Source organism: Paenibacillus nicotianae, assembly GCF_042681745.1.
GTDB classification, from domain to species: Bacteria; Bacillota; Bacilli; order Paenibacillales; family Paenibacillaceae; genus Saccharibacillus; species Saccharibacillus nicotianae.
This window is the reverse complement of sequence record NZ_JBHUGF010000010.1, coordinates 1-57671: the sequence shown is the minus strand read 5'-3', so window position 1 is coordinate 57671 and position 57671 is coordinate 1. Positions and strand designations below refer to the sequence as shown.

Here is a 57671-nt window from a genome sequence, read left to right as displayed (position 1 = left end):
TTCCAGCGCGACTGCGCTTGCGTGTACTGCCATAACTTCCAAATTGATTCCGATTCTTTCTAAACATAAATCTATGATTCCCCTTCCACATTCATCCTAGCGCTATATAAAGCAACAGCCCGTTTCCTTCGCAGGACAACAGGCTGCTTCTTATGTGATTATATCATGTTAGGGAACCATTGTTTATTTTTAAAAGTTTTATCATTTATGCACACGTCTGCATTTTGGCAAAGACTAAAGCCTTATTACTGCTTAGCCTGATAATAAGCTTCCATGTATTGCTCTGCTTTTTGACGTACCAGACCATAATCTCCTGTTTTGAGTGCTTCTGTTGTTAGATCAGAGCCAATCCCTACAGCCACAGCTCCTGCTTTGATCCATTCTCCTAGATTAGCTAACGATACACCACCGGTAGGCATAATATTGGCTTGTGGCATAGGGCCTTTTAACGTTTTGATAATAGACGGATCGTATAGGTTGCCCGGGAATAATTTAACAATATCTACACCCAGTTCAAGCGCATGTTGTATTCCTTCAAGTGTAGTCACGCCAGGTAATACAGGCACACGATATAAATTACAGATTTTGACCGTTTCTGGATTCAACGAAGGCCCGACAACAAATTCGGCTCCAGCCATAATTGCTGCGCGTGCTGTCTGTGGTTCCAGGACTGTTCCTGCTCCAATAATAGCAAAGTTTTCTGACGCATCTGCTTTCCAGCTATACATGCGACTTAATTTTTCAATGGCTTTCAATGCGCCCGGCACTGTCATAGTAATCTCAATAATTTTGATTCCACCAGCAATCGCTTGTTCTGCCATCGTAAATACTTGATCTGCCGAATCTCCGCGTAAAACAGCTACCACACCGTTATCGACTATTTTTTGTATCAACTGTAGTTTTTTCATCGGTATATGCTCCTTTAGTTTGTAAGTTTAGCGTTCGATATGAACTTTATTGTTTAACTTCGCTTCCACTTGCTCATGAGTTGGTAATGCTTCCCAGTCGCCTACAGCTTGAATAACCATAGAACCATTTAGATTACCGAGACGTACAGCTTCAGTCACTTCATATCCGCGTAACAATCCAACAATAAATCCAGCGCAGAATCCATCTCCTGCTCCTACGGTATCTAATACACGTTCTGCTTTGAAATAAGGAACTTCCAACTTCTGCCCTTGATCCAGTACATACGTCAAATTAGGACCGCCTTTGACAATACAGACTGCTGATAATGTATTCAGACGCTCAAAAATCTGTGCTTCATCTTCTGTTTGATACAACAAACTCAGTTCATCCAAGCCTGGTAAAAAATAATCACATTGCTCGGCTAGACGCAATAATACAGGACGAGCCTGTTCAATAGTCCATAATTTGAGTCGTAAATTCGGATCAAAACAGACTTTGACACCTGCCTGTCTAGCAATCTCTATCGCTTTTTCTACAGTTGCCAATCCAGATTCACTAATAGCTGCTGTGATTCCTGTAACATGCAATATGTTAGCCTGGCTGATATAGGCTGCATCGAGATCATCTGGAGTCATTCGACTGGCTGCTGAGTGCTTACGATAATAATGCACCGAAGCATGACCGGATACATTTTCTCGTAACATTAATCCTGTCTGTTCTCCTTCTGCTAGCACCGAGCGAGACACATCTACACCTTCACCTCGAATTGCTTTTTGAATCATGCGCCCTAGCGGATCAGCACCAAGACGACCGAACCAACCGACAGTGTGCCCCAAGCGAGCAATACCGATCGCTAGATTACTTTCAGCACCGCCAAATGATTTGTGTAGATTGGCAGCGTACTCCAGACCACGAGAATCATCCGCAGTCATCAACCCCATAGACTCACCGAAAGTGACCACTTCCGGGTAAGTATGCTGATTGTTCATTGTTAAGCCTCCTGAGTGCATCCAAAATCATGCGTAATATGTAGCTGGTCATATTTACCATTGTCGCAACCGCTTTCTTTGTTGTCAATGACATAGCTTTATCATGTATATACAATTTTAACGATAGATACGTTTTTCTATCGTGAATTAAATCACAAAAATAAAAAGTTTTTTGTTTATTTTTAAAATAAACTCTATATGCTACTCCACATACGTTATTTCAGATCAATATAATAAATGTTTCATCTATAGCTACTTGCTCAACTATAGTGAAAACATTAGACTGATCAATTGGTAGAACTTTCTATCTCTCAATAATTCTACTCTGCAATTCATTATGTTCAATAACATACTTTTTTTCAAAAGTAATAACGATCTTTTACAATTAAAATCACTATGATTTTCTAGTCTATCTTTATATTTTTTTCCAACTCATTCCTAATTTTTCGTTTCACTCTAAATGAGACGGGTAAGTAACGGATAAGTATACATGGCGTTCCATGCTTACACTTATATGAATAAGGAGTGATTTGGTGATGGCACAGAATAACAACAACGGCAAAATGAGCCGTGAAGAAGCAGGTCGTATGGGTGGCCAGGCAACCTCCAAAAAACATAATAAGCAATTTTATCAACAGATTGGCAAAAAAGGCGGCGAAGCTACCTCTGAGTCTCATGACAAAGAATTTTATCAAGAAATTGGTAAAAAAGGTGGAGAAGCTACTTCCGAATCTCACGACAAAGATTTTTATAGAGAAATAGGTAAAAAAGGCGGCAGTCGTTAATACCATAAAAAGCAGACATTTCCATTAATGGTGGAATGTCTGCTTTTTTTATAATTTCTTTTGTTTTTTATTTTGTTTTACTACAGATTTAATATATATTCGCTAGAAAAAAGCTAACACATATGGTAGACTCTATAGAAAACTTCCGCGTAATTCGTATGTCTATACTACATTATGCAAGACTTTTTTAGCTTTTTCCTTTGGCGTTACAACGCGCTAAAGCTTAAAAGCTTACTATTATATATTTGGGGGGAAATCGACACCATGGTAGTCAACAAGGGCAAAAAAATGCGTTCCGATATGATCAAAAAAGGGTTCGATCGTGCACCACACCGTAGCTTACTTCGTGCCGCTGGCGTTAAAGAAGAAGATTTTGGTAAACCGTTTATCGCGGTATGTAACTCTTATATTGATATCGTACCCGGTCATGTACATTTGCAAGAGTTTGGTAAAATCGTTAAAGAAGCGATTCGTGAAGCAGGCGGGGTTCCGTTTGAATTTAACACAATCGGCGTAGATGATGGTATCGCAATGGGACACATTGGTATGCGTTACTCGTTACCAAGTCGTGAAATTATTGCAGATTCGCTTGAAACTGTTGTTGCCGCTCACTGGTTTGATGGTATGGTTTGTATTCCAAACTGTGACAAAATTACACCAGGTATGATGATGGGTGCTCTTCGCGTAAACATCCCTACGATGTTTGTTAGCGGTGGACCGATGAAAGCTGGTAAAGACAAAAATGGTCGCTCGATTTCCCTAACATCTGTATTTGAAGGTGTAGGTGCTTACCAAGCTGGTAAAATTGATGATGCAAGTCTGCTTGAATTAGAACAATTTGGTTGTCCTACTTGTGGATCTTGTTCAGGAATGTTCACAGCGAACTCGATGAACTGTCTAGCAGAAGCAATGGGTATTGCTTTGCCAGGTAACGGAACGATTCTTGCCGTTTCTGAAGATCGTCGTGATTTTGTTCGTAAATCAGCAACACAATTGATGGAATTAATCAAATTAGACTTGAAACCTCGTGATATCGTAACCAAAGAAGCATTAGATAATGCTTTTGCGCTTGATATGGCGATGGGTGGTTCTACAAATACAGTTCTTCATACGTTGGCTCTTGCTCAAGAAGCAGGTATCGATTATCCAATCGAACGTATCAATGAAGTCGCTAACCGCGTACCTCACTTGGCTAAATTGGCTCCAGCTTCTGACTGGCATATCGAAGATGTGCATTTGGCAGGTGGCGTAAGTGCGGTATTGAATGAATTGCTTAAAAAGCCAGGCGCTCTACACCCGGATTGTATTACCGTTACAGGTAAAACGATTCGTGAAAATGTAGAAGGTCAAGAAATTCAAAATACAGAAGTTATCCACAAAATAGATAATCCACACTCTGAGCGCGGCGGTCTAGCTGTATTGTTCGGTAATCTAGCTCCTCAAGGTGCTATTATCAAAGTTGGAGCGGTTGATGCTTCTGTTGGTGGATACCATAAAGGGCCTGCTATTTGCTTTGATTCACAAGATGATGCGTTGTACGGTATTGCTAACGGTCATGTCAAAGAAGGTCATGTTGTTGTTATCCGTTATGAAGGCCCTAAAGGTGGCCCTGGTATGCCAGAGATGCTTGCTCCTACTTCTCAAATCGTAGGTATGGGTCTTGGTGCCAAAGTCGGTCTAATCACAGACGGACGCTTCTCAGGAGCTTCTCGTGGTATCAGTATCGGTCATATTTCTCCAGAAGCTGCTGAAGGCGGGCCTATCGCTTTCGTTAATGATGGAGATATTATTGAACTGGATCTGAACGAACGCAAAATTGAGCTTCATATCAGTGAAGAAGAATTTGCGGAACGTCGTAAAGGTTGGGTTGAATTTGAACCTAAAGTAAAAACAGGATATCTAGCTCGTTATTCCAAACTTGTAACGAATGCAAGTATGGGCGGAGTTATGAAAATATAGTCTTCTCTATCTTCTCTGAGTAGATTAAAGATCATGTATCACTCACAAGGAACTGTCCTCAGGGGCAGTTCCTTTTTCTGTTGACGTAGATGAAGTCCACTTATAAAATGCTTGTATACTCTGTTAAAAAAGGAGATTTAGCCTGCTTATGCTTCCTTTATACAAAAAATATTGGCGTACTGCTTTTGATATCGGTATTGTAATTTTGACGGTATATCTAGTGTTATTGCTTGCAAGCAAGCTGTACCATATTGCAGCGCCTATCTTTTTATCGTTTATTATTTTTGCTTTAATCGAACCTTTTGCTATGTTTTTAAATCGTCGTGGATTACCGAAAATGGTCTGTTCAGCGATAGCTGTACTGACATTTGTGTTATTTCTACTTGGCGCATTGTTTGGAGCAGGATTAATCTTTATTTCGCAGTCTGCTCAGATTGCAGATAATTTGCCTGAATACGCTAGAATTGTTCAAGGGCATTTCACAAGGCTGACTACACTTATGCACCAAGAATTAAATACATTACCGGACAATGTCACACAGCGCATCAATGAATATTTTGCTATCTTTACCGGAAATCTAGCCATCTGGGGCAAAGCGGCTTTTAATTATGTTTTAGGCTGGCTTAGTTCATTTTCTACCTTTATTGCTAACTTTGCGGTCGGTATTATTTTAGCTTTCTTTTTGAGCGCTGAAATTAATCTTTGGAGACGTGTCGCTACCGAACGAACACCCAATACGCTCAAAAAAGCTTATTTCTTTTTGAAAGAACATGTTTTCTATGCGATTGGTGCTTATCTCAAAGCGCAATTGATAATGGTGATGATCACTTTTGTACTGGTGTACATAGGATTGCTTATTTTGGGAGTGAATAATGCTTTTTCGATCTCTTTACTCAGTGCCGCATTTGATATTTTGCCACTATTGGGTATTCCAGTGATTTTTATTCCCTGGATTGTTTATCTGTTTGTAGTTGGGGAGACAGGGCTTGCGATCGGGTTAATTGTTGTGCTGGTAGTTGTGATGTTAACCCGTCAATTGCTTGAGCCCAAAATTACAGGCAATTCGATTGGTATCTCTTCTGCTTACTTGATGTTGTCTGCGATGATTATTTCACTATCGATTTTCGGAGTTGTTGGATTGGTGTTATCACCTATTTTAATTATTTTATTAAAAGAATTGTGGTTACAAGGATATTTACAACGCTGGATTAGACTTCCACAAGAAGAATTTGAACCGATTACGAATGATGATCCTCCTTCGCCTGTACAATAGATGTTGATTTAACAAGATCTATTGATATGACTGATTATAAAGCGTATTGTTTGGATATCAAAAAGCCGAAAGACCTTTAGTTACTAGGGTCTTTCGGCTTTTTTTATCTATAGTTACAGAGATACGATTACAACACTATAGACACAATGTATAACAATATAAGTCTGTTTATCTATATTACATTTTTTTGTCTGACTCAGTATCGGTATCTAGTGGTAAATCATGTTCCTCTGGTTGTTGATGAATATCATCCGGTGTAGCTGAGTATGATTCTTCTGCTGATGTAGCATGTTCTTCTGTAGCATGTTCTTCTGTATCATGCTCAGCAGGATCTAGAGAAGCTTCGGAAGATGGAGCCGTCTCTTCATCTACTGTAAAACGAGAAATCGTTTCTTTGAGATCAAGCGATACATTTTCCAATTGACCAGAGAGTTGAACGAGCTGACCGCTGACATTGTGTTGTTCATTACTCAGTGAAGCTACCTCTTGTGAAGTGGCAGAAGACTGCTCTGCTACTGCACTAACATTACTCATCGCTTCAGACATCGTATTTTGCACTTGACTCAGATCATTGATCGAAGCTGTGACAGAGTTTAGTTTCGTAACAAAAGCAGACATCTGACCTTGTACCGATTCAAAAATCGTAGTCGTATCTTTAACCGCTTCCGTTTGTTGCTTAAATAATGGATAAGCATCATGAAGAACTTTGATCGTTTCTTCCATTTCTTGCTGAATATTGGTGGTAATTTTACCAACCATAAGAATTGATTCACGTGATTGTTCTGCTAGTTTGCGTACTTCATCAGCAACCACCATAAATCCTTTACCTGCTGCTCCGGCACGAGCGGCTTCTATCGTTGCATTAAGGGATAAGATATTAGTTTGTTTCGTAATATTCTGCATCACCTCAAGTACTTGTTGTACAGATGACGTACTTTGCTGTAACGAGTCGATACGAGCGCCAAGCGAACGAATCATATCTTCTGTCGTTTGGGTGCGGGTTAGCAATTGCTCCATATGCTGTACACCTGTCTCACTCGCTTGTTCTACATCATGAGCAGAAGCACCCATTTCGTTGTTTGCACTGATGACTTTGTTCATTTGACCCATAATACCATCAGCAAGTTCTGTACCACGTTCTGCTTCTAATGCAAGACTACCTGCACCATTGGCTATCTCTTCTGTCGCTACTGCTATTTCTTTCGCTGATGTAGCTGTCTGCTTAGACGCATTACTAAGGATTGTTGCTGTACCCAGTACTTCTTGAGCAGACTGATTGGTCTGTTTGACAAGGTTCGTAATATTTTCCATCATTTCATTAAAAGCAGCACCTAACTGTCCAATCTCATCTTCGGACTTATGCTTCGTCCGAACATTCAATTTACCTTGTGCACCTTTACGCATTAATTGCTGTAGATTTTGTAGTGGCTTCGCAATAATACGAATAATAAACATACCGATTAATATAGCAAATACCGCATCGATCACTGCAAAAATCAATGTCATATTCAAAATAGGCTTCGCACTCGATACCAGTTCATTAATAGGTACTGTTCCGACCAATTTCCAATCTGAATTTTGAAGTGTACTATAAGCGATAAGGATAGGCGATTGACCATCACTATTTTCAACTCGACCGCTTTTCTCTGTTAATTGAGGTAAAAAGCTATAATTTGATGGTTGGGCAATGTCTGCACTATTCGTTGATGCAATGACAGTATTTGTAGCACCGCCAATAAGATCAACACGACCACCAGTGCCCATATTAACATTAGCAATCTGATCTTCAATCAACTTACTGTTAGCACTAATCACGAATACAAAAGAATCGGAAGAGTTAGTAGTACGCACAGCTCGTGCAAATAAAAAGTTTTTGACAGTGCCTTGCATGTTCATCGTAGGAACCCATTGCATCACACCATTGCCACTTGATAATTCTTTGTACCATGCTGTATTACGCACATCGTCTGCTGCTGGAATTTGTACACCTGCTCCAACTACATTCACATCTTTATTCATAGGTACAATATAGATCGAATCGATCGCATCCAGTGAATTTAACTGATTTTGTAGATTGCTTGTGATTGCGTTAACCGCTTGGAATTTATCAAAATCGTCTATACCTGGTTTAGATAAATTGAGTAATTCTTCTTGCATATTCGGATCAAAAAAGATTTGAGTCGATGAATTCACCAGTTGCCCCAAAATCACATCTAATTTTTCACCTGTTTGAATAATCGTTTGCTCATTACCGAGTGCTGCATTTTCTTTAATAATACTTTTTGCTGTTAAATACGAGAATGTTCCTAATGATACAACAAGCAACATAATCGCGATAAAAAAGATAAGAAATAATTTAATACCTACCGATTTAGCAGGATGTAAGCCACGCCAGCGCGGAGTAGGCGAAGATGGATCATTGGATCGATTTTCACTTTTGGTGGAAAAGATAGGACTTTTAGGAATGTGCGCCCACTTGGGAAACGTACGCGCCTTTTTGACTGGAGGAGAGGGAAAAGAAGAATTGGCTGTATCCGTTTTCTTTTCTTGTGTAAACCATTTTTTCTGAGCTGTTTCTTTTGCCTTTTTTGATACACCTGTACGTTCACGTTTCAATTGCTTTTTTTGTTCTTTCTCAAGCTTCTTGGTGTCTGGAAGTGTTATTTTGCCATTTGTTTTGCGCTTTTTCTGCAATAACCCCATAATCTTCACCGCCGTTTTAGATTTCGTGTGCATACAGGTTTTTTTATGTAATTCGAATAGTTTATCCCTGTTTCACCTTATAAACGAAACAAAAAATAAGCATCGAAAATGCTCTTGATTCCATTATCGGTTATAAACCAGGAGATTTGAACCCCTTTTCGCAAAAAAATAAGGTCTATTATACTATGACGTATAATAGACCTTATTACATAATATAATTGTAAATCATCTAATTGATCTCATTTAAATATAGATGATATTCCTTAACCATCACTATAATTCTAATTATACATTCCATCATATTATACAGAATAATCAATTGTAATTAGACTGTTACTGCTGCTTTTACTGCTTGCTTGGCTTGTTTGGTGTTATTTTTACGCATCATATCAAAATAACGAACAGGATGATCGACTTTCATTTTCACTTTTTGTAAAGGGTGACGAGCAGCATCTAATTCATTGCCTTCTTCATCCCACAATTGACCAACAATTTGTTTGAAAAACATTTGATTCGGGCCAAAAAATTCAATTTCTTGTCCTGGTTTGAAATGGTTACGTTGTTGTACAGTAGCGATCCCTGTAGCTTCATCATAATCCAATACTAATCCTGCAAAATCATAAGGAACTGCTTTTTCTTCTGCTTCATAAATATGATCTTCATGATCAGGAGTATCATAGAAAAATCCAGTGTTAAGCGGACGATTAGCCGCTTTGTTAATATCTTCAAGCCATTCTGGCTTTAATACATAGTTATCTGGATCAGCCATATACGAATCGATCGCTTGACGATAAGCATTAACTACAGTTGCGACGTAGTGGATCGATTTCATCCGACCTTCGATTTTGAAGCTATCGACACCGACTTCGATTAGATTAGGAATATCTTCTAACATGCACAAATCTTTTGAACCCATAGAGAAAGCAGAATCTTGTTCTTCATAAAGTGGCTTCTGATTCACTCCCAAGCTGAACTGTTGTAACATCTGTTGATCTGCTGCATCCTCTTCAGACACCCATTCTTGTTCTGAACGTGTATCTTCAAAAAGATCATATTTCCAGCGGCAAGATTGACAACATCCTCCACGATTAGAATCACGATCTGTAAAATGGTTCGATAATACACAGCGACCGGAAAAAGAAGAACACATCGCGCCATGAATAAACGCTTCGATTTCAACATCAACATGTTTTTTGATCTCAGCGATTTCAGCAAAGCTTGTTTCCCGTCCCAATACTACTCGTGGCAATCCTTCTTCTTTCCAGAATTTGACGGCTTGCCAGTTCAATGTCGATTGCTGTGTGCTCAAATGCACTTCCAGACCCGGTGCACAACGTAGAGCAGTTTCAATAATAGCAGGATCGGCTACAATCACAGCAGAGATACCCACTTCTTCTAATTTGCACAAATATTCTTCCAGACCTGCTATATCTTCATCATGAGCATAGATATTCGTAGCTACAAATACTTTAGCACCATAACGATTCGCAAATTCGACCCCTTCGCGCATTTCTTCAAAGCTGAAGTTATCTGCATTTGAACGAAGACCGTATTTTTGTCCGCCAATATAGACCGCATCTGCACCATAATGAATAGCAAATTTCAGTTTTTCTAAATTACCAGCCGGTGCTAATAATTCAGGTTTGGCAAGACGATGACGTTTACCATAATACTTTGGTTTTTCCGTTGTTGACATGGAAAGCCCCCCTTTTTCAATCATTCCATTCTACACCTATCAAAATACTTGTTCTTTATAAAAGAATCCAAATGACAATTCACGTTCAGGATCTTGTATACGGCGAATCTCATCCATCCATGATTCATCAAATTCATACTGTTCTGGATCTTGAGCATACAGATCAATCGCTTGACGGAACATGCGGACCGCTGTTTCGTTATACGCTATAGATTTGAGAATACCTTCGATTTTAAAACTGTGAACGCCAGCTTCCATCAACAAATGCAAATCTTCCAGAATACATACATCTTCTGAACTCATAATATGTGTTCCATTATTATCTTCATAGATCGGGAATTTCTCATCACGCCGTTCAGCTTCGATCAAAAAGAGTCCACGTTGTAGACCCAAATCATCACCATCCACCGGTCGACCTTGATGTTGCATATAACTTCCTACTAGACGTCTTTTGGAATGATAAATATTGGTCATTCCATGTACCTGCACTTGAGCTTCAACTTCTAATGTATCGATCATGCCTGTAATTTCATCCATATTAAGCTCGCGTGCTAGCACAGCGCGTGTAGCGCCTTTACGCCCCCAGTAATTCGCTGTAGTCGCATTGGTAGAAGTCATCTCTGCATTCCAGTGTAAAGCAATCTCAGGCGCATACTCACGAGCTAGCGCAACGATTGCTGGATCACCAAATTCGATCCCGTCTACTTGTAACTTTGCTATCTGCTTCATATAATCCGGTAAATCTTCTAATACATCATTTGTCATTAAATTATTAACTGCTACATAAATTCGCTTGCCATGTTCATGAGCATAATCTACTGCTTGTGCAATATCTTCTACTTTGAACTCCCCGGACAAACGCATTCCGTAACGTTCTTCACCGATTAAAAAAGCATCGGCTCCCGCTTCTGCTAAACGATACAATTCTTCGAGTGAAGATGCTGTAACTAACAGTTCAGGTTTTTTATTCATCTTGAAGCCGCCTCCCACACAGCCTTATTTGGCTGTACTCTTGCTTGTTTCGATATTTTTGAGATGTTCTTGATACGTTTTAGCGAATAAGTGTCCGCCTGTACCGTCTTTCTTGGTAACATAATATAGATATTCTGAAGCTTCAGGTGCCAGTGCTGCTTTGATCGCATCCAGACCTGGATTAGCGATTGGGCCTGGTGGTAAGCCTTCGTGTAAGTACGTGTTGTAAGGACTATCTATTTTAAGATCTGAGTATAACAGTCGCTCTTTTTGTTTGCCTAGGGCATATTGCACAGTTGCATCAATTTGAAGCTTCATCTTTTGCTTGAGACGATTATCGATTACACCTGCCACTTGCGCTCTTTCTTCTGGAACAACAACTTCACGCTCTACTAGAGAAGCTTCTGTCAACAACTGATGAACTGTCAGATTACGTTCTTTCAATTGAGCATCCAGATTATCTATCGAGCGTAGCTTGGTGCGAGTAGCTAACAACATATTGGCGATAATATCGGATTCTGTGCTTTCGATCGGTAGATCATACGTTGCCGGGAACAAATAACCTTCCAGTGGATGCAAAATACCATCACCTGTAGGCACTTTAAGTTCTTGAGCAAGTTTTAAAGAGGAAGGATCATCTACCAATTTCATAAAAGCATCACGATCTACATATCCAGCTTCACTTAATTTATCGGCAATTTGAGTTACCGTATATCCTTCAGGAATTGTGAATTTCATCGTTTTGGGCACAACCACTTCTGCATTATCCAGCTTTGTAATAATCTGATCATACGTCAAACCAGGAGTAAATTCGTAATCGCCTGCTTTAAATTCACTACCTTCGCTTTTCATTTTTAAATAAACTTTAAAAGCGAGCGCATTTTTGATTAATCCATTTTGAGCTAATTCATCAGCTACTGTGGCTGTACTTGTGCCTTGCTTTAACGTATATGGTACTACTTGATCTGATGCGGCTGTAGGTTGCATCGCATTCCATCCATAACCAATACCTGCTGCAATCACAATCAGAACAACCAATATAATCAATATCCCTGCCCTACCTCGTCTGCGCAATGAATATAACAGCTCCTTTTACAGCCAAAAAGAGCGGAAAGATCCCGCTCTTTTTGGAAGATAATTGTGCATATTGTACTGCATCCGTGATTAATCTTCAAACGGTAATGTCAGTTCGTCATATAGCTCGGCTACATCTTCCCATTCATCATCATCATCAATAGTCACAAGTTCTGGTTGTCCATCCGCAGCATCGATAATTTTTAAAATCTCGACTTCGTCTTCAGGAATACCATTATCTTTTTGCAAGACTGCATAAGTCCCTGTGTCTATCTGAAATTCACTGACAATACGATAAACAGTCACTTCGTTCTGTTCATCCGTTAGTTCAATCAACAGACCATAAGCTTCCAGCAATCTTGACGTAAACTTGACGTTACTCGCAGAAAGATCAGTCATAGGTTTATTCACCATCCAATTCAGCAACTAGAGTATTGAATGTTTCTTCAACGATCTGCCATTCCTCTTCATTTTCGATAATGAAAAGTTTGAGATCTTCGCCTTCTTCTTCGTATCGAAACGCATATACTTCGTCGGTATCGTCCTCTGTGGATTCCATAGGCACGACCATCATATATTTGGCGTCCGAACCATCAACCTCGAATTTCATGATGACTTCAAACTCTTCCTCATTACCTTCATCATCAGGAATATAAATAATTTCTGGTTCTTCCTCAAGCAAATTTTGATCTTTAGCCATATTTACCACCCTCACCTTTTACTTTTGGCATCCAAGTAATTTTGTAAAATCAAGCTTGCAGCCATTTTATCAACCACTTGCTTGCGTTTCTTGCGACTTACGTCTGCTTCAATTAGCGTACGCTCGGCTGAGACAGTTGTAAGCCTTTCATCCCATAGGTGAACAGGTAGCTGCACAGATTCTTTGAGACTTTCAGCGAATTCCATACTTAGTTGACCACGGGGACCGACGCTTCCGTTCATATTCTTGGGTAATCCAACCACGATCTCAGTCACTTCGAGCTCACGGATAAGCTCGACAATACGCGCATCAACATCTTTGGTACGCTTGCGATCAATGACTTCTACCCCTTGAGCGGTCCAGCCAAAAGCGTCACTAATTGCAACGCCAATTTTTCGATCCCCATAATCTAACCCTAATATTCTCATTTCTTTACGCTCCGTCTCTACCGATGACTGGCCAGGTAGGATCGGACCAGTTCTTCTATTAATTCATCCCGCTCTTTTTTGCCGATCAAACTTCTAGCATTTTTATGCCGGGGAATGTAAGCGGGGTCCCCTGAGATTAAATATCCAACCATTTGATTGATCGGGTTGTATTCCTTCTCAACCAGTGCATCATATACAGTGAGAAGTATTTCCTGAGAAGAGGTTTCGTGCTCGTCACCCTTCACATTAAATTTAACTGTTTTATCCATGGAGTCCACTCGCTGACACCTCGCTTTTTGGAAAAAGTGTATACTTGTACACTTCCTCAAAATGGAATCCCTTGCTATTCATGCTGATTCTTTTTCATCATAACACAACAAGGGATATACAAGGAATATTTACGTTAAAACTATTCAAAAAGTTACAAAATTGTTGCACCTTTTTGAACCTAACACGCTATTCCTTACCTTTTTTATACCCATTATCCAATCTTACTATCATTAAATCGAAGCGACATGTTGCTTCGCTGCTGCCAGAGCTTCTGTTAATTTGGAAGCATCTTTACCACCAGCTTGCGCCATATCAGGACGACCACCGCCGCCGCCGCCACAAATAGCAGCGACTTCTTTTACTAATTTACCTGCATGCAGTCCGCGTTCAATACCAGACTTCGGCACAACTACAACAAAGTTTACTTTATCGTCTTGAGCTGCACCTAGAACAAGCACTGCTTCAGGCAACTTGCCTTTTAGTTCATCCGCTAGACCACGCAAAGCATCCATACTTGGAACATTAACAGAAACAGCTAACAGTTGAGTAGAACCTACAGTTTCGACTTGATCTGTTAATTGACCTGCTTCGATCAAGCTTAATTTACTTTGTAGTGATTCATTCTCACGACCTAGATCGCGTAGTTGTTGGTTCAATGACTCAATGCGTTTAGGAACATCGTGTACGTTTGATTTCAATTGTACCGCAGCTTGCTTCAAAATATCCAATTGGCTATCTAAGAACATGTATGCTAGACGTCCAGTAACCGCTTCGATACGGCGTACACCCGAACCAATACCACTTTCAGATACCAATTTGAACAATCCGATACGTGCTGTATTATCGACATGACAACCACCACATAATTCTATGCTGTAATCGCCAATTTGGACTACGCGTACAATATCGCCATATTTTTCACCAAATAGTGCCATAGCGCCCATTTCTTTAGCTTCGTCGATTCCTTTGTACTCGATCTCGACATCCAGACCTTTCCAGATTTCCTGATTCACACGACGTTCGATATCTGCAAGTTCTTCCGGCGTAATACTACCGAAGTGAGAAAAGTCAAAACGCAAGCGTTCTGCTTCTACCAGTGAACCTGCTTGATTCACATGTGTACCTAATACATCTTTAAGAGCTTGATGCAATAAGTGAGTCGCAGTATGGTTTTTGATAATATCGTTACGGTTTGGTGCATCTACTTCTGCTGTCACCACATCACCGATATGAAGTTCGCCTGAACTTACAGTCACGATATGCACAAATTGTCCACGTGGTGCTTTGAACAATCCTTCGACAGATGCTTCAACCGTATCATTGCTCAAACGTCCTAAGTCGCTGATCTGACCGCCACTTTCTGCATAGAAAGGAGTTACGTCTAGAATCACCTGACATTGTTGTCCTTCGCCTACACGATCTACTGATGCTTCTTCTTGAATCAAAGCCACTACAGTAGCTTGTACGGTTAATTGTTCATAACCGATAAATTCGCTTTTGCCTTCAAAATCAGACAATACGCCGCCTTGAACTTTCATACTGCCGCTATCTTGACGAGCTGCACGAGCGCGATCACGTTGCTCTTGCATTGCTGCATCAAAGCCTTCACGATCTACAGTCAGTCCATTTTCAGCAGCATAGTCTTCTGTTAAGTCAAACGGGAAACCATACGTATCATATAGTTTGAACGCTTCTGCACCACTGATTGCTGTTTGTCCATTTTGCTTCGCCTGTGTACTAAGATCAGCCAACATATTCAAACCATCAGATAAAGTTTCATGGAAACGCTCTTCTTCTATGCGAATAATTTTCTCGATAAATTCACGTTTGGATACTACTTCTGGATAGTAAACGCCCATAATCTCGCCTACAATACCTGTTAAGCTAAATAAGAACGGCTTATCCAGACCGATGACTTTACCGTAACGTACAGCACGACGTAGCAAACGACGAATAACATAACCGCGTCCTTCATTAGAAGGTAATACACCATCTGCCGCTGCAAAAGCAACGGTACGAATATGGTCAGCAATGACTTTCAACGCTACATCTGTTTCTTCGTTTTGTTTGTATGTGACACCTGCAATTTGAGCTGCTTGTTGAATAATCGGTTGGAACAAGTCAGTATCAAAGTTAGAATCTACTTCTTGCAAAATCGAAGCAAAACGCTCTAAACCTGCACCTGTATCTATATTTTTGTTAGGTAGCGGTGTATAACTACCATCTTTATTATGATTAAATTGAGAGAACACCAAGTTCCATACTTCTAAGAAACGTTCGTTTTCTCCACCTGGATACATTTCAGGATCATTGGGATCAAGAGCACCATAAGCATCTCCACGATCGTAGAAAATCTCACTACAAGGTCCACAAGGGCCTTCGCCAATATCCCAGAAGTTTTCTTCTAGACGAATAATACGTTCAGCCGGTAGACCGATTTTCTCGTTCCACAATTTGAAAGCTTCTTCATCTTCTGGATATACCGTTACTGATAAACGTTCTGGATCAAATCCGATCCATTCTTTTTCTGTCAAAAATTCCCAAGCCCATGTAATCGCTTCTTCTTTGAAATAATCACCGATCGAGAAGTTTCCTAACATTTCAAAAAACGTATGGTGACGACGTGTTTTACCTACGTTTTCAATATCGTTGGTACGAATACATTTTTGTGAGTTTGTGATACGTGGATTTTCAGGTTTTTCGCGTCCATCAAAATAAGCTTTAAGTGGAGCCATCCCTGCATTAATCCACAATAGAGACGGATCATTGTGAGGTACCAGTGGAGCACTTGGCTCTACATTGTGTCCTTTGCTTTCAAAAAAAGCGAGCCATTTGGAACGAATTTCACTTGCTTTCATAAGTAATGAGCCTCCTCAGAATAGTTAAACATCTATTTCTTGTTGATCCAGTATAATCTATCCAACCTGTATCTACTAACAAGTCGGTAAAAAAAAAGCGCCCTGCGCAAAATCAGGGGCGGTGTTCTGGTGTGTATCTAACATTAGTCCCTGCAACCGCTCTTTTATTGTGTATAGGTTTTGTGAATCAAGTGACAAACAACCGCTTAATACGTCCAAAATATCTATGTAGGGTTCGGTCATCACTTCAATTACCTGTGTAACAAAAGATGTATGCCTGGATCTCCTTTTTTCGGATTATTGATCATCCATATTCCGAAATTTTACGGTTCTTTCACAACTATATCAGTATATCTAGCGCCCATACGTCTGTCAATCGCATCGGTCATGCTTAAAAGCCCCGACTTCTATCGCCACCTCTACAGATGTGCAATACAAGACGGGGTTTTTAAAATAGCGCTGATACACGTAGTATGTATAAGATAAGAATTGTACCGCGCTGTCGGAACAGCCGATATTCGCCACTCTATACATCGTTCATGTTTATAAAAAGGCTCAAGCTTGTGTATACATTGCTACAGGTTCTTCGACAAACAAATCATCTAATGAACTAAGCGTTCCATCTTCTTCGACTTGATACACAGACATTTTACCACCGTTAACTGTTAATTCGATAAAACAACCCCAGCAATAAAATTGATGGGAACCAATTTTACCAATATCTTTTGAACTACAATTTGGACATTTCATTCAGCGCTCACCCTATCCGTCTCCAAGTTTAATGACATTCCTCTAGTCGTGTGTTACTTTCGATCGGCACCATAATCGCGCTTTCACCAAAAGCAACTTGTCCGCTTACAGGAAGCCACTTTCTTCCACCTATCATATCCGAGATAAAGCCATCACTGATTTCAATCCCGGTAATGCTTTTACCCAACTCATGATCAAAATAAACATCCGAAACATAGCCTAACATCGCTCCATCACTGGTAAGAAGTGGCATATCTTTTATTTTGTTTTGACCAATCAAAAATGTATGTTTAATATCGTCAGCCGCGATCTGGCGGACTGCCTGTTGATTACGGATCATAATAGCGTCTTCGCCATAGGACACAATATCTTCCCACAGTATCGTACGCACTTGTAATGAGAAAAAGCTTTTACCTTCCAGTTCAAAACCTTGAACAGACCAGTCTTCGCTTAATATAAAGTCATGAATTTTACCAAGTTGCTTGCCATCTTCGATATCAAATACAGCAAGTCCAATCATTCCCTGCATCTTCATAACGCTCAGGACCTCCTCATCGCATAGATTGCGCAGGAAGAAAATCATTTCTTTCTTGCCCGGCTGTTGGCGTCATATGATCATCTTCCCTCCCTTATTATTCACCACACAGGGGAGCCCTAATTTCTACTACGTATGCGCTTTAAAATAGTTGCAATCTTTTTGGTTACATATGCTATTTCTTCCCTAGTATTACCCATCCCAAAGCTAAAGCGAATCGCGGAATTCAATAGATTTTCAGGAATTTTCATTGCTTGAAGAACATGTGACAATTCTAAAGAACCTGAAGTACATGCAGACCCACTTGCAGCGGCTATATGTTCCATATCCAAATTCATTAGCATCGTTTCACTTTTCACACCAGGAAAGCTAATATTCAGAATATGCGGCAATGATTGATCGATAGGTGTATTGACTACATACCCTTCTAACCCTACTTCTTGCTCCAGACATTCCAGCATATACGTGCGTAGGGAGTGAAGATGTTCTATACGTGCGGGTAATCCTTCTACAGCAAGTTCTACCGCTTGACCAAAACCAGCAATACCGGCTAAATTTTCAGTTCCTGCGCGGCGTTTGCGTTCTTGTAGACCTCCATAAAGAACAGGTTCTACTTTGACACCATGACGAATATAAAGAGCACCGATCCCTTGAGGACCATTGATTTTGTGAGAGGAAAAGCTAATTAAGTCGACAGGCAATTCATGACAATTCAAATGAATAGCGCCCAAAGCTTGTACAGCATCGGTATGAAAAATAATATCTTTAGCACGTGACAACTGCCCTATTTCTGCAATCGACTGAATCGTACCGACTTCATTGTTACCAAACATAATACTAATCAATATCGTATCAGGTCGGATCGCTGCTTCCACGTCTTCAAGATGCACCAATCCATGTTGATCAACAGGCAGATAAGTCACTTCATATCCACGATTTTCTAAAGCTTCGCAAGCATGAAGTACTGCATGATGTTCAATTTGTGAAGTAATAATATGATTGCCTTTAGGACGTAGCGATTCAGCAATACCGAATAAAGCTAAATTATCACTTTCTGTTCCTCCTGCTGTAAAAATAAGCTCATCAGGACGACATCCTAAACGCTTCGCAATCTGATCTCTTGCTCCACTGACTACTTTTTTCGCAGATCGACCGAAAGCATGTACACTTGAAGCATTACCATGAGTATCTGTCATTACTTTTAACATTTGTTCAGCGACTTGTGGATGGATCGGTGTAGAAGCCGCATGATCTAAATAAATAGCCTTCATTATGAATTCACCTTTCTGTATAAGAAAATAAAATATAATTACAAAGACGACAAAAAACGGAAGGGAGCAGCAATATACCTGCGGGTTCCCCTCCGTCTTGTGGTCTACATCGAATTTAGATATAAAACATATAATTGTCTTCTTGACCTTGCTCACGATACGTGATCAAATCTTTGAGCGTCGTTGAATCAATCACTTGCGCGATTGCGTCACGAATCTGCATCCATAGATGACGCTTCGCTGCTACATCTTCATCGGTAAAATCAACCACTGAGATTGGCCCTTCAAGTACGCGGATCACTTCACCTGCTGTGATCGTTTCCGGTTCACGAGACAAAATATAACCGCCATACGCGCCGCGGATACTTTTTACTAATCCGGCATTGCGAAGTGGAGCGATCAATTGTTCCAAATAATGTTCAGATAGTTGATTTTTTTCAGCGATACTTTTGAGTGATGTAGGGCCTTCACCAAAGCGGGAAGACAATTCCATCATAATCGTTAGACCGTAACGTCCTTTAGTTGATATCTTCATATAGGGCACCTCACTTAAATTTGGCAAAAACAATGATAAATCGTTGATTTATTGAACAACCTCAATTATTATTAATAGTTGCACGTATCGTAAAATTTCGATAATTCACTGTATTCCGATCATTCTTGTTACCTATCGTAACATATATAGAGGCTTTATGGGAAATTATTCGTATCTTTTACAACGTTATGTTACAAGAAAATGGTACAATGAATTATTGCTGTCGGTTAGATATACCTTTTACAGATGAATTCTTATTATTGTGCACTTCCTATTAATCATTTCGCCCATAATAGAATCATCTCATCTTATATAAAGTGGTGAGTACAAATGGAAAAAGCAAAAGCAGACACTCGTGTTGTTGTCGGTATGTCCGGCGGAGTCGATTCCTCAGTAACCGCGTTGCTACTCAAACAACAAGGTTATGATGTAATCGGAATTTTTATGAAAAACTGGGATGATACCGATGAGTTCGGTCATTGCACAGCAGAAGAAGATTCAGAGGATGTACGCCGGGTCTGTGAACAGATCGGGATTCCTTACTATACAGTCAATTTTGAAAAAGAATATTTCGATAAAGTATTCACTTATTTCTTAGATGAATACAAACGTGGACGCACCCCTAATCCAGATGTAATGTGTAACCGCGAAATCAAATTCGGTGAATTTTTGAATAAAGCGCTAGACCTAGGTGCTGATTATGTTGCTACAGGTCATTATGCACGTGTAATTGAAAAAGACGGTGTATTCCAATTACTACGTGGTATCGATAATGGCAAAGATCAAACGTATTTCTTAAATGCGTTGAATCAAAAACAATTATCCAAAACGATGTTCCCGATCGGTCATTTGCCGAAACCAGAAGTTCGCCGTATTGCAGAAGAAGCAGGTCTATATACAGCGAAGAAAAAAGATAGCACAGGTGTATGCTTTATCGGTGAACGCAATTTCCGCGAATTTTTAAGTGGATATTTGCCTGCCAAATCTGGCAAAATGGTCGATATTGCAACAGGTGAAGTCAAAGGCGATCATGATGGATTGATGTATTACACCCTTGGACAACGTCAAGGATTGGGAATTGGCGGTTCAGGCAATGGAAATCCGTGGTTTGTTGCTGATAAAGATTTGGAACAAAATATTCTGTATGTGGTTCAAGGGGATCAACATCCAAGTCTATACTCTACCGGTCTTATCGCTTCAGTGATGAACTGGATTGATGGTTCTGAACATGCTCCAGGTACTACACTGCATTGTGTAGCTAAATTCCGTTATCGCCAACCGGATCAAGGGGTTACATTAACATGGCAAGCTGACGGTAATGTACGTGTACAATTTGATGAGCCACAAAAAGCAATCACACCAGGACAAGCGGTTGTGTTCTATGATGGCGAACTTTGCCTCGGTGGCGGTACAATTGATGTCGTCGAAAAAGTAGCTTACGAAGCTGTAGTATAATCGCTCAGTATAGTATTGACTCAAGATACCGTTAGTATTTTGTTTAATAGTACAGGTTCAAGAGTACAGTACTCGATAGATATGATCATAAATAAGTATTACAAAAAAAGAGTTACTGATGGTTGTCATCGGTAACTCTTTTTTTGATTGGGTACTTTAGATTTTCGAGATGATTAAAAATACGTATTTCCAACCCATAATCCAAGCCCTGCACAGCCGATCCCCAATATATATGAAGCACCGATATAACTCCAAAACAGACGATACTTTTGCTTGAGATGTAATTCAATATTTTCTAATTTGAATGTTGAGAAAGTAGTATAACTACCCATAAAACCAGTTCCAATTAACAATTGAAAGTGACTATTTAACCCTGAAGCGAATAATAACCCTAGCAAAAAAGAACCGCTAACATTAATACATAACGTCGCTAAAGGAAATTGCATCCGCCACTTAGTTTTCATCCAATTGGATAACAATAAGCGAGCCAGAACGCCAAATACAGCTCCTACAGATACCAATAGCATATTAATGAGCATGACGGTTCCTCCTTCTGTTCAACCACTGTTCACTAACATAGAATCCGAAGCGTGAAGATAACAATCCACCTATAAGACTGGCTCCGATATAAAGTGCTGCTGTGCCATACCAGTGTTTTTCGATCAGTTGTATACTTTCCAGACTGAATGTTGAAAAGGTAGTAAATGAACCTACAAATCCTGTACCAAGCGCTGTAATAATCGTTTTGGAGATATAAGGAAGTTCAGCTAAGTACTTCATCACTATAGCTAATAGAAAACATCCAACAATATTAATAATCAATGTCGCTAGCGGAAAGCCAGGGCTGACAATCCATACTCCTGTTAGATAACGACATAATGCTCCTAACACGCCAAATAGAGCTACCCAGACATAATACATAGTCATGCTCCCCTTCCCTGTCCATAAAAATAACTCCTACTCGAACAACACACAGTTAGCCTGTGATTGCACAAGTAGGAGTCATTAGCTGAAATCAGCAGTCAATGGCGAACTCCATCGCCGATTTAATTGATATTAATATAACGTATGCCTATGTGTTTGTAAAGATTAGCATATTACAATCCTCTACGGCGTTCTTGATTAAGCTTGATTTTGGATTCATTGCCTTGTTCTGTCGCTTGATAAAATACTTTACGAGACAACCCTTTCGGCAGATACTCTTGTTTGACAAAATGATTCGGGAAGTTATGTGGATATTTGTACCCTTCATGCCCTAACTGCGCAGCACCTTTGTAATGAGTATCTCGTAAATGCAGTGGAACTTCAGCAGACTTGATCTCATCTATCGCTGACATTGCACTGGAGATCGCTGTATAGACTGCATTCGACTTCGGACTTTCAACAGCAAATAGAATAGCTTGCGCAATATTAAGCTTCGCTTCAGGCCAGCCATTCGTACGATACGCATCTAATGCACCTAGTGATTGGATCATCGCTTGTGGATTCGCTAGACCGATATCTTCACTACTGGCGGCGATTAAGCGTCGTAGAAATGTCATCGGGTCCATTCCTAACTTTTCTACCGCGTACAAGAACCAGAATAAGGCTGCATCACTGGAACCCCGTATACTTTTGTGAAAAGCAGATAACACATCATACTGAGTCGATTCATCTGCTCGGACAATCGGACGGCGAATCGATTCTTCCGCTACTTCCAGTGTCACATGAATATTGCCCTCACTGTCAGGTGGAGTAGTCACTGCGGCAAGTTCCAGCGCATTAAGAGCACGCCGAATATCTCCATTTGCCATCGAAGCAATATGTTGTAATGCTTCTGCGTCTACCTGTAACTGCATAAATCCGAGTCCACGTTCAGAATCACTTAAAGCACGTTTCATCGCAATAAGTGAATGTTCTTGATTCAATGGTTCTAACTGAAAAAGAGTCGACCGGCTCATTAATGCGCCATTGACATAATGAAAAGGATTTTCGGTAGTCGCTCCAATAAAAATAATCGTTCCTTTTTCTACGGCTGGTAATAGTGCATCCTGACGAGAACTGTTAAAACGATGAACCTCATCTAAAAAAAGAATCGTTTTAGTTCCATACAGCGACTTATTGGTCTGTGCACGTTCAATCACTTCACGAACTTCTTTCACTGTCGCTTCTACTGCATTCAATCGAACAAATTCAGCTTGCGTATGCTTAGAAATAATATGCGCCAACGTCGTTTTACCACAACCCGGTGGCCCGTATAACAAAATAGACGATACTTGATCGGCTTCGATCGCCCGGCGTAACAATTTACCCTGACCGACAATCTGTTCTTGCCCTATATATTCATCTAGTGACTGTGGACGCATCCGGTCAGCAAGTACACCCATACTATTCGATTCAGCATCATGACCACCATCATCATACGAAAATAAGTCCATACGTTCACATCCTATCTATATCCATCATTTGTACTGTCACATTTATAGTGACTGTAATCACCTATATCATTATGATTCCGGTATATATTAAAAGCAGATCCACACCGATTATATTATTGCTTTATTTTATTAACCCAAAGGAGACCTATATAATGCAAACTATTTCATTAGATACAGTCATGCCCCTGCAAGACAAAAAAATAACTTCGATCTACCATACCGAAGCCCGTCAAATCGTTCATCTGCAATTAAGTGCAGCACAAGAAATTGCTACACACCAAAGCCCTAAACAAGTATTTATTATTGTTAAAAGCGGAAAAGTGATATTCACCGTATCTGATCAAGAAATTACACTATCCCCTAATGAAGTATTAGTGATGGAACCTGATGAATATCATTCACTCAAAGCGCTTGAAGATACATCGATTTTGGTAATTAAATCATAAATGGTATCAAAGTCCGTCTCTTTATTTTAACATTATTTTGTACAAAAAGCAGAAAAGAGAGTTCTTCTACAGATTTACTGTACAAGGAACTCTCTTTTTCTAATTTCCTTTATTCTGTATCGGTACTGCTCGTAATATAATCAGGTATCTGCTCTCCATGGATTATCCATAATTCATGCAATGCACGTGTACAACCTACATATAATAATTTGGCATCCCATGCGTCGTTATGATAATGATCGGTATCTACATCGCTTACGATCACCGCATCAAATTCTAACCCTTTGGATAAATAAACAGGTAAGATCGAATGTCCACCTTGATAAGCGGCTTTACCTCCATCAATTAAATGAATCTCGATCCCTTGTTCGATTAACTGTTGATGTAGTTCAATAGCTTCGTGTAAAGTTCTCGTCAAAATCGCTGTAGTACGGTAATCTTTGGTCTGCAATTGTTGCCAGTTCATTTTGATTGTATCAAGACGCGTATCGGTTGAATAAGGTATCATTCGCACAGGATCACCACTACGGAACACAGGCACAGCAGTGATTCCATTTTGTACACCTTTTTCCAAGATGATATTCGCAAATTCAATAATCTCCATCGTAGAACGATAACTTCGAGTCAGCGGGAAATAATCGGTCTGTTCTGGCGCAAATAAACTACTCATCTCTTCCCATTGATGTACTCCACGATAAGCATGAATCCCTTGTGATAAATCACCTAATATCGTGAATGAACTACCACGCACATAAAGATCAAGTAAAGCGACATGAAAAGGAGAAAAGTCTTGTGCTTCATCCATAACCACATGGTCAAATCGATGTTCTGCTTCCATTTCATGAAGTAACGTATGGATATAGACTAGAGCAGGCAGATCATCTTCGCGAATCCGATCTTTTTTCAATTCAGTCGACACCTGTTTGAGCACATCTGCCGGTATCTGTTCCCAGATCGGTTGAAGCGCTTCAGCATGATTGCTGCTTTTGATCGCTTTAAATAACTGTTTATATAATGATAATGGCTCGTATTTAGGCCATTTATTTAAGTATGCTTTTTCTCGTTGAGCTGCTTTTTTCTTGCGCTCTTTACGAATGGCTTCTGAAGGTGCTACTTTAAGCTGCATTTCTATCCAGCGATGAATACGTGCCATTACCCGTTCTTTGCGTTTTGCTAATGGATAGTGTTTGTATTCATTGTTGAACCATTCCAGTATCTCTTCCTGTGACAACACAGCCTCATCCCACGGATAGAAATCCAGTTCTGGTACAGCCGTCTTTTCCAATGCGTTCACATACTCACGAATCAATTGCATAAAGGCAAGCGATCCTTTGTAACGTGACGGAGTGTGATCTGTAACAGCCGGACGATCTGTATTTTCAAACCAGTATTCATATGTCTCTGATTGAGGTACCAGACGGATATCGCTTTCTAGAATCTGTTGTGCCCAATCACTAAATGTACTTTGCTGAATATCGCCTACACCCAATTCTGGCAACACTTCGGAAATATAATCCAAAAACATATGGTTGGGTGCGAAAATAATCATTTTATCTGCCGATACTTGCTCTTGGTATTGATAGAGCAAAAAAGCTAATCGGTGCAAGGCAACTGTTGTTTTTCCACTACCTGCTACTCCTTGAATCACCAGAGCTGTATTTTTGGCAGCGCGGATAATCCGGTCTTGCTCGGCTTGAATCGTCGATACAATATCGCGTAGTTTGTTGTCTTTATTTTCGCCCAGACGATACACTAGAAATTCATCGGTAACCGCTGGTTCTGTACTTTCACGATCATAGGTGTCTGCTAGACGTTCTAACATTCGTTGATGGATCACAATATTGCGTTTGAGATAGACTAGCCCTTGAATTAATCCTTCTGGCGCTTCATAGACTGCTGCTTCTTCGCCACCTGTAAAGGAGTAAAACAAACTTGCCACAGGTGCTCGCCAATCGATTACTAACGGTTGATCCTCAACCTCAGACTTACCAACGCCAATCTTACCAATGTACAGCGGTTGACGTGTTCCTTCTTCTCCTTCTGCAAAATCGAGTCGACCAAAATACGGTGCTTGTGCGCTTTTCGAAAGAGATTGACGTTGCTGTTCACGACCGGATTCCAAAATCTGTTCGGTAAAATCATGCCCCGTATAGACCGGAATCTGTCTTAAACGCTCTAGTTGTTCATCAATCTCAACAACTGTTTGTTGCAACTTGTCTTGCTCTTCTTGATAGGCACTTTGAAAGTTGTCCTCCAATTTCAGTTACCTCCTAAGAAATCTATTTATGATCTCTTTGTTAAGCACGCAAAAAAACAAAACGCAGACGTAACAGTAAAAAGGTACACATGTCATAATCACCTTTTTCAGCATGATTGATTGTCTTGTGTACTATTTTCAGGTCAGTCTGCGCTTATGTTTATAGTTTTGCCATTAACAAAGGATTTTTAATATACCATACTGATTTTGAAAAAACCAGTTCTTTTTTGAGCGAATAGTTTAGATTGAGTTGTTTATTTATTGTTATGATTTGCAACATCCGCTTCAGAAATGGCTTATTCTTGCCGTCGCTGGTGAAATAGAATCCCTTGATTAAACTGCTAGCAGTCGGGATTCTACTTCAAAGGCGACTTTCAGAATAAATCCATTTCTTGCGCTACGTTGGTATTTGGTTTTTTTAAATGATTTGAATTTCTTTCATCTATATCTTCAATTCGTATTGTAATTAGATTAATATTGGTAGTTGTCTTGAAACTTTTAGAAGATCATTGATGACTACTATTCATTATAAAAAATATCAAAAGAGCATGTATCTATGAGAGATACATGCTCTTTCTTAGGAAAATGTATTTAGAAATACATTTTACAGTTCGATACCATTTTTTTCAAGCAGTTCACGAACAGTTACACTGACCATGATCAGTCCTGCTACAGGTGGTACGAAAGCGTTACTTGCTGGTGGTTGTTTTGCTTTGCGAATCTCTGGTGCATTTTCAGGCACGATTTTGTCGGTAATATCTTGACGTGGTTTCATCGGTTTTTCGGTAGAAAAGACTACTTTCACACCTTTTTTGATGCCTTCTTGACGCAATTTGGTACGAACAATACGTGCAATCGGGTCCATCTTCGTTTGTGAAATATCTGCGACCTGAAATTGACTAGGGTCCATTTTATTGGCTGCTCCCATACTGGAAATCACCGGAATCTTACGTTCTAAGCATTGTTTGATCAAATGGATTTTGTAAATGATCGTATCTGAAGCATCAATCACATAATCAAGATCATATTTGAATAATTCTTCATACGTTTCCTCGGTATAAAACATGTTCAGTGCGATTGCTTCACATTCTGGATTGATCAATTTGACACGATCTACCATCAGATCAGCTTTCTTTTGTCCAACGGTAGTGGTTAGTGCATGAATTTGACGATTGATATTAGTAATATCGACCGTATCTTTATCAATCAAAATAATGCGACCAACTCCTGTACGTGCTAGAGCTTCAACCGCAATCGAACCAACTCCACCAATACCAAGAACAGCAACTGTACTATTTTTCATCACTTCCATACCTTCTGGACCAAAAGCAAGTTCTGTACGTGAGAATTGATTTAACATTGATGTTCACTCCTTTCTTTATAGATGGGGAACGATAACTATTAAAATTATACTTTTAAAAAAATATTATTTATTGTCTTGTTTTTTATCGTCGCCTGGTTTTTTAGCAAGCTTGATATGCAATTGTTGCAATTGAGAAACATCTACTTCAGACGGTGCATCCATCAATAGATCAGTTGCATTGGCTGTTTTCGGGAATGCGATCGTTTCACGCAAGTTCGTACGTCCTGCAAGCAACATCACTAGACGGTCAAATCCAAAAGCAATACCGCCATGTGGAGGTGTTCCGTATTCGAATGCATCCATCAAGTAACCGAATTTATCACGAGATTCTTCTTCTGGAAGACCTAGCGCTGCGAACATTTTTTCTTGTACATCACGTTTGTAAATACGCATCGAACCGCCACCAACTTCATAACCATTCAATACGATATCGTAAGCTTGCGCACGAATTTGACCAGGATCTGTATCAAACAGATGTACATCTTCTTCACGAGGACGTGTGAACGGATGGTGTTCTGCAACATAACGTTTTGCATCTTCATCATAGCCAAGTAATGGGAAGTCTACTACCCATACAAATTTGAATGCTTTATCATCGATTAGACCAAGATCACGTCCAATTTTCAGACGCAAAGCGCCCAATACATCGGCAACGACTTTTTTCGTATCTGCTGAGAATAACAACAAGTCTCCATCTTCTGCGCCTACTGCTGCTTTGATTTGCTCTAATTCTTGCTCGTTGAAGAACTTAACGATAGGTCCTTTAAGCTCGCCTTCTTTCACTTGAATCCAAGCTAGACCTTTAGCGCCATAACGTGCTGCATATGGCTCTAAGCTATCGATTTCTTTACGAGTCCATGTACCACAGCCTTTAGCGTTTAAGCATTTCACTTCTCCGCCTTTTTCAATCACAGAAGCAAATACTTTAACACCACTAGATGCTACAATATCACTCACATTTACCAATTCTAAGCCAAAACGAAGGTCTGGTTTATCTGAACCGTATTTATCCATTGCATCTGCATGTGTAATGCGTTGGAATGGTGTAGGAATATCTACGTTGACGGTTTCTTTAAATAATTTCACCATTAATTGTTCCATCATATCAAGCAAGTTGTCCTGTGTTAAGAATGAAGTCTCGATATCGACCTGTGTAAATTCAGGCTGACGGTCTGAACGCAAGTCTTCATCACGGAAACAACGAGCGATCTGGTAGTAACGTTCCAATCCACTTACCATTAACAATTGTTTAAAGATCTGTGGAGATTGTGGCAATGCGAAAAATTCGCCTGCATGAACACGACTTGGTACAAGATAATCACGCGCACCTTCTGGTGAACTCTTTGTCAAAATCGGTGTTTCTACATCAATAAAGCCTTCGCCATCTAAGAAATCGCGGAAGATTTTAGCTGCTTTGGAACGCAACATCAATGTTTTTTGCATTTCAGGGCGACGCAAGTCCAAGTAACGATATTTCAAACGAACCGATTCATCCACTTCGATATCGTCTTCGATAAAGAATGGAGGAGTTTTCGCTGCATTCAATACTTCGATTTCGGTAATACGTACTTCAATCTCACCTGTAGGCAAGTTTTTGTTGATCGTCTCATCGTCACGTAGTACCACTTCACCTTTAACCGCTAATACATATTCACTACGAACACGATCTGCGATTTGCAAAGCGTCTCCAGAGTATGCAGGGTTAAATACAACTTGTACAATCCCTGTACGGTCACGTAGATCGATAAATAGTACGCCACCCAAGTCACGACGAGTCTGTACCCAGCCGTTCAACGTAATCGTTTCGCCAATGTTGGCAGTTGTTAATTGTCCACAGTTATGAGTCCTTAACATAAGTTATTCATTCTCCTTTAAATTGAGTTAATCGTTTTTTGCTATTTGCAGTCATGCGGTTTGGCTTGATTTAGCGATAGCTATTTATTTCAAGTGATCTGCTAACTCGTCCATTTTGACAGTTTGCTGTTCACCAGTATCCATACGTTTTAGTGCAATTTCACCACGTAGTAATTCATCATCACCCAAGATTGCTGTATAGCGGGCTTTGAAGCGGTCGGCTGATTTCATTTGAGCTTTCATTTTACGTCCTAGATAATCGCGCTCTGCGGAAAATCCTAGTTTACGTAATTTGAACAATTGTTTAACTACTTCAACTTCTGCTGCTTCACCTAACGCAAGCAAATATACATCAAGTGGTTGAATAGCTGGAACATCCACTTCTTGATCTTCCAGTAACAATTGTAGACGTTCCATGCCGATACCAAAGCCAATACCCGGTTGATCCGGTCCACCGACTTCAGACACTAATTTGGTATAACGTCCTCCACCACCAACGGTATCTATCGCACCGATTCCCTGTGCTTTGTATTCAAAAGCGGTGTGAGCATAATAATCTAAACCACGTACCAGACGAGGATTGATCGTATACTCTACATCCATAATTTCCAAATACTCTTTGACTTTAGCAAAATAAGCTGTACTTTCTTCATCCAAGCTATCTAGAATCGAAGGCGCATCGACGAATTTGTCGTGATCGATTTTGCAATCTAACACACGCATCGGGTTACGTTCCATCCGCGTTTGACAATCTTTACACAAGGTATCACGCATCGGGCGCAAGAATCCAAGCAATGTCTCGTTATAGTTCGCGCGTGTCTCGGCTGTACCAACAGAGTTTACTTCAACCGTAACTCCTTTTAACCCTAATTCTCTAAAAAATTCTAAGCCTAGAGCAATGACTTCTGCATCAATCGCTGGATCAACAGAGCCAAAAGCTTCGATACCAAACTGGTGAAATTGACGATAACGTCCTGCTTGTGGACGCTCATAACGGAACATAGGTCCCATATAATATAATTTGCTGACATCAGGCTCGCCATACAATTTATTTTCAGCATAAGCACGTACTACACCAGCCGTCCCTTCAGGACGTAGCGTCATACTTCTGCCACCTTTATCTTCAAACGTGTACATTTCTTTCTGTACCACATCGGTTGTTTCCCCTACACCGCGTTGGAACAATTCTGTAGATTCGAATAATGGTGTACGTATCTCGCGATAGTTATATCTTCTACATAAATCGCGTGCTTGTTGTTCGATATACTGCCATTTTTCTACTTTACCCGGTAAAAAATCTTGTGTACCTGTTGGTTTTTGAAAAGCCATTACTGATTCCTCCTTGATTCAAGTGATTCTTGATCCTTTTCTCAAATGACACAAAAAAATCCCACGCCTCTGTTTATTATAAACAGGGACGAGGGATTGGATTATTCCATTCACCCGTGGTACCACCCACATTTCGAATACAACTTTCTAAATCAAACGATAAACGTCTGGTCTAAAGTACAACAATTGCACTCGCTTCATTAGCGGTTAACGCCCGCTGACTACGCATGAGGTTACTTGGATTCCAAAAGGATTAGTCATACTGCAAATATGAATCTACAGCTATACTGTCTCACTTTTCTATCTTTCACATCATGTTCTCGGGGAGGTCTTTTCACAAAGGGATACAGGGAATTCTTCCAGCCGCGGAATTCCTCTCTTTATCAATTATCGATACTGTATCGGTCTAAGCTACTTTTCCCGTCTACAAATTCGTATATTTAAAGATTATTTATGTTGCAATAATCTTATATTACATTTCTTGATATCGGATCTACTAGCGAGTGGCAAAATCATTTTATCCAGCTCACCGTCAGAACGATGTTATATTTAACGATTGTAATGAACCACTGCATTAAAGTCAACACTTTCACTTAATAAAAATATACTACACAACAACCCTATATCGCTAAATACAAAAAAATAACCTACAGCAACGGGCTGTAGGCCAACATAGTATGTTAAAAAGGGGGTCATAGGTACATTATAGATGGTGATTGTTAAGAGAAGATGTTTCCTATATTACAGTTTCATTACAATAGGTAAACTTTAATCATCTTATTTAACAAAAAAGGTGCTACAGATGAGTAATCTCCACCTGTAACACCGATTATATAATCTATTGACTCATACAATAATGATTAATCTAAAATCTCGACAAAAGCATTATTTGTACGTAATGCTTGAACCACATGTTCTACATCAGCTTCCATCACAGAAGCAGACAGTACATATTTCAGATCATCATAATCTTTTTCTGTCGCATTGCTTGCACTGTAAGCTGAATCGTTATCGTTGTCGCTATGAGGAGAATCTTCACCCTCTAGACGATCTTCACGATTTTCAATAATAGCTGTTGGAGCCACGATACCGCCTGGGCCTGCTCCAGATGGTGCACCTGCTGTACCGACAGCACCGCCTGTATTTGTAGCAATCGGAACGAGTGGTACTAATACTTTACCACTTTGACTAATTTGGTGAGGTAAACGTCCCACCTCAAGTTGTTTTACATTGAACGTTTGCAGAGTTGTTCTAGCACCTTCTGCTTGATCTTCTGTTTGAAAATAAGCTTGAATATGTTTAGTCATTGTCATTACCTCCTTGCTGTATTTTAAATACATATTACAGACATCTATTTAAGAAAAAGAAATCTTTTCATGGTGCGTTATATTTACAATGCTTTTAAAATTTCACGTACAAAAGCTGGCTCGTCTTCAGGTGTACGAGAAGTAATAAAGTTACCGTCTACAATCGCTTCACCATCTTCAAATGTTGCTCCTGCATTGACCATATCGTCTTTGAGAGGAGGGAATGAAGTGATAGTACGTCCTTTAAGCAAATCGGCACTTGCCAGAATTTGTGGGCCATGGCAAATTGCTGCGATAGGTTTTTTGGCTGTATTTACTTCAGTCACAAATTTCAAAATGTCTTGATCCAAGCGCAAGCCTTCCGGTGAAGAACCACCAGGGATCACGACTGCATCATAATCCGCAGCGTTCACTTCACTGATTGCTTTTTCGATCGTATATTCTTCTTTACCGTTTTTACCTTTCACCGTTTCTCCTTTTTGGAGACCGATGATATCTACATCATGACCTGCTTTTTTCAGCTCGTCATAAGGCACCTGCATTTCGGAATCTTCAAATTGGTCTGCTAATAAAAATGCTACTTTACTCATGGGAATAGTTCTCCTTTCGTGATGCTATCTAATATTCTATACAGTACAATACTGTAATTGTTCTCGCTTTCTTATTACCCTCTTCTTTTGTTGTTCTACCACAATACGCTCTTGAATTGATAAATAAATAACAAAAAGGGCAATCTTTTGTTCAAAAGATTGCCCTTTTATTCGTATCCACATCATATGTGTAGTATCAATAATCTACATTATCAAACCTTAATGTTTAGCGGTAGGGCTATCGATAATTAATGTTACTGGCCCCCAATTGGTCAAAGATACATCCATATCCGCGCCAAATATACCTGTTTCCACACCTACACCTAGACTCCGTAAAGCTTCATTAAAAGCCTCATAGATAGGTGTAGCGACTTCAGGACGTGCAGCATCACTGAATCCTGGACGCTTTCCTTTGCGACAATCTCCATATAACGTAAACTGGGATACAGACAATACTTCACCACCGATATCTTGTAGACCCAGATTCATTTTCCCTTGTTCATCTTCAAAAATACGAATTCCTGCTACTTTCCCTGCAAGATACTTTGCGTCTTCTATTGTGTCTGTATGGGTAACACCGACTAATACCATTAATCCTTTTCCAATTTGTCCGACAATCTCTTCATTTACGGTGACAGAAGCATGCTTGCAACGTTGAACAACTACTCTCATAAGTCTATATCCTGCCTTTCTATGTAGAAAAGAAGCTAATGATTCCGGTAAGGGAGATTAGCTTCTTTTCAATTGGTGTGACGTTTAATTGGTATTATTGCATGATCCGGTGAACGGTATATACATCTTGGATTCGTTTGATTTTATCAACAACCGATTGTAAATGATCGGTATTCCGAATCAGAATCGTCATATGAATCATAGCCATTTTGTTTTTATCTGAACGTCCAGATACCGCTGAAATATTGGTTTTATTTTCAGCCACTGTCTGCAATACTTCATTCAGCAATCCGCGACGATCATGACCTGTAATTTCAATATCGACACTGTAGTTCGACTCGACAGCATTTTCCCAGCCGACTTCGATAATACGTGCTGCTTCACTATTGTCACTAATATCAGGTACATTCGTACAGTCGCTACGGTGAATCGAGACACCCCGTCCGCGTGTTACATAACCGACAATATCATCACCTGGAACCGGATTACAACAGCGAGCAAAACGAACCAATAGATTATCAATGCCTTTGACACTCACACCATTGGTTGGACGTGGACGTTTTTCTTCCGGTGCTGTTTTGACTTCTTTCACCTGTTCACTCAGTTCGATCATTGCGGATTCTTCTTGTTCTTTACGCAATTTCTCGGTTAAACGTGTACAGACTTGAGCTGCTGTAATCCCACCGAATCCAATCGCAGATAACATATCTTCGCTATCATGAAACGCGAATTTTTTGCCGACTTCAACTAATTTATCATCGGTTAACCAGACCGAAGGCTCCAGATTAAGGCGCTTGATTTCACGTTCTAATGCTTCGCGACCTTTTTCTACATTTTCTTCACGCTTCTCTTTTTTGAACCATTGCTTGATTTTACTACGTGCATGAGAAGATTGAGCAATTTTGAGCCAATCCTGACTTGGGCCATATGAATGTTTGGATGTCAAAATTTCGATAATATCGCCTGTTTTTAAGCGATGATCGAGCGGTACAATACGACCGTTAACTTTAGCACCAATCGTTCGATTTCCGACCTCAGTATGAATACGGTAAGCAAAATCGAGTGGTACTGAACCGATGGGTAATTCAATAACTTCACCTTTTGGAGTAAATACAAATACCAAATCAGAGAAAAAGTCCATTTTGAGTGATTCTACAAATTCAGAAGCGTCTTTTGCTTCATGCTGTAATTCGAGAATTTCTTTGAAAAAAGGAACTTTATTTTCGATCGTACCTGTTGTGCCTTCTTTGTAAGCCCAGTGAGCGGCAATACCAAATTCAGCAGTCCGGTGCATATCCCATGTGCGAATTTGTACTTCTGTAGGCTCACCATTTGGCCCTACAACCGTTGTATGCAAAGACTGATACATATTTGTTTTAGGCATAGCAATATAGTCTTTGAATCGACCTGGCATCGGCTTCCATAACGTATGAATAATACCAAGCGTAGCATAACAATCTTTAATATTATCTACGATAATACGGATAGCCAATAGATCGTAGATTTCATTAAACTGTTTGTTTTTGATCGTCATTTTTTGATACACACTATAGATATGTTTGGGTCTACCGGAAAGATCAGCTTCTACACCCATCTCTGACAGCTTTTCATTAATGCGACCAATAACATTATCGATATATTGTTCACGTTCAGCACGTTTTTTATGCATCAAATTTGCAATACGGTAATATTGTTGTGGATTCAAGTAGCGAAGAGCTATATCTTCCATTTCCCATTTAATCGCCGATATACCTAGACGATGTGCGACAGGACAGAAAATTTCAAGCGTTTCATAAGCAATCCGGCGCTGGCTTTCTTCGGATTGATATTTGAGTGTACGCATATTATGCAGACGGTCAGCTAGTTTAATCACAATTACGCGGATATCCTGCGCCATTGCGATAAACATTTTACGATAGTTCTCATTTTGTTGCTCTTCTTTGGAACGGAATTTAATTCGTTCTAGCTTGGTTAGACCATCAACCAGCATGGCACAGTTATCGCCAAACCGGGTACGAATTTCATCAAGGGATACGGTGGTATCTTCAACAACATCATGCAGAAGTGCGGCGATAATGGAGATCGTATCCATTTCCATGCCAACAACAATATCTGCAACCGCCAAAGGATGCAAAATATAAGGTTCTCCTGACTTCCGCACCTGGCCGTGATGGGCTTGATCAGCAAACTCATAGGCTTCCCGTATGCGGTGAAGATCCTTTTCTTTAATGTAGGCGGACGCCTTTTCAAGTAATCGCTCTATGCCCATAGAATCGTTGTCGTATCCTTTCTATTTATAAATAAACATTGTGAGTTCTTTTTACAAACAAAGAATTTCACCTGTTTTCACATCTTCTTTTACATTTTCAGTAGTTGTCAAAAATACATATCAAAATGGAACCTGCCCATATCTGTGTGGCATCAGGTTCCGAAAAGGGGATTTCCTATAATTATGCCTCTTGCACGTATCCGCGTCAACCATTCTGGATGAATGGTTTATGAAGATTATCAAGCTTTTATGAAAAACGTTATTGAAAAAAACATCCAAACTCATTAAGCTATTAAAGATATGCGTTCTGGTTGTGAGTCCGAGCGTTGTTCAACGATTAACGTAGTGCCATTTGATAAAGAGGAGTGAATAGCGTGCAGCGTGAAATTCAAGTGAATGAGAAACTGCCTTTATTTCAGGGATTGCTGTTAAGCTTACAGCATCTTTTTGCTATGTTCGGAAGTACTGTTCTTGTTCCTAATCTATTCCATGTTGATCCAGGTATGATTTTGTTGATGAATGGTATAGGAACCCTGCTTTACATTTGGATCTGTCGGGGCAAAATTCCGGCTTATCTCGGGTCTAGTTTTGCGTTTATCGCTCCAGTTACCCTTGTTTTGACCAAATACGGTTTTGATGAGAATGGATATTCTTTAGCTTTAGGTGCTTTTATTATAACAGGTGTTATCTTTGCACTGGTCGCTCTTATTGTAAAATATGCAGGCACACGCTGGTTAGATATTGTATTTCCACCGGCAGCTATGGGCGCTATTGTTGCTTTGATCGGACTTGAATTGATTCCTGTTGCCGCACAGATGGCTGGATTTATAGCTCCTTCTGGTGCAGATGCAAGTACTTGGGCTCCTGATATGAAAGTTATTACACTATCACTGATTACACTAGGAGTTACGCTTCTAGGGGCAGTAACATTTCGTGGATTCCCCAAAATCATACATATTCTAATTGGTATTGCTGTTGGTTACGGTCTTGCTTTTCCGATGGGATTAGTTGATACGACCAAAATTCATGAAGCAAGCTTTATCCAATTACCACAGGTGGTTACACCTTCTTTTAACTGGTCTGTGATTTTGACTATTATTCCAGTGGCTTTAGTTGTTATTGTTGAACATGTCGGTCACTTGCTAGTCACCAGTAATATCGTTGGCAAAAATTTATCCAAAGACCCTGGGCTTCATCGTTCATTATTAGGAAATGGTATTTCAACGATATTGTCTGGATTTGTCGGTTCAACACCAAATACAACATACGGTGAAAATATCGGGGTAATGGCATTAACAAAAGTGTATTCTATCTATGTCATTGCAGGTGCAGCGTTATTTGCTATCGTATTATCATTCTCAGGTACATTTACAGGAGCGATCTCTGCGATTCCTCAACCAGTGATGGGTGGTGTTTCTCTTCTGCTATTCGGTGTAATTGCTGCTTCAGGTCTACGGATTCTGGTAGAGCAAAAAGTCGATTATTCTAAAGCTCAAAATATGCTTCTTACAACGATGGTATTAATCACAGGTCTAAGCGGAGCGACTTTGAAATTTGGCTCTGTCGAGTTAAAAGGAATGGCTCTCGCTACGATTGTAGGTATTGTATTGAGCTTATTTTTCCGTTTGCTACATGTGACTGGATTATCCAATGATAAAGACGATCCATCTATGCCGGCCAAAAATCCAGATTGATCTATTCACCTAATTTGTCTGATCCAAGTTCATTCACTATTGAATAACAAATAATAAATAAAAAAGACTACCTTTTGCGTACAGCATACTTGTACAGAGGTAGTCTTTTTTATTGAATTGTTTTACTTGTTTATTTTTAGATATAGCATTGTATTTTCTGTTCGAGATATCAAGGTTATTATAACCATCCCAAGCAAGTCATTTTCTTATAATACGAGTCATATACCATACTGACTATATGGTTGCTGAATAACGCTCACATCTGTTCGCTCGACGTGTTATAGGAAAATAATTTGCTTATTTTTTGAGTCTGAAAATACGAGCTATTCCATTGTGAATCCATTTTGATTCTTTGGTCATCAATGGGCCCAAAATCGCTAAAATGAGTACATAGATTGCAGCAAACGGTTGTAAAATCGCAGCCAGTCCACCAGCAGCACCCAGATTCGCTACAATAATCGAAAATTCACCACGGGACATAATTGTTAGTCCAACATTGGATGAAGATTTAGGCGACAAATTAGCTGTTTTACCTGCTAACATTCCTGCCGAGTAATTACCAATCATCGTTAAGATTACAGCGCCAATCGCTAACCAGACAGCACTTCCACCTAATGACAATGGATCAATCGTCAGTCCAAAGCTAAAGAAGAACAATGCACCGAAGAAATCGCGGAAAGGTAAAATAATTTTTTCGATCCGATGCATATGCGAAGTTTCGGCAAGAACAAGACCTACTAACAAAGCACCGATAGCTTCTGCGACATGAATCGTTTCGGAAAATCCAGCGATTAAAAATAAAGCAGCAAAAACAGTACACATAAAAATTTCATTAGACGGTATATTGAGTAATTTATTCAATAATGGTACCGCTTTTCGTCCGACTACTAGAATCAATAACATATATCCAAGTGCTAGAGCAGCAGATAGAAGAATACCACCAATCGAAGTCGCTCCACTTAACAATAGACCGGAGAGTACAGATAGATACACTGCTAAAAATACATCTTCAAACATAATAATACCCAGTATCATTTCTGTTTCCGGATTAGCAGTCCGTTTGAGATCAACTAACACTTTCGCTACAATCGCACTGGAAGAGATTGTTGTAATCCCTGCAATTACCAATGTTTCTTTGATACCAAATCCGGTTGCAAAACCGAACAGCAATCCAAGTGTAAAGTTAATTCCAATATAAATCGTTCCGCCAATCGCTATCGATTTACCGGCTTTGACCAACCGACCTACCGAGAATTCGAGTCCCAGATAGAACAGTAGGAAGATAACGCCGATCTTTCCCATAAATTCTATTAATTCTGCACTTTGAATAAATCGAAAATCCAAAATGCCAAATACAGGTGCATGAGGCCCTACAGCCATTCCTGCTAAAATATAAAAAGGAACTACCGAGAACTTCAATTTGGATGCAAGTAATCCTGCTAGAGCGACTAACAGAACCGCAATCCCAATCTCAAAAACAATATAGTCCATATTATCCAGACCCCCTCTCAAGCAACTGCTTAAGAATCTGAATACCACTACGCTCACCAGCGACTACAAGTGTATATCCTTCTTGCAGTACATATTCTGGCCCTGGACTGATCTTCTGCTTACGACTGGATTCAATACTTGCAATAATAACAGTGCCTGTATTTTCGCGAATCGCTAAGTCGCCAATCGTTTTACCCAGACAATCCATATTTCTTTTCAACTTGTACCACTCGATACTTAATTGAGATAACGATAATTCAGCTTGCTCCAGTCCACTAGGTCGATAGCTCATCCCACCAATAATACTAGCAATCTGACGAGCCTCTACATCTCCAAGTGTAACGACCAACTCATAATCTTCCGGGCTGTCCGGTGGATTGTGAAAAATCTCTCGCTTCCCATCTTCATGGACAATAATTGAAATTTTCTCACTCTCATCTGTTTCTACTGAAAATTTCCTGCCAATACCGGGTAAGTCCGTCTCACGAATGTTAGCCATACTTCCCCCTCCTTTATCTTTAAAATAGCATGACTTGCTTATACAGAAATAACTGTACATACAGTATGCTTCTACAAGGTTATACGTACTTCTATTCAATAGGTTTCATAAAAAAACTCATTTTTGACCAATTTAGCTCAAAAAACGCCAAAAAACCCGATTTACCAATAATAGTTATTGGTAATCGGGAGATATTACAACGCTTTTTACATATCCATTTTTTATTTCCCGGGAAATGCTCCGTTTTAGAACGGATATTGTGTCAATGTGAACACATCTACGTCTGGTAATTTTTCACGACCATTTAAGTCTTGCAACTCGATCATAAATGCTGTACCTACTACATTACCACCTAATTGACGAATCAAATTGATAGATGTAGCGATTGTACCACCTGTAGCAAGAAGATCATCTGCAATCAGAACGTTTTGTCCTTCTGTGATCGCATCAGCATGCATCGCCAGGCTATCTTGACCATATTCAAGTGCATAATCTGCTTGAATCGTTTTGTAAGGAAGTTTACCAGCTTTGCGAATAGGTACAAAAGCTACGCCTAATGCATAAGCTAATGGCGCACCTACTACAAAACCGCGTGCTTCTGGCCCAGCAATCACATCAATTTGTAAATGCTCAACCATTTTTTTCAGTTCATTGATAGACTGTTGATATACAGGTCCATTTTGCATCAAAGTGGTGATATCTTTAAAACTGATTCCTTCTTGCGGGAAATCAGGAATCACGCGAATGTACTCTTTAAAATCCAAAAAAATCTCCTCCTCAAAATAAAAAACCTGTTTAACCCTATACTTTTTTGTTATGACGCGCCTTGCATGCGGGAAATCATCCATGATGTTAACTGCGGCAGATCACTTTCACATAACATATATTCCATTTCAGCCAGCTCGCCAAGTTCCTGATACCGCTTTGAACTATCCAGAGGACGTTTGGAAGGAGAAGCATTAACCGTAACCTTTCCTTGCTCTCGGATAATAAATTCCAGTTCCTCGAATACTTCCAGCATAAGCTGTACCATTCTTATTGAACTGGATGTTTTTTGACTCAGGTAAGGAATAAGCTCATCTTCATGAACAAATTGCTGATTGCTTTTGACAAGCCATCCATAGATCAATTTAAATTGATCCCGATCAGGTTTTTGCAGAAGTTCCTGCTGTTGCCGCTTATCATGGAGAAGAATGATATTTTCAAGAGAAGTGAACTGGGCAAAAATCATATCCAATTGCCCTGTATGCGCTGGTAAAGACAATACACATAATGTGCGTACAGCTTCTGCACCATATTGCATAGAAATAGTATTGCCAGCGATAATGCCAGCCTTTCTATCATAACCCCAAAGGGATACATCACACAATTGGCTTTTTAATAAATCTTCATCTTCTTCACTTAATATAGCCCATTGTCCTTGTTCCATTGCCATATAACGTCCAAATTGCTGACGAACTTTGGTCAACTCGCTATCAATCGCTTTGCTATCCCGTCGATCCCAGATTTGTAGACCCGGTACCGCAATATCTTGAATCATCAATTGAGGCTTACGATTCCCTCGCCATTCATTGATACTCGTTTCAGCAAGCAGATCAATATGATCTCCTTCCGCAAGTAGACCTGCAAGTTCTCCTTTACCAAAAGCAACACCTTCGATCATGGTATCTCCTTGTTCTACAACTAATCGCAGATGTGTACCTGTTTTACCGATCGTTTTGGCTTGAATGACTGTAACACCACGTAGCACAATCCGAGGTAACGGATTAGACATCCCAAAAGGAGCCAATTGATCTAATTCCTCAATCGCTGATAAAGACAACTCTTTTAACTCACATTCACAATCAGCTTGCGTTTGAGGAACCAATTCTTTTTCAGTCAAGATGGTAGCTGCTCGCTTATTCAAAGCTTCACGAAAGTCAGCCAATTGATCGCGATGCAGTGTCATTCCTGCCGCCGCTGGATGCCCTCCAAAATGATCCATGAGGTCGGCACAATCCAGTAGCGCTTGATAAATATCATATCCATCTATCGAACGTGCCGATCCTTTACACATTCCTGTTACGGGATCGATCCCTAGTACAATCGTAGGGCGATAATAACGATCTAACAATTTAGAAGCGACAATACCGACTACACCTGGATTCCAACCTTCTCCTGCAACTACAATAACATCTGGAATCTCTTTGGTCTGTCCTTCATATCCTTTTGCAACCATCTGGTGCGCTTCTTGAGTGATTGTATTTACAAGCTCTTGCCGAGATTTGTTCAATTGATCTAATTCATGAGAAATATAATCAGCTTGCTCTGGATCTGTTGTTGTTAACAATTCAACAGCACGCATCGCATGTTCCATTCGTCCACTTGCATTGATACGAGGAGCCATAGCAAAAGCAATATGAGTAGCAGATACTTGTTCATGTTCAATACCAGCTACATTCATTAGGGCGGTAATCCCTACAAATGAACTATTTTTCATTTTTTCTACACCTGCACGTACCATCATGCGGTTCTCACCTTCAAGTGGCATCAGATCGGCTACCGTACCGATAGCGACGATTTCTAACCATTGTTCAGGCATAGAACCTAATAAAGCATGTGCAAGCTTAAAAGCAACCCCAACTCCTGCTAACCCTTTAAACGGATACGGACAATAAGGTAGCTTCGGATTCACTAATGCGTATGCTTGAGGCAGTATAGCAGGTGGTTCATGATGATCGGTAACAATGACATCTATTCCATATTGTGCTGCATGAGCAATTTGCTCTACTGCACTAATACCTGTATCGACTGTAATAATTAAAGTCACACCTTGTGCATGAGCTTGATCGATTGCATGTTGATGCAGACCATACCCTTCTTTAGAACGATGAGGAATATAAGTATCAAAGTCAGCCTTTACATGACGTAACAAATAGATCATAAGTGTCGTACTGGATACGCCATCTGCATCGTAATCCCCATAGATCCATATTTTCTCTTGTTGATCTAGAGCTTGGCGTATTCTTGTCACCGCTTCTGTCATACCTGCTAGCAAATACGGATCATGAATATCATCACGACTTCCATGAAGAAAATGCAGTGCTTGTTGTTCCTCTGTATAGCCTCTACTTGTCAAAAGAGTAGACATCAATGAAGATATGCCTAACTTATTAGCGAGAGACTGTGAAATCGTCTGATCAGGACGACGAATATTCCAATGATATTGTGAATGAATCATGCGGTTCCTCCTTATTGAAGCATACCATTCCCAGATGTATCTCTGCTTTGCGTCAGTTCGTAATTTGATTTATACGGATATCCTCCGTTATAAGGTACCACTTGTACCTGTACACTACTGACATGAGCAAATCGACTTAATAATAAATTTTTGGCATACTCTGCAATTTCTGCCGATTCTCGAACGGTAATTTGCGGATTCACACTGATTTTGAGATCAATTTTGACACTGTCTCCTACTTCTTGTGCTTTTAATTCTTCTACAGTAATAACACCCTGTACACGTTGTACCGTATCCATAAAATCGACAGCATCCTGTTGATCCAGTTCTTGTACAAGTGATCCATAAATAGAGTGCTTCGCAATCCGATATCCTTGACGCCATACAATACCAGCCACCAGAATAGCTGAAATAGGTTCAATATAATACAGTTGATCGATATTCAGTTCCAAAGCCGCAATTGTACTTAACATCCCGGCAAGCACCAGAATAGAAGAATACAACGAATATCGATGATTATCTACATCATCTGCTAGACGAGCATTTTTTTGCTTTTTCGCATAACGATAGCGATAACGAAACACTGCTTCATTGATAGCAATAGACAAAAACACAGGAATAATAGCATATGGTTTAGGATCAGGAGTCTCTATAGACATCAGATCACGTACAGCTGAAATTCCAATTTCTAATCCACCTAACAGCAAAAGCACTGTGATCATCAAGTTAGCAAATGGAGCACCTGTTTTAGCAGGAGGTTGATTTTGAGCTAATTTGTTATGTTGGCGTGCATGCTGTTTTGCAGTCCCATTGGGATTGGATAAACGCTCGACAAGACTACTTGCTGCTGTAGAAGCTGTATATAATGCATCTCCCATCAATGCTTTATTGTTAGCAATATAACCGGTGACTCCTTTGACAATCGCCAATCCAAGTCCCGTAACAACCGATGTCCAAAACACCTTTTCTCCTTGATGGATATCCTGGTTTTTCACGATTTCCCCTCCTAAAACAACATAAAGCCGCGTCTGTAACAGGACGCGGCTTCAACATGTTGGACTTGCAATGTTACGCCGTCGTTTTAGACGGAGTTTTCGCTTTTGGTTTTTGTCTGTTTTTAAGCAATAACCACAATGGGCTAGCAATAAAGACAGAAGAGTAAGCACCAAATACAAGACCAAGAATCATTGCTAATGAGAACATACGAATCGACTCACTACCGAATATGAACAAACATACGCAGGCGATAAATACAGTTAATACTGTATTGAGTGAACGAGTCATAGTTTGAGAAATACTGTTGTTAACGATCGTTTTAACATCTCCACTTTTCTTCTGTTTAGAGAAGCGTAGATTCTCCCTGATACGGTCAAAGATAACAACAGTATCATTCAGCGAGTAACCGATAATAGTCAAAATCGCTGTAATAAAGGTAAGATCAACTTCTAAGCGGAAAATAGAGAAAATCGCGATGACGATAAATGCATCATGTAGCATAGCTACAACCGCAGCAACAGCAAAGCGCCATTCAAAACGAATCGTAATGTAAATAATAATACCCAAACTTGCGGCTAATACTGCCCATAGAGCATTACGCTCTAATTCTTGTGCAATTGCTGGATCTACTGTATTGACTTCAAAAGAAGCTCCACTATCCAGTTGTTTAGTAAATGCTTGTTTGAACTGATTTTCTTGAGTATCACTTAGTACTTTTTCGAAACGGACATTCATTCGTCCATCACCGATTGTGATACTAGGATCATCACTCAATTTCAAAGCTTCAATGACCGGCTTAGCTTGTGCTTCTGTAATCGGTTTTGTTAATGTGACATCCACATTAGAACCTGAACGGAAATCAACACCATAGTTCAATTTGAAGATCGCTAGACTCAAAATACCAAGTACGATCAAAATGATAGAGAACGTATAGAAATACTTACTGATTTTGATAAAATCATAATTCCACTTAAAGCGCACTGCGTTCACTCTCCTTTACACCGAACGACTTCGCTTTGGTAATAATCTTTCCTTTAAGAAGCAAAGATAGCAAGAAGCGAGAGAAGAACACATTCGTCAAGATACTAACTAGAATATTAAGAATCAATACTAATGCAAAACCTTTTACTGCACCTGTACCTAATGCGAACATTACAGCACCAGCAATAATCGTTGTGATATTAGCATCCATAATAGTTCCGAATGAATTACGTCCACCTGCTTTAAATGCAGACAATAAGCTCTTACCACTACGAAGTTCATCTTTGATCCGTTCGTAGGTAATAATATTCGCATCTACACCCATACCAACCCCGAGAATAAATGCTGCAATACCTGGCAAGGTTAATGTAAAGTCGCCTGCAATAAAGATCATAACCAACAACCACGTATGAACAATAATACAGAAACCTGCGATTAGACCTGGCACACGATAGACAAGAGCCATAAATAACAGGATTAAGATCGAACCAATAACACCTGCTAGCAATGTATCTTTCAACGATTGTTGACCCAATGTTGCGCCAACACTTTGAGAATACACTTCTGTCAATTTAAGTGGCAAAGCACCCAAGTTGATCTGGTCTTTCAATTGTTGCGCTTCTTCTTGCGTATACGTACCTGTAATAACTGCTGTTCCGTCTGAAAGTTCACCTTGTACTCTAGGAGCAGAAAGCAATTGATCATTTAGGAAAATAGCTAAGTTTTGACCTGTCAAACGTTTAGTGATCTCAGCAAATTTACTTGCATCTTTCAACTTAATCGCAATTTGTGGCTCATTCAGTTGAGTGTATGAAATCGATGCTCCATTTTCTGTGAAATCATTACCTGTCAATTCTACTTTACAATATACTTTAAGCGGATCTTGTGCTGATGGATCCTGCTCTGCTGCGCCATTGTATGTATCTCCAGGGGCAGTTGTAGCTTCTCCAGTCGTCGGATCAACATTAATTTCTTGTGTTGCTCCTGCCGATTGAGTCGATACTTCATTGCTGTCTTTGGAATTAGACTTACTGCTAGCATCTGATTTTTTAGTGTCAGTTGCTGATTTGCTTGTAGCTTCATCTTTTTTAGCAGAAGAATCTGTTGTACAGCCATCTGCACTACGGAAAGTCAATTCCGCTGGTTCTTTCATCGTTTGGCGAACTGTTGCTTCGTCCGTAACTCCAGCAATTTTCAGACGAATACGATCTGTACCCTCTGTAGTAATTTCTGGTTCACTGGTTCCCAAAGCATTTGCACGTTGTTCCAAACTTTTTGCTGTTTGCAATAATGATTCCCTGGTGACTTGTTCCCCCTGCGTGGTTGGCGTAGCCTGATACAAAATCTCAAAACCGCCTTTAAGGTCAAGTCCTAGACGAACATCCTTAAATAACGGTGTCGTTGCGCCAATAACGCCAGCAACGACGAGCATAACGACTACGAAGCTGATGATTCTTTTCATCCCGTATGTGGTTCCCCTTTCATTCTCAATATTCCTATTATAGCGATGGCACAAATTACAGTCAATTTACCACTGGTCTGCAAAATAAACAAGCTGATGTCGATAAAGTACCGACTCCAGCTTATCATTGGTTCATGCTGTTATTCAACAGTTTATGATTGATCCAACGGTGCCTGGTTCCAAGTATCTGGTGCGCTTTTATAAGATGACATAGTTACATAATTCATAAACTGATTGACCCTCATTGACAAAATGTCACTAACCAACTCATGAAGTTTGGGCATCCCCTGCTTATCATATTTGTGGCCGAGGCAATCCCATATCTCATCTGAAGTTACATTTTCATAGCCAAGCAGACGAAATTCTTCTGCTTTACTTTCGCATAATGTCTCAATCACTTCAGTAAGCTCGGCATTGGTCAATTCTTCCATCGCCATTGGAGCACCTTTCCTTCCCACACTTGATTACCCTGTCTATTTTTTTATTTGTCCATGCTCAACAGTAAGTAATTCTGCATTGAAATTGGAATCTCCTGCTATATTCACAAGATTATAAAATAAAGATAGGCAGAAGCTATAGCCAGAGAAATAAGTGTTAATGGTAATCCTATTTTCAAAAATTCCATATAACTAAAATGATGTTTTTCACGATGAGCTATAGCGGCGACTAATAGATTCGAAGAAGCACCGATCAATGTCCCATTTCCTCCAATACAAGCACCTAATGACAAAGCCCACCAGAGAGGATTGAGTACCGCAGGCGCATCTGCATTCATTTGTACTCCTGCTTCTTGAATTAAAGGAATCATCGTCGCAACCCATGGAATATTATCGATTGCAGCAGATACCAGACCTGTAATCCACAATATAATCATCGCTGCAAATCCCATATTTCCATTTGTTAATTCTATTAATTGGGTAGCTCCCAGGCTAATCCATCCTGTATCGACCAGACCACCCACTAATATAAATAGCCCGATAAAAAACAATACCGTTTCCCATTCGATCTCACGCCAGATTTCTCCAGTACGCCACTGAGATCGAGTACTGACTAACAACATCAATACTGCGCCGCTTAAAGCAATTACAGGCGACTCAATACCAATCCAGCTCTGACTGACAAAAGCAACTAGAGTCAATATAAATATAAGCAATATCACTAGCGCACGACGAGGGTTCTGAATATAAGAACGCGCTTCTTCCTCCAAATGTTGCAGTGGAGCTTTGAGTGGGTGTTGCCGGAATGATTTGCGATAAAACAGTAATAACAGACCTATATTCACCACTAATAATATAAGCACAATAGGTCCAAGAACTTTCAAAAACAAATTAAATGTCAACTGAGGGTTAGCTGATCCGATCCAAATATTCACCGGATGTCCAATCAATGTGGCCGCACCGCCCAGATTACTCACCAAAATCTCAGCAATTAAAAAAGGTACAGGATTGAGTTCTAATTTACGAGTAATCACAAATGTGACCGGTACAATCAATAACACCATCGTTACACTATCCAACAGTGCTGATCCGATAGCAGTTAGACAGGTAAGCAAAAGCATCACCCGTATAGGCCCGCCTTTCGTCCATTTCAGACTATAGATCGCTGCATACGGTATCAAGCCACTTCGATTCATAATAGCTGCAATCAGCATCATACCAATCCAGAGAAAGATCGTATTCCATTGAATATGCATCATATAAGCATCTTGCCAATGCACAATCCCAATCACAAGAAAAATAAGAGCCCCTGCTAACGCAATTAGCGCTCTACTGATCCGATCTGTCATCCAAACTGCATATATGATCAAAAAGATCACAATCGCTGCCACAGGCTGCCACGAACTCATCAACGCTGTCGGTTGCATATTGCACCTCCTTATTCATACTTTGTGTTTATCACGTCTACTTTAATATATCATCTTCAAGCAAAAAACGGACCTGTTAATCAGGCCCGCTTCGATGTAAGCATTATTATTAAAAATCAATAATCGTTATTATTTAGTCAAAACAGGTGCTTTTTCGCCTGTTGCATGACTGATAGAAGCACGATCAAATGTTAATTTCGTAACATCATTTACACGTAAAACAACGATATCGTCTGTGATTTCAGCAATCGTACCGTGCAATCCACCTATAGTTACCACTTTATCACCTTTAGACAACGTATTTAACATCATTTTGCGTTGCTTTTGTTTCTTTTGTTGCGGACGAATCAGTAAGAAGTAAAAAATAACGAACATAAATACAAATGGAAGGATTGCTCCCCAGATACCGCCTGTTCCACCTGCAGCTGCTGCTGTTTCAAACATGTTATTTCCCCCTTTTTCTTATCAATCATTAATCGAAAAACAATATTATATCGCTTTCGATAGATGTCATGTATATACCGTTTGTTTAGAACCCTTTATCATTATCATGTAGTCCATATTGCGTGAAGAACTCTTCTTTGAAGTCCAGAAGACGATCATCCATAATCGCTTGACGTACATTTTTCATCAGATTCAATAAGAAATGCAGATTGTGATAAGTGGTCAATCGTAGACCAAATGTCTCATCTGCTTTGATGAGGTGACGCAGATAGGCGCGGGAATAATTCCGACACGTATAACAATCACAGTTCGGATCAAGTGGTCCAAAATCACGCGCATATTTCGCATTACGTACTACTACGCGTCCTTCACTGGTCATGGTTGTACCATTGCGTGCGATCCTTGTAGGCAACACACAATCGAACATATCTACTCCACGAATCGATCCTTCGATCAGAGCGTCAGGCGAACCTACACCCATAAGATAACGTGGCTTATTGTGCGGAAGAAACGGTATAGTGAAATCCAAAGCTTGATACATCAAGTCTTTAGGCTCACCTACACTCAGTCCACCAATAGCATACCCCGGGAAATCCATCGAAGTCAAATCAAGTGCACTTTGTTTACGTAGATCTTCATGCATCCCACCTTGAACAATCGCAAATAGCCCTTGATCATGTGGACGACCATGACTTTCAAGACAACGTTCTGCCCAGCGAGTCGTACGTTCAAGTGACTTTTTCACATATTCATACTCAGCAGGATAAGGAGGACATTCATCAAATGCCATCATGATATCCGAACCTAATGAATTTTGAATATCCATAGCGATTTCAGGGGATAAAAACAACTTATCTCCATTCAAATGCGATTTGAAATGAACACCTTCTTCACTAATTTTACGCATATCGCTCAGACTAAATACTTGAAATCCACCGCTGTCTGTCAAAATAGGGCGATCCCAGTTCATAAATTTGTGTAGTCCACCAGCATCACGAATCAGATCATGACCGGGACGAAGAAACAAATGATACGTATTACTCAAAATAATATGTGCATCCATCTGTTTGAGTTCTTCTGGACTCATCGTTTTGACTGTTGCTTGTGTACCTACAGGCATAAAAGCAGGTGTTTCAATAACTCCATGCGGAGTATGAACACGTCCAAGACGTGCTCCTGATTGCTTACAAGTTTTGATATGTTCGTACGTAATAGGTCCAGCCATAGTATTGGTTCTCATCCTTCTGCTTATAAAATAGGATAGTCAGTCTGATCAATAAACCAGCTTATCCTGTTAACGTCACTATAGATATAGTTACAACAACGTTCATCAACAGTTAATTATACGGGAGCATCCCTATGAAATACAATCATTTTCTAATAAATAAACATCGCATCGCCAAAGCTGAAAAAGCGATACTCTTCAGCTACTGCCTGCTGATAAGCTTCCATAATATGATCTCGACCAGCTAACGCACTGACCAACATAACCAGTGTAGATTTAGGCAAATGGAAATTCGTAACCATTGCATCAACCAGACCAAATTCATGTCCCGGATAAATAAAAATCTGCGTCCAGCCACTAGAAGCTTCGATCAATTGCCCTTTCGCTTCACGAGCTACCGTTTCCAGTGTACGTGCAGAAGTAGTTCCTACAGCAATAATACGACCGCCACGCGCTTTCGTTTCATTTAACAATTGAGCCGTCTCCGCAGACAATGAATAAAACTCTTCATGCATCACATGTTCTTCGACCGTTTCAACTGACATCGGACGGAATGTGCCTAATCCCACATGCAAAGTCACAAAGCCTACTTGAACACCTTTAGCTGCAATTTGTTCTAACAATTCTTTGGTAAAATGAAGCCCGGCAGTAGGTGCCGCCGCAGAACCTTCGTGTTTTGCATATACAGTCTGATAACGCTCACGGTCGTCTAACTTTTCTTTGATATAAGGAGGAAGCGGCATTTCACCCAATCGATCTAGAATCTCTTGGAAGATCCCTTCATATCGGAAAGACAATACTCGCATTCCCATATCCGATTCTTCTTCAATGACTGCTTCCAGTTCACCGCCAAAATCAATCACAGCACCTTTTTTTAGCTTTTTACCCGGTTTTACTAAAGCTTCCCAACGATCACCTTCCAGTTGAGTCAGCAACAAGACTTCTGCTTTCGCTCCTGTATCCCGTTTGGTACCGAATAGACGAGCAGGAATAACACGCGTATCATTCAAAATCAGCGTATCACCTTCATGCAAATAATCTAAAATCTCACCGAAATGTTGATGTCTCACTTCGCCTGTTTGTTTGTTTAAGGTGAGTAAACGTGAAGCTGTTCGATCTTGCAATGGAACTTGAGCTATCAAATGCTCTGGTAATTCAAAATCATATACATCTACTTTCATGGTTCTACTTACCCCTTCGTAATTTGCACATTGTTATAATAATGCTGCAAGATTTGTTTATAATTGGATCCTTTATCTGCCATACCTTTAGCACCCCATTGAGACATCCCTAATCCATGACCGTTTCCGTTACCTGTAAATAAAAATCCACCTGCTTCAGTTACTCTAGCTACACCATCGCCATTTAAAATAACCGTTGAGCTTGAACCTGTTCCTTGTCCTGACGCTCCCAAAATAACAGTTCCAGCCGCAGGCATTTCATTTTGATCATTATTTGAACCTACAACTACATAATTGGCTGTATTGACTACATCAAACAATGTACTTGGTAGACTATTAAGCGCAGAACGGAACGCATCTGGATATTTCACTTTCACGACAGCACCATTCACTTTGATTTCTGTAACACGTCCAGAAGGGCCACGTTGAGAAACCTGAATAGAAGTGATAGTGGATGGCAAGCTTGATGTTGTTTTACCTTTTAACGTTGCCAGTATTTGCGCCGAGGTAAAAGGACCACGTATCCACTGATAGCTATTAGACTCGGGTAATAATTCTAACACAACCGCTTGATCACCTGGATTCATTTGACCGACCATAGAGACATTACTCTGTACCACTGGCAAAGGACGTACATTTGTATTTTTAGCCGTAACCGTCATATAGTCTAGTCCAGCCGATGTTTTCTTGCCTGATAATTTTACATTATCTTCACGCACATAACCAGACTTTCCATTATCTAATAATACATGATACCAGTTTTTAAGTGCAGCTTGTGAAGCAGAATCTTCTTTGGATACCACACTGACAAAGACATCTCCACCAGTGCTGTTCCACACTTCAGAAGGATCAGCCGAAGCTCCTCCACTATTAGCCGAAAAGATTGCTTCTATCACTTTATTATTTTTCGTAACGATTTCGCCTGCTGTAGCATCAACAGCCGCGATGATTCGTTTATCTTCTGCACTCACACCGTTGTACGCTTGACTAAGTGTAGTATCTACTACGTCTGCTATTTTAAATTTAGAACCTTGTTCTTGAAATCTCGCATAACTGCGTGCTGCTACTGCTTGAGCTTTTAACGCTTCCGCTGGCCATGAAGCAGACACTTCTCCACCGACTACTGAATATAAATACTCTTCCATAGGCAAAACATTAATCCATGCCAATTGACCATTATAATTACTCATTTCAAAATCACCACGATATGTTCGAGCAGAACGTTCAGTGACTTGAGTCCCTGAATCGTTTCCTTGTAACATCATTTTAGCATCTGTTCCACTGACCATATAATGATCCACTGGTGAAGGACTAGTAATACTTGAAGTCACATTGACACGTTTAATAAGCGCCGCTTGTGAACTACTTACAGTGGTTAGCGTAACGTCAGGTAATGCTGTTGCTGCAACAGCTTTGATACTTGCCAGAGAAGCAGCGTCTGCTTCTTCCCCTACCCATACATTATAAGCGAGCGCACCGCCACTTTTAGTAATAGCGATAAATCCATCCAATCCCGCTGCACCTACAGCAGCAAGTCCAGCATTCGCTTGTGCTTCAGTTGCATAACTTCCAGCAGATAAATGGAAACTTCCTTTTACCGCAGGTGTCTGACCATTCAAAATAGACCTTACTGTAGAAGCTGTACGCGATGCTCCAGTCGTAGCTGCTGCTTTAGAAGAATACATACCTGTATACAATTGGTAGACGGTACTACCATTTTTGGAAGCTGTGAATACGATAGGTTTATCACTGGTAGATTGCAATAATTTGATACCTGTCGCTGCTGTAGCAAAATCAGCCGTTTCCAGTACTTTCACCCGGTAGCCATCAATTCCGAAGCTTGCTTGATTGCCTATAGATAACCATGAATCCACTACTCCATTATTGGATTGACCTACACTAAGACTCCCTGCTGATTTTACATTGACTACAGGGACTATCGAAGAATATGTACTCCCCACATCCAAAAATAGTCCTACACGTACTTTTTCATTATCGACAGAAGGTGTAGCTCCATAAGAAGATTGAGGCAATGTTCCTGCTAACAGTATCACTACAGGCAAAAGCCATAATTTTTGCTTCCATTTTTTCAACGTTGTATTTACATTTGTAGTCATATCTATTCACTTGTTCCTTTCTTGAGTCCATACTTATACATCGACACTCTTATCCATTATACGCATAAGTAGTCCAAATGACTTGGTTTACATCGAAATTCTCTCAAAATCCTCAAGACTTGTGAAGTCTGGTACCAGTAACTTCTATATCGTATTATATTCAAGTGATTGCAATTAAATACTAGATAAAGTTTTTGAAAAGTATTACTTTTTGTTTATCATATAATATTTCTAAAGAAAGTTTAGATTATACTTAAATGCACAATCTACTCTTTTTTATAATTTTCAACTATATGTAAGCTGTCTATCATTAAATTTTAATATACAATAAACAAACAATTTTCTAATTTTGATTGTATATAACTGCTTTCTCACTTCTCACTTCTCACTTCTCACTTCTCACTTCTCACTTCTCACTTCTCACTTCTCACTTCTCACTTCTCACTTCTCACTTCAAAATAATACGGATATCTTAACAATAAGCAACTTCTTTTAGCACTAAAAAAGCTGATCATTTATAGCATCTTGCTCTCTATAAATAATCAGCTTTTTCTTTTAATCTAATTTATGCTTTTCCATTCAAATGATCTGGCATAGGTATTCCCAAATAATCATAAGCCATAGGCGTAACAATTCGTCCTCGTGGAGTACGTTGCAGGAATCCCAATTGCAGTAAATATGGTTCATATACATCTTCAATCGTTTGACCTTCTTCGCCGATTGTAGCAGCGATAGTGTCTAACCCTACAGGACCACCGCGAAAATTATGAATCATCGCTTGTAGCACTTTGTGATCAATCTGATCCAATCCTCTTGGATCGACTTGCAACATATCCAGCGCTTCATCTGCAATCTCAGGCGTTATAATTCCATCTCCCCGTACCTGTGCATAATCACGCACACGTTTAAGCAATCGATTAGCAATACGCGGTGTTCCTCTACCACGTAGTGCGATTTCATCTGCCGCATCTCCTACAATATCAATTCCTAGAATCTCTGATCCCCGACTTACAATAAAAGAAAGTTCATCTACTGTGTATAATTCCAGCCGGCTCACTACTCCAAATCGATCCCGCAAAGGAGCAGATAACAAACCTGCACGCGTTGTTGCCCCAATCAATGTAAATGGTGGTAAGTCCAAACGTACCGAACGAGCACTAGGCCCTTTACCAATCATAATATCAAGCGCCGAGTCTTCCATAGCCGGATATAAGACTTCTTCTACAGATCGATGCAATCGATGAATCTCATCAATAAATAACACATCGCCATCTTGTAGATTCGTCAGTAAAGCCGCCAGATCACCAGGACGCTCTATAGCAGGCCCTGAGGTCGTTCTTAAATTGACTCCCAGCTCATTAGCAATAATGTTAGCAAGTGTGGTTTTACCCAAACCTGGAGGACCATATAAAAGTACATGATCCAACGCCTCGCCTCTCAACTTAGCAGCTTCAATATAAATTTTCATATTTTCTTTAATCCGAGTTTGCCCGATATATTCTGAAAGGTAACGGGGACGTAGACTCAGTTCCACCGCTTGGTCTTCCATCATCAAGTTAGCAGATATGATGCGGTCATCCGTCATCTTTATTCGCTCCCCTTCATCTGTTTTACCTGTCTTTTGTTTTACTTGTCTTTTTTACGATTCTTTTAAAATTTCAACTAAAGCTATCTTTAAATATACCATAGCTATTCTAATATACATATTTAGCAAAAGATAAGTTTGTATATTACCATTTTTTTGGTTAATATTTTTTTGGAATAGTATGAACTGATCTTAATCCATATATATTCGTGATCTGCGCAAAATAGAAAAAACTTTCAATGCTATTAGTTTTGTTCTCAAATAGACTAACTATAATAGATCGAATTTCTATTGATTCAATGTATTTTGACATATGAATTATATTAGCCAGTATACAACATTTTGAGCGCTCTCTTCATTACATCATCTGCTGTATCATCAGGGAATACTTCATGTTTCAATGTTTGCCAGATTCGATCCAATTCTGTATCTGTATATCCTAGAGCTTTGAGTCCATCGCGTACTTCAGGCCACACTTCTCCAGAAGTATTCGTAGTCGTTGGTGGAGCAAATAATCCTGTAGCAATAAGAGAATCACCAATACCACCCAATTTATCTTTCAAATCCAGGATCATACGTTGTGCAGTCTTTTTACCGATCCCAGGCAATTTAGTCAAAAACGTAATGTTTTCTTGATAAATAGCAGTCACAACACCTTCAGGACTACCACCACTTAAAATACCCAAAGCTACACGTGGACCAATACCAGATACTTCAATCAATTTACGAAATAGTTTCTGTTCATCACGCGTAGGAAATCCAAATAATTGAATTGCATCTTCTCGTACATGATGATGAATATAAATGGTAACTTCACCTGTCTCTTTCATCCATGCATAAGGGTTAGGGCAAAATACTCGATACCCGATTCCTTGCATATCTACAACCACATATTCATTTTCCAAATGCACTATAGGTCCGCGCAAAAAATCAATCATTTTTTCAATACCTCATTTATCTTCGAATTTAGCACATAAGAATGAGCATGACATACCGCAACAGCTAACGCATCAGCCACATCATCAGGCTTCGGAATTTTTTGCAAATTCAAAAACATTCGAATCATTTCTTGAACTTGTCTTTTTTCTGCTTTACCATAGCCTACAACAGCTTGTTTTACTTGCATTGGCGTATATTCTGCAATAGGCAAACCTTTTTGTTTGGCCGCTAATATCATTACTCCACGTGCCTGACTAACAGACATTGCATTAGTTACATTACGATTAAAAAATAGTTTTTCAAAAGCTACCGTATCTGGCTGATACTTTTCTATTAATTGCACAGTACCTTCATAGACATGCAACAATCTATCTTCATCCGGTGTATGAGCTTCTGTTTGAATACAACCATATTGAACAGGAGTCAACTTGCTTCCATTTTTATCAATAAACCCAAAACCAACAATCGCAATTCCGGGGTCAATTCCCATTACACGCAAATCGATCTCTCCCTTATTCTACCGCGTAAGTATTCTCCTCTTTTTATAATTACAACAATTATCATAAGGAGTACCTATATACTTTTTTTTCAAAATAAATAAGATACAGTATTCATAATAATTAGTGGCGATTTATAACAATGCTTTTTTCTAAACATTATCTTGATCATATATTCTAATAAAGCTAAATAGGCGAACATATGTATCTCTTTCATTTCATTATAGCAAATATAAATCCACTTGAGTTAATAAAATCACAAAATTTCATTTACTTAAAATCTATCCTATGTCAATACTATATTAAGTTATTTTTATTAAAATAAAGCCATTCATATATGTGCATAAATTATCCATATTCGTACATAAAACGTATGTAAAAGCTACTATAATAAATAGTTTGTTTCTATTCGCAAAGATGTATGGTTTTAACTGTAGCGTTTGTAGTGTTTGTAGTGTTTGTAGTATTTAAAGATATCTAAGAGAATATATAATCAGCTTAAAAACTAACAGATTTTTAGAGTTAAGAAACCTTGTTAATTTTCTATAGCTTGCCTGTTTTTAATATTTTGCAAATCAGTAATTCAATGTACACAATTCTTAAACTTCTACACTTATTCTCATTTAAAGGTCTTAATCTTGATCTAGATGTATAACTTTATAATATTTTTTAGAGATATTTCTTATGAAATATTAGACTTACTTTTTACCTATTTTATTTATATAGTAAATTATATTATTAATGTTCCATTACGTTTTTAATGTTTTTAATGTTTTTAATGCTTTTAATGCTTTTAATGCTTTTAATGCTTTTAATGCTTTTAAAACATAAAATGAACATAAAAAAACCATTGATCATAATGATCAATGGTTTTTTAGTATCGGGACGACACGATTTGAACATGCGACCCCCTGGACCCAAACCAGGTGCTCTACCAAGCTGAGCTACGTCCCGATAAATAATATGCCGGTGAAGGGACTCGAACCCCCACGGTTTCCCTCACGATTTTGAGTCGCGCGCGTCTGCCAATTCCGCCACACCGGCCAATCAAGATAAAAATGGCGCGCCCTAAGAGATTCGAACTCCTGGCCTTTTGATTCGTAGTCAAACGCTCTATCCAGCTGAGCTAAGGGCGCATATAAAGTTAAGTAAATATTGGAGCGGACGATGGGAATCGAACCCACGACCCTCGCCTTGGCAAGGCGATGCTCTACCGCTGAGCCACGTCCGCAGTATAATACATATTACAAAGTCAATGATCTAACCAAATTCTTTAAAAGAAAATGGCGGAACCGACGGGATTTGAACCCGCGATCTCCTGCGTGACAGGCAGGCATGTTAACCCCTACACCACGGTTCCAGATTAATTGCGGGGACAGGATTTGAACCTGTGACCTTCGGGTTATGAGCCCGACGAGCTACCGGACTGCTCCACCCCGCGTCATTAATACTTACTATAAAATTCTATGGTGGAGATTGACGGGATCGAACCGCCGACCCTCTGCTTGTAAGGCAGATGCTCTCCCAGCTGAGCTAAATCTCCAAAGAAGGAATATGACCCGTAGGGGACTCGAACCCCTGTTACCTCCGTGAAAGGGAGGTGTCTTAACCACTTGACCAACGGGCCACAATAAAACAGATACTTTACATACTAACATCTTATTACTTTTAGAACAAGTTAATTTACAACTAATATTCTATTGCTAGTGGCTGTAATAAAACGGCCTCTGGCGGAGAGAGAGGGATTCGAACCCTCGAGACGCTTGTGACGCCTACACGATTTCCAATCGTGCTCCTTCGGCCAACTCGG

48 protein-coding genes, 8 tRNA genes, 1 pseudogene and 1 riboswitch (1 of these 58 running past the window's edge) are annotated in these 57671 nt (G+C 39.7%); of the genes and pseudogenes, 6 read left to right on the top strand and 51 right to left on the bottom strand.

Annotation, left to right across the window (positions count from 1 at the left end):
• The 3 genes from ACFSGI_RS04560 to ACFSGI_RS04550 all read right to left on the bottom strand — a co-directional run.
• Positions 1 to 67: the 5' portion of an alpha/beta fold hydrolase gene (locus ACFSGI_RS04560; protein WP_204823002.1), read on the bottom strand. The gene continues 758 nt to the left of window position 1, outside the view; 67 of the gene's 825 nt are visible here — the first part of the coding sequence; it begins with the start codon at positions 65 to 67; the stop codon falls past the left edge of the window.
• A 178-nt stretch (positions 68 to 245) separates the two neighbouring features.
• Positions 246 to 908 (bottom strand): bifunctional 2-keto-4-hydroxyglutarate aldolase/2-keto-3-deoxy-6-phosphogluconate aldolase, encoded by a 663-nt coding sequence (locus tag ACFSGI_RS04555; RefSeq protein ID WP_204823001.1) that lies wholly within the window; start codon positions 906 to 908, stop codon positions 246 to 248.
• Between the two features lie 27 nt (positions 909 to 935).
• A complete protein-coding gene (locus ACFSGI_RS04550) occupies positions 936 to 1898 on the bottom strand; it encodes a sugar kinase (RefSeq protein ID WP_204823000.1) in 963 nt (320 codons plus the stop codon).
• A 536-nt stretch (positions 1899 to 2434) separates the two neighbouring features.
• Between ACFSGI_RS04550 and ACFSGI_RS04545 the strand changes: the two are divergent.
• The 3 genes and pseudogenes from ACFSGI_RS04545 to ACFSGI_RS04535 all read left to right on the top strand — a co-directional run.
• Positions 2435 to 2674: pseudogene (locus tag ACFSGI_RS04545) on the top strand (KGG domain-containing protein); the annotation flags it as partial.
• A gap of 297 nt (positions 2675 to 2971) precedes the next feature.
• The gene (gene ilvD, locus ACFSGI_RS04540) at positions 2972 to 4642 is read left to right on the top strand and encodes a dihydroxy-acid dehydratase (protein WP_204824905.1); all 1671 of its coding nucleotides are present in this window, start codon (positions 2972 to 2974) and stop codon (positions 4640 to 4642) included.
• A gap of 148 nt (positions 4643 to 4790) precedes the next feature.
• Positions 4791 to 5915, top strand: a complete 1125-nt coding sequence (locus ACFSGI_RS04535; RefSeq protein WP_204822998.1) for an AI-2E family transporter — start codon at positions 4791 to 4793, stop codon at positions 5913 to 5915.
• A 177-nt stretch (positions 5916 to 6092) separates the two neighbouring features.
• Here the strand turns inward: ACFSGI_RS04535 and ACFSGI_RS04530 are convergent, their stop codons facing one another.
• The 13 genes from ACFSGI_RS04530 to cymR all read right to left on the bottom strand — a co-directional run bounded on the left by ACFSGI_RS04530 (position 6093) and on the right by cymR (position 19707).
• Positions 6093 to 8651, bottom strand: a complete 2559-nt coding sequence (locus tag ACFSGI_RS04530) for a methyl-accepting chemotaxis protein (RefSeq protein ID WP_204822997.1) — start codon at positions 8649 to 8651, stop codon at positions 6093 to 6095.
• 292 nt (positions 8652 to 8943) lie between these two features.
• Positions 8944 to 10314, bottom strand: coding sequence for a peptidase U32 family protein (locus tag ACFSGI_RS04525; RefSeq protein ID WP_204822996.1), 1371 nt, complete (start codon positions 10312 to 10314; stop codon positions 8944 to 8946).
• Positions 10315 to 10353: 39 nt separating this feature from the next.
• Entirely contained in the window at positions 10354 to 11286 is a 933-nt protein-coding gene (locus ACFSGI_RS04520) for a peptidase U32 family protein (protein ID WP_204822995.1), read from the bottom strand.
• 24 nt (positions 11287 to 11310) lie between these two features.
• Positions 11311 to 12360, bottom strand: coding sequence for an endolytic transglycosylase MltG (gene mltG / locus ACFSGI_RS04515; RefSeq protein WP_379282547.1), 1050 nt, complete (start codon positions 12358 to 12360; stop codon positions 11311 to 11313).
• A gap of 90 nt (positions 12361 to 12450) precedes the next feature.
• Positions 12451 to 12759 carry a DUF1292 domain-containing protein gene (locus ACFSGI_RS04510; RefSeq protein ID WP_204822994.1) on the bottom strand — a complete coding sequence of 103 codons (309 nt, stop codon included), beginning with the start codon at positions 12757 to 12759 and terminating at the stop codon, positions 12451 to 12453.
• A gap of 4 nt (positions 12760 to 12763) precedes the next feature.
• Entirely contained in the window at positions 12764 to 13060 is a 297-nt protein-coding gene (locus ACFSGI_RS04505; protein ID WP_204822993.1) for a DUF1292 domain-containing protein, read from the bottom strand.
• Positions 13061 to 13071: 11 nt separating this feature from the next.
• Complete coding sequence (gene ruvX, locus ACFSGI_RS04500; protein WP_204822992.1) at positions 13072 to 13488, bottom strand: Holliday junction resolvase RuvX; 417 nt, start codon at positions 13486 to 13488, stop codon at positions 13072 to 13074.
• A gap of 17 nt (positions 13489 to 13505) precedes the next feature.
• The gene (locus tag ACFSGI_RS04495; RefSeq protein WP_069329188.1) at positions 13506 to 13766 is read right to left on the bottom strand and encodes an IreB family regulatory phosphoprotein; all 261 of its coding nucleotides are present in this window, start codon (positions 13764 to 13766) and stop codon (positions 13506 to 13508) included.
• Between the two features lie 222 nt (positions 13767 to 13988).
• Complete coding sequence (gene alaS / locus ACFSGI_RS04490) at positions 13989 to 16616, bottom strand: alanine--tRNA ligase (protein WP_204822991.1); 2628 nt, start codon at positions 16614 to 16616, stop codon at positions 13989 to 13991.
• A gap of 555 nt (positions 16617 to 17171) precedes the next feature.
• Positions 17172 to 17366 carry a hypothetical protein gene (locus ACFSGI_RS04485; protein WP_069329186.1) on the bottom strand — a complete coding sequence of 65 codons (195 nt, stop codon included), beginning with the start codon at positions 17364 to 17366 and terminating at the stop codon, positions 17172 to 17174.
• 28 nt (positions 17367 to 17394) lie between these two features.
• The gene (locus ACFSGI_RS04480) at positions 17395 to 17901 is read right to left on the bottom strand and encodes a PRC-barrel domain-containing protein (protein ID WP_204822990.1); all 507 of its coding nucleotides are present in this window, start codon (positions 17899 to 17901) and stop codon (positions 17395 to 17397) included.
• Between the two features lie 119 nt (positions 17902 to 18020).
• Positions 18021 to 19172 carry a cysteine desulfurase family protein gene (locus tag ACFSGI_RS04475; RefSeq protein ID WP_204822989.1) on the bottom strand — a complete coding sequence of 384 codons (1152 nt, stop codon included), beginning with the start codon at positions 19170 to 19172 and terminating at the stop codon, positions 18021 to 18023.
• A 115-nt stretch (positions 19173 to 19287) separates the two neighbouring features.
• Complete coding sequence (gene cymR / locus ACFSGI_RS04470; protein ID WP_069329183.1) at positions 19288 to 19707, bottom strand: cysteine metabolism transcriptional regulator CymR; 420 nt, start codon at positions 19705 to 19707, stop codon at positions 19288 to 19290.
• Positions 19708 to 20037: 330 nt separating this feature from the next.
• Here cymR and mnmA point away from each other — a divergent pair, with 330 nt between their 5' ends.
• Positions 20038 to 21162, top strand: coding sequence for a tRNA 2-thiouridine(34) synthase MnmA (gene mnmA, locus ACFSGI_RS04465; RefSeq protein WP_204822988.1), 1125 nt, complete (start codon positions 20038 to 20040; stop codon positions 21160 to 21162).
• 173 nt (positions 21163 to 21335) lie between these two features.
• Here mnmA and crcB (ACFSGI_RS04460) read toward each other — a convergent pair whose 3' ends face one another.
• The 3 genes from crcB (ACFSGI_RS04460) to ACFSGI_RS04450 form a co-directional block, all read right to left on the bottom strand.
• On the bottom strand, positions 21336 to 21701 hold the full coding sequence (gene crcB / locus ACFSGI_RS04460) for a fluoride efflux transporter CrcB (RefSeq protein WP_204822987.1): 366 nt from the start codon (positions 21699 to 21701) through the stop codon (positions 21336 to 21338).
• The gene (crcB, locus tag ACFSGI_RS04455) at positions 21691 to 22083 is read right to left on the bottom strand and encodes a fluoride efflux transporter CrcB (protein WP_204822986.1); all 393 of its coding nucleotides are present in this window, start codon (positions 22081 to 22083) and stop codon (positions 21691 to 21693) included. The genes crcB (ACFSGI_RS04460) and crcB (ACFSGI_RS04455) overlap by 11 nt, the downstream gene beginning before the upstream one ends.
• A gap of 68 nt (positions 22084 to 22151) precedes the next feature.
• Positions 22152 to 22214: riboswitch (Fluoride riboswitch) on the bottom strand.
• A 45-nt stretch (positions 22215 to 22259) separates the two neighbouring features.
• Complete coding sequence (locus ACFSGI_RS04450; protein WP_204822985.1) at positions 22260 to 23579, bottom strand: replication-associated recombination protein A; 1320 nt, start codon at positions 23577 to 23579, stop codon at positions 22260 to 22262.
• A 152-nt stretch (positions 23580 to 23731) separates the two neighbouring features.
• Here ACFSGI_RS04450 and ACFSGI_RS04445 point away from each other — a divergent pair, with 152 nt between their 5' ends.
• Complete coding sequence (locus ACFSGI_RS04445) at positions 23732 to 24025, top strand: cupin domain-containing protein (protein WP_204822984.1); 294 nt, start codon at positions 23732 to 23734, stop codon at positions 24023 to 24025.
• Positions 24026 to 24134: 109 nt separating this feature from the next.
• On the opposite strand, the gene ACFSGI_RS04440 is transcribed toward ACFSGI_RS04445, so the two are convergent.
• From ACFSGI_RS04440 to ACFSGI_RS04405, 8 genes are all read right to left on the bottom strand, one after another.
• On the bottom strand, positions 24135 to 26282 hold the full coding sequence (locus tag ACFSGI_RS04440; protein ID WP_204822983.1) for a HelD family protein: 2148 nt from the start codon (positions 26280 to 26282) through the stop codon (positions 24135 to 24137).
• Between the two features lie 604 nt (positions 26283 to 26886).
• The gene (locus tag ACFSGI_RS04435) at positions 26887 to 27642 is read right to left on the bottom strand and encodes a tRNA threonylcarbamoyladenosine dehydratase (RefSeq protein WP_204822982.1); all 756 of its coding nucleotides are present in this window, start codon (positions 27640 to 27642) and stop codon (positions 26887 to 26889) included.
• Between the two features lie 66 nt (positions 27643 to 27708).
• Positions 27709 to 29499 carry an aspartate--tRNA ligase gene (aspS, locus tag ACFSGI_RS04430; RefSeq protein ID WP_204822981.1) on the bottom strand — a complete coding sequence of 597 codons (1791 nt, stop codon included), beginning with the start codon at positions 29497 to 29499 and terminating at the stop codon, positions 27709 to 27711.
• A gap of 84 nt (positions 29500 to 29583) precedes the next feature.
• Positions 29584 to 30828, bottom strand: coding sequence for a histidine--tRNA ligase (hisS, locus tag ACFSGI_RS04425; RefSeq protein ID WP_204822980.1), 1245 nt, complete (start codon positions 30826 to 30828; stop codon positions 29584 to 29586).
• A gap of 860 nt (positions 30829 to 31688) precedes the next feature.
• A complete protein-coding gene (locus tag ACFSGI_RS04420; protein ID WP_204822979.1) occupies positions 31689 to 32135 on the bottom strand; it encodes a hypothetical protein in 447 nt (148 codons plus the stop codon).
• Between the two features lie 83 nt (positions 32136 to 32218).
• A complete protein-coding gene (locus tag ACFSGI_RS04415) occupies positions 32219 to 32725 on the bottom strand; it encodes a type 1 glutamine amidotransferase domain-containing protein (RefSeq protein ID WP_204822978.1) in 507 nt (168 codons plus the stop codon).
• A 219-nt stretch (positions 32726 to 32944) separates the two neighbouring features.
• Positions 32945 to 33397, bottom strand: a complete 453-nt coding sequence (gene dtd, locus ACFSGI_RS04410; protein WP_204822977.1) for a D-aminoacyl-tRNA deacylase — start codon at positions 33395 to 33397, stop codon at positions 32945 to 32947.
• A gap of 94 nt (positions 33398 to 33491) precedes the next feature.
• Positions 33492 to 35666: a RelA/SpoT family protein gene (locus ACFSGI_RS04405; RefSeq protein WP_204822976.1), complete on the bottom strand. Its 2175-nt coding sequence runs from the start codon at positions 35664 to 35666 to the stop codon at positions 33492 to 33494.
• 374 nt (positions 35667 to 36040) lie between these two features.
• Here ACFSGI_RS04405 and uraA point away from each other — a divergent pair, with 374 nt between their 5' ends.
• Positions 36041 to 37360 (top strand): uracil permease, encoded by a 1320-nt coding sequence (uraA, locus tag ACFSGI_RS04400; RefSeq protein ID WP_204822975.1) that lies wholly within the window; start codon positions 36041 to 36043, stop codon positions 37358 to 37360.
• Positions 37361 to 37657: 297 nt separating this feature from the next.
• Here uraA and ACFSGI_RS04395 read toward each other — a convergent pair whose 3' ends face one another.
• The 24 genes from ACFSGI_RS04395 to ACFSGI_RS04280 form a co-directional block, all read right to left on the bottom strand.
• Entirely contained in the window at positions 37658 to 38851 is a 1194-nt protein-coding gene (locus ACFSGI_RS04395; RefSeq protein ID WP_204822974.1) for a cation:proton antiporter, read from the bottom strand.
• 1 nt (position 38852) lies between these two features.
• Positions 38853 to 39350 (bottom strand): cation:proton antiporter regulatory subunit, encoded by a 498-nt coding sequence (locus ACFSGI_RS04390; RefSeq protein WP_204822973.1) that lies wholly within the window; start codon positions 39348 to 39350, stop codon positions 38853 to 38855.
• Between the two features lie 245 nt (positions 39351 to 39595).
• Entirely contained in the window at positions 39596 to 40114 is a 519-nt protein-coding gene (locus tag ACFSGI_RS04385; RefSeq protein ID WP_204822972.1) for an adenine phosphoribosyltransferase, read from the bottom strand.
• Between the two features lie 50 nt (positions 40115 to 40164).
• Positions 40165 to 42570, bottom strand: a complete 2406-nt coding sequence (gene recJ / locus ACFSGI_RS04380; RefSeq protein ID WP_204822971.1) for a single-stranded-DNA-specific exonuclease RecJ — start codon at positions 42568 to 42570, stop codon at positions 40165 to 40167.
• 11 nt (positions 42571 to 42581) lie between these two features.
• The gene (locus ACFSGI_RS04375; protein ID WP_204822970.1) at positions 42582 to 43565 is read right to left on the bottom strand and encodes a cation diffusion facilitator family transporter; all 984 of its coding nucleotides are present in this window, start codon (positions 43563 to 43565) and stop codon (positions 42582 to 42584) included.
• A 73-nt stretch (positions 43566 to 43638) separates the two neighbouring features.
• Positions 43639 to 44547, bottom strand: coding sequence for a protein translocase subunit SecF (gene secF / locus ACFSGI_RS04370; protein WP_204822969.1), 909 nt, complete (start codon positions 44545 to 44547; stop codon positions 43639 to 43641).
• Positions 44537 to 46009, bottom strand: a complete 1473-nt coding sequence (secD, locus tag ACFSGI_RS04365; RefSeq protein WP_204822968.1) for a protein translocase subunit SecD — start codon at positions 46007 to 46009, stop codon at positions 44537 to 44539. Before secD ends, secF begins: the two co-directional genes overlap by 11 nt.
• Positions 46010 to 46161: 152 nt before the next feature.
• On the bottom strand, positions 46162 to 46446 hold the full coding sequence (locus tag ACFSGI_RS04360; RefSeq protein ID WP_204822967.1) for a post-transcriptional regulator: 285 nt from the start codon (positions 46444 to 46446) through the stop codon (positions 46162 to 46164).
• Between the two features lie 104 nt (positions 46447 to 46550).
• Complete coding sequence (locus tag ACFSGI_RS04355; protein ID WP_204822966.1) at positions 46551 to 47873, bottom strand: ArsB/NhaD family transporter; 1323 nt, start codon at positions 47871 to 47873, stop codon at positions 46551 to 46553.
• Between the two features lie 129 nt (positions 47874 to 48002).
• Positions 48003 to 48317, bottom strand: a complete 315-nt coding sequence (gene yajC, locus ACFSGI_RS04350) for a preprotein translocase subunit YajC (protein WP_204822965.1) — start codon at positions 48315 to 48317, stop codon at positions 48003 to 48005.
• Between the two features lie 85 nt (positions 48318 to 48402).
• Positions 48403 to 49542, bottom strand: coding sequence for a tRNA guanosine(34) transglycosylase Tgt (gene tgt, locus ACFSGI_RS04345; RefSeq protein WP_204822964.1), 1140 nt, complete (start codon positions 49540 to 49542; stop codon positions 48403 to 48405).
• A gap of 152 nt (positions 49543 to 49694) precedes the next feature.
• On the bottom strand, positions 49695 to 50723 hold the full coding sequence (gene queA, locus ACFSGI_RS04340) for a tRNA preQ1(34) S-adenosylmethionine ribosyltransferase-isomerase QueA (protein WP_204822963.1): 1029 nt from the start codon (positions 50721 to 50723) through the stop codon (positions 49695 to 49697).
• Positions 50724 to 50731: 8 nt separating this feature from the next.
• Positions 50732 to 52840, bottom strand: coding sequence for a SpoIID/LytB domain-containing protein (locus ACFSGI_RS04335; protein ID WP_204822962.1), 2109 nt, complete (start codon positions 52838 to 52840; stop codon positions 50732 to 50734).
• A gap of 565 nt (positions 52841 to 53405) precedes the next feature.
• On the bottom strand, positions 53406 to 54425 hold the full coding sequence (ruvB, locus tag ACFSGI_RS04330; RefSeq protein WP_069329815.1) for a Holliday junction branch migration DNA helicase RuvB: 1020 nt from the start codon (positions 54423 to 54425) through the stop codon (positions 53406 to 53408).
• 323 nt (positions 54426 to 54748) lie between these two features.
• Positions 54749 to 55363, bottom strand: coding sequence for a Holliday junction branch migration protein RuvA (ruvA, locus tag ACFSGI_RS04325; protein ID WP_204822961.1), 615 nt, complete (start codon positions 55361 to 55363; stop codon positions 54749 to 54751).
• A complete protein-coding gene (gene ruvC / locus ACFSGI_RS04320; protein ID WP_204822960.1) occupies positions 55360 to 55863 on the bottom strand; it encodes a crossover junction endodeoxyribonuclease RuvC in 504 nt (167 codons plus the stop codon). Before ruvC ends, ruvA begins: the two co-directional genes overlap by 4 nt.
• An 878-nt stretch (positions 55864 to 56741) precedes the next feature.
• Positions 56742 to 56815 (bottom strand) — tRNA-Pro (locus ACFSGI_RS04315).
• Between the two features lie 10 nt (positions 56816 to 56825).
• A tRNA-Leu gene (locus ACFSGI_RS04310) sits at positions 56826 to 56905 on the bottom strand.
• Between the two features lie 15 nt (positions 56906 to 56920).
• Positions 56921 to 56997: transfer RNA gene (locus ACFSGI_RS04305), tRNA-Arg, on the bottom strand.
• Between the two features lie 20 nt (positions 56998 to 57017).
• Positions 57018 to 57092: transfer RNA gene (locus tag ACFSGI_RS04300), tRNA-Gly, on the bottom strand.
• Between the two features lie 53 nt (positions 57093 to 57145).
• A tRNA-Asp gene (locus ACFSGI_RS04295) sits at positions 57146 to 57221 on the bottom strand.
• Positions 57222 to 57228: 7 nt separating this feature from the next.
• Positions 57229 to 57302: transfer RNA gene (locus tag ACFSGI_RS04290), tRNA-Met, on the bottom strand.
• Positions 57303 to 57328: 26 nt separating this feature from the next.
• A tRNA-Val gene (locus tag ACFSGI_RS04285) sits at positions 57329 to 57404 on the bottom strand.
• A gap of 12 nt (positions 57405 to 57416) precedes the next feature.
• Positions 57417 to 57488 (bottom strand) — tRNA-Glu (locus tag ACFSGI_RS04280).
• Between the last annotated feature and the right edge of the window lie 183 nt (positions 57489 to 57671).

Excerpts from the sequence above, each read along its gene's own strand:
- ACFSGI_RS04555 (WP_204823001.1), bottom strand. The coding sequence starts at position 908 with ATGAAAAAACTACAGTTGATACAAAAAATAGTCGATAACGGTGTGGTA.
- ACFSGI_RS04550 (WP_204823000.1), bottom strand. The coding sequence starts at position 1,898 with ATGAACAATCAGCATACTTACCCGGAAGTGGTCACTTTCGGTGAGTCT.
- ilvD (WP_204824905.1), top strand. The coding sequence starts at position 2,972 with ATGCGTTCCGATATGATCAAAAAAGGGTTCGATCGTGCACCACACCGT.
- ACFSGI_RS04535 (WP_204822998.1), top strand. The coding sequence starts at position 4,791 with ATGCTTCCTTTATACAAAAAATATTGGCGTACTGCTTTTGATATCGGT.
- ACFSGI_RS04530 (WP_204822997.1), bottom strand. The coding sequence starts at position 8,651 with ATGCACACGAAATCTAAAACGGCGGTGAAGATTATGGGGTTATTGCAG.
- ACFSGI_RS04525 (WP_204822996.1), bottom strand. The coding sequence starts at position 10,314 with ATGTCAACAACGGAAAAACCAAAGTATTATGGTAAACGTCATCGTCTT.
- ACFSGI_RS04520 (WP_204822995.1), bottom strand. The coding sequence starts at position 11,286 with ATGAATAAAAAACCTGAACTGTTAGTTACAGCATCTTCACTCGAAGAA.
- ACFSGI_RS04510 (WP_204822994.1), bottom strand. The coding sequence starts at position 12,759 with ATGACTGATCTTTCTGCGAGTAACGTCAAGTTTACGTCAAGATTGCTG.
- ACFSGI_RS04505 (WP_204822993.1), bottom strand. The coding sequence starts at position 13,060 with ATGGCTAAAGATCAAAATTTGCTTGAGGAAGAACCAGAAATTATTTAT.
- ruvX (WP_204822992.1), bottom strand. The coding sequence starts at position 13,488 with ATGAGAATATTAGGGTTAGATTATGGGGATCGAAAAATTGGCGTTGCA.
- alaS (WP_204822991.1), bottom strand. The coding sequence starts at position 16,616 with ATGAAAGCAAGTGAAATTCGTTCCAAATGGCTCGCTTTTTTTGAAAGC.
- ACFSGI_RS04485 (WP_069329186.1), bottom strand. The coding sequence starts at position 17,366 with ATGAAATGTCCAAATTGTAGTTCAAAAGATATTGGTAAAATTGGTTCC.
- ACFSGI_RS04480 (WP_204822990.1), bottom strand. The coding sequence starts at position 17,901 with ATGAAGATGCAGGGAATGATTGGACTTGCTGTATTTGATATCGAAGAT.
- ACFSGI_RS04475 (WP_204822989.1), bottom strand. The coding sequence starts at position 19,172 with ATGAAGGCTATTTATTTAGATCATGCGGCTTCTACACCGATCCATCCA.
- cymR (WP_069329183.1), bottom strand. The coding sequence starts at position 19,707 with ATGAAGATATCAACTAAAGGACGTTACGGTCTAACGATTATGATGGAA.
- mnmA (WP_204822988.1), top strand. The coding sequence starts at position 20,038 with ATGGAAAAAGCAAAAGCAGACACTCGTGTTGTTGTCGGTATGTCCGGC.
- crcB (WP_204822987.1), bottom strand. The coding sequence starts at position 21,701 with ATGCTCATTAATATGCTATTGGTATCTGTAGGAGCTGTATTTGGCGTT.
- crcB (WP_204822986.1), bottom strand. The coding sequence starts at position 22,083 with ATGTATTATGTCTGGGTAGCTCTATTTGGCGTGTTAGGAGCATTATGT.
- ACFSGI_RS04450 (WP_204822985.1), bottom strand. The coding sequence starts at position 23,579 with ATGGACTTATTTTCGTATGATGATGGTGGTCATGATGCTGAATCGAAT.
- ACFSGI_RS04445 (WP_204822984.1), top strand. The coding sequence starts at position 23,732 with ATGCAAACTATTTCATTAGATACAGTCATGCCCCTGCAAGACAAAAAA.
- ACFSGI_RS04435 (WP_204822982.1), bottom strand. The coding sequence starts at position 27,642 with ATGTTAAATCAATTCTCACGTACAGAACTTGCTTTTGGTCCAGAAGGT.
- aspS (WP_204822981.1), bottom strand. The coding sequence starts at position 29,499 with ATGTTAAGGACTCATAACTGTGGACAATTAACAACTGCCAACATTGGC.
- hisS (WP_204822980.1), bottom strand. The coding sequence starts at position 30,828 with ATGGCTTTTCAAAAACCAACAGGTACACAAGATTTTTTACCGGGTAAA.
- ACFSGI_RS04420 (WP_204822979.1), bottom strand. The coding sequence starts at position 32,135 with ATGACTAAACATATTCAAGCTTATTTTCAAACAGAAGATCAAGCAGAA.
- ACFSGI_RS04415 (WP_204822978.1), bottom strand. The coding sequence starts at position 32,725 with ATGAGTAAAGTAGCATTTTTATTAGCAGACCAATTTGAAGATTCCGAA.
- dtd (WP_204822977.1), bottom strand. The coding sequence starts at position 33,397 with ATGAGAGTAGTTGTTCAACGTTGCAAGCATGCTTCTGTCACCGTAAAT.
- ACFSGI_RS04405 (WP_204822976.1), bottom strand. The coding sequence starts at position 35,666 with ATGGGCATAGAGCGATTACTTGAAAAGGCGTCCGCCTACATTAAAGAA.
- ACFSGI_RS04395 (WP_204822974.1), bottom strand. The coding sequence starts at position 38,851 with ATGGACTATATTGTTTTTGAGATTGGGATTGCGGTTCTGTTAGTCGCT.
- ACFSGI_RS04390 (WP_204822973.1), bottom strand. The coding sequence starts at position 39,350 with ATGGCTAACATTCGTGAGACGGACTTACCCGGTATTGGCAGGAAATTT.
- recJ (WP_204822971.1), bottom strand. The coding sequence starts at position 42,570 with ATGATTCATTCACAATATCATTGGAATATTCGTCGTCCTGATCAGACG.
- secD (WP_204822968.1), bottom strand. The coding sequence starts at position 46,009 with ATGAAAAGAATCATCAGCTTCGTAGTCGTTATGCTCGTCGTTGCTGGC.
- ACFSGI_RS04360 (WP_204822967.1), bottom strand. The coding sequence starts at position 46,446 with ATGGCGATGGAAGAATTGACCAATGCCGAGCTTACTGAAGTGATTGAG.
- ACFSGI_RS04355 (WP_204822966.1), bottom strand. The coding sequence starts at position 47,873 with ATGCAACCGACAGCGTTGATGAGTTCGTGGCAGCCTGTGGCAGCGATT.
- yajC (WP_204822965.1), bottom strand. The coding sequence starts at position 48,317 with ATGTTTGAAACAGCAGCAGCTGCAGGTGGAACAGGCGGTATCTGGGGA.
- tgt (WP_204822964.1), bottom strand. The coding sequence starts at position 49,542 with ATGGCTGGACCTATTACGTACGAACATATCAAAACTTGTAAGCAATCA.
- queA (WP_204822963.1), bottom strand. The coding sequence starts at position 50,723 with ATGAAAGTAGATGTATATGATTTTGAATTACCAGAGCATTTGATAGCT.
- ACFSGI_RS04335 (WP_204822962.1), bottom strand. The coding sequence starts at position 52,840 with ATGACTACAAATGTAAATACAACGTTGAAAAAATGGAAGCAAAAATTA.
- ruvB (WP_069329815.1), bottom strand. The coding sequence starts at position 54,425 with ATGACGGATGACCGCATCATATCTGCTAACTTGATGATGGAAGACCAA.
- ruvA (WP_204822961.1), bottom strand. The coding sequence starts at position 55,363 with ATGATTGATTTTTTGCGCGGACCTATAGTGCATTTGGAAAATGAATAT.